60 protein-coding genes, 1 tRNA gene and 1 pseudogene (2 of these 62 cut by a window edge) are annotated in these 54,495 nt (G+C 70.0%); 32 read left to right on the top strand and 30 right to left on the bottom strand.

Annotated elements, in window-relative coordinates; all coding sequences use genetic code 11:
• On the top strand, positions 1 to 101 hold the end of the coding sequence (locus tag C4V41_RS42520; RefSeq protein WP_103961723.1) for a hypothetical protein. Its footprint begins 589 nt before the window's first position; 101 of the gene's 690 nt are visible here — the last part of the coding sequence; its start codon lies off the left edge, out of view; the stop codon is at positions 99 to 101.
• Here the strand turns inward: C4V41_RS42520 and C4V41_RS42515 are convergent.
• Positions 70 to 897 carry an undecaprenyl-diphosphate phosphatase gene (locus C4V41_RS42515; RefSeq protein WP_200824601.1) on the bottom strand — a complete coding sequence of 276 codons (828 nt, stop codon included), beginning with the start codon at positions 895 to 897 and terminating at the stop codon, positions 70 to 72. The genes C4V41_RS42520 and C4V41_RS42515 overlap by 32 nt on opposite strands.
• Before the next feature lie 102 nt (positions 898 to 999).
• Positions 1,000 to 1,887, bottom strand: coding sequence for a MurR/RpiR family transcriptional regulator (locus C4V41_RS42510; protein ID WP_200824593.1), 888 nt, complete (start codon positions 1,885 to 1,887; stop codon positions 1,000 to 1,002).
• 116 nt (positions 1,888 to 2,003) lie between these two features.
• On the opposite strand from C4V41_RS42510, the gene C4V41_RS42505 reads away from it, so the two are divergent.
• From C4V41_RS42505 to C4V41_RS42480, 6 genes are read left to right on the top strand one after another with little or no spacing between them, the layout of a single operon-like run.
• Positions 2,004 to 3,137 (top strand): C45 family autoproteolytic acyltransferase/hydolase, encoded by a 1,134-nt coding sequence (locus tag C4V41_RS42505; RefSeq protein ID WP_235030729.1) that lies wholly within the window; start codon positions 2,004 to 2,006, stop codon positions 3,135 to 3,137.
• Positions 3,134 to 4,741 (top strand): ABC transporter substrate-binding protein, encoded by a 1,608-nt coding sequence (locus C4V41_RS42500; RefSeq protein WP_200824592.1) that lies wholly within the window; start codon positions 3,134 to 3,136, stop codon positions 4,739 to 4,741. Before C4V41_RS42505 ends, C4V41_RS42500 begins: the two co-directional genes overlap by 4 nt.
• Positions 4,742 to 4,745: 4 nt before the next feature.
• A complete protein-coding gene (locus tag C4V41_RS42495) occupies positions 4,746 to 5,660 on the top strand; it encodes an ABC transporter permease (protein WP_200824591.1) in 915 nt (304 codons plus the stop codon).
• Positions 5,657 to 6,499, top strand: a complete 843-nt coding sequence (locus C4V41_RS42490) for an ABC transporter permease (protein WP_103961687.1) — start codon at positions 5,657 to 5,659, stop codon at positions 6,497 to 6,499. Before C4V41_RS42495 ends, C4V41_RS42490 begins: the two co-directional genes overlap by 4 nt.
• Complete coding sequence (locus tag C4V41_RS42485) at positions 6,499 to 7,440, top strand: ABC transporter ATP-binding protein (RefSeq protein WP_103961686.1); 942 nt, start codon at positions 6,499 to 6,501, stop codon at positions 7,438 to 7,440. The genes C4V41_RS42490 and C4V41_RS42485 overlap by 1 nt, the downstream gene beginning before the upstream one ends.
• A 28-nt stretch (positions 7,441 to 7,468) precedes the next feature.
• Positions 7,469 to 8,233, top strand: a complete 765-nt coding sequence (locus C4V41_RS42480) for an ABC transporter ATP-binding protein (protein WP_103961685.1) — start codon at positions 7,469 to 7,471, stop codon at positions 8,231 to 8,233.
• Here C4V41_RS42480 and C4V41_RS42475 read toward each other — a convergent pair.
• Positions 8,230 to 9,039 (bottom strand): NmrA family NAD(P)-binding protein, encoded by an 810-nt coding sequence (locus C4V41_RS42475; RefSeq protein WP_103961684.1) that lies wholly within the window; start codon positions 9,037 to 9,039, stop codon positions 8,230 to 8,232. The genes C4V41_RS42480 and C4V41_RS42475 overlap by 4 nt on opposite strands.
• A 75-nt stretch (positions 9,040 to 9,114) precedes the next feature.
• On the opposite strand from C4V41_RS42475, the gene C4V41_RS42470 reads away from it, so the two are divergent.
• The 4 genes from C4V41_RS42470 (at position 9,115) to C4V41_RS42455 (ending at position 11,265) form a co-directional block, all read left to right on the top strand.
• Positions 9,115 to 10,035, top strand: a complete 921-nt coding sequence (locus C4V41_RS42470) for an AraC family transcriptional regulator (protein WP_103961683.1) — start codon at positions 9,115 to 9,117, stop codon at positions 10,033 to 10,035.
• Complete coding sequence (locus C4V41_RS42465; protein WP_160150578.1) at positions 10,032 to 10,538, top strand: HAD domain-containing protein; 507 nt, start codon at positions 10,032 to 10,034, stop codon at positions 10,536 to 10,538. Before C4V41_RS42470 ends, C4V41_RS42465 begins: the two co-directional genes overlap by 4 nt.
• Positions 10,539 to 10,604: 66 nt before the next feature.
• Positions 10,605 to 10,805, top strand: coding sequence for a PspC domain-containing protein (locus tag C4V41_RS42460; RefSeq protein WP_103961682.1), 201 nt, complete (start codon positions 10,605 to 10,607; stop codon positions 10,803 to 10,805).
• Positions 10,806 to 10,956: 151 nt separating this feature from the next.
• Complete coding sequence (locus C4V41_RS42455) at positions 10,957 to 11,265, top strand: hypothetical protein (RefSeq protein WP_146103997.1); 309 nt, start codon at positions 10,957 to 10,959, stop codon at positions 11,263 to 11,265.
• Here C4V41_RS42455 and C4V41_RS42450 read toward each other — a convergent pair.
• Both C4V41_RS42450 and C4V41_RS42445 read right to left on the bottom strand, forming a co-directional pair.
• Positions 11,249 to 11,980: a hypothetical protein gene (locus tag C4V41_RS42450; protein WP_103961680.1), complete on the bottom strand. Its 732-nt coding sequence runs from the start codon at positions 11,978 to 11,980 to the stop codon at positions 11,249 to 11,251. The genes C4V41_RS42455 and C4V41_RS42450 overlap by 17 nt on opposite strands.
• Positions 11,967 to 12,479 (bottom strand): SigE family RNA polymerase sigma factor, encoded by a 513-nt coding sequence (locus C4V41_RS42445; RefSeq protein WP_103961679.1) that lies wholly within the window; start codon positions 12,477 to 12,479, stop codon positions 11,967 to 11,969. The genes C4V41_RS42450 and C4V41_RS42445 overlap by 14 nt, the downstream gene beginning before the upstream one ends.
• Positions 12,480 to 12,624: 145 nt before the next feature.
• On the opposite strand from C4V41_RS42445, the gene C4V41_RS42440 reads away from it, so the two are divergent.
• The 4 genes from C4V41_RS42440 to C4V41_RS42425 all read left to right on the top strand — a co-directional run bounded on the left by C4V41_RS42440 (position 12,625) and on the right by C4V41_RS42425 (position 17,062).
• On the top strand, positions 12,625 to 13,497 hold the full coding sequence (locus tag C4V41_RS42440; RefSeq protein ID WP_160150577.1) for a hypothetical protein: 873 nt from the start codon (positions 12,625 to 12,627) through the stop codon (positions 13,495 to 13,497).
• Between the two features lie 73 nt (positions 13,498 to 13,570).
• Complete coding sequence (locus tag C4V41_RS42435; protein ID WP_103961677.1) at positions 13,571 to 14,758, top strand: cytochrome P450; 1,188 nt, start codon at positions 13,571 to 13,573, stop codon at positions 14,756 to 14,758.
• A 26-nt stretch (positions 14,759 to 14,784) separates the two neighbouring features.
• Positions 14,785 to 15,420, top strand: a complete 636-nt coding sequence (gene lipB / locus C4V41_RS42430; RefSeq protein ID WP_103961676.1) for a lipoyl(octanoyl) transferase LipB — start codon at positions 14,785 to 14,787, stop codon at positions 15,418 to 15,420.
• Positions 15,421 to 15,523: 103 nt separating this feature from the next.
• On the top strand, positions 15,524 to 17,062 hold the full coding sequence (locus C4V41_RS42425; RefSeq protein ID WP_103961675.1) for an alpha/beta fold hydrolase: 1,539 nt from the start codon (positions 15,524 to 15,526) through the stop codon (positions 17,060 to 17,062).
• Between the two features lie 40 nt (positions 17,063 to 17,102).
• Here the strand turns inward: C4V41_RS42425 and C4V41_RS42420 are convergent, their stop codons facing one another.
• Together C4V41_RS42420 and C4V41_RS42415 are read right to left on the bottom strand one after the other, a co-directional pair.
• Entirely contained in the window at positions 17,103 to 17,927 is an 825-nt protein-coding gene (locus C4V41_RS42420) for an NAD(P)H-binding protein (RefSeq protein WP_103961674.1), read from the bottom strand.
• Between the two features lie 63 nt (positions 17,928 to 17,990).
• On the bottom strand, positions 17,991 to 19,505 hold the full coding sequence (locus tag C4V41_RS42415) for an amino acid permease (protein ID WP_103961673.1): 1,515 nt from the start codon (positions 19,503 to 19,505) through the stop codon (positions 17,991 to 17,993).
• 153 nt (positions 19,506 to 19,658) lie between these two features.
• Between C4V41_RS42415 and C4V41_RS42410 the strand changes: the two genes are divergently transcribed.
• Together C4V41_RS42410 and C4V41_RS42405 are read left to right on the top strand one after the other, a co-directional pair.
• Positions 19,659 to 20,228 (top strand): TetR/AcrR family transcriptional regulator, encoded by a 570-nt coding sequence (locus tag C4V41_RS42410; RefSeq protein ID WP_103961672.1) that lies wholly within the window; start codon positions 19,659 to 19,661, stop codon positions 20,226 to 20,228.
• Positions 20,229 to 20,282: 54 nt separating this feature from the next.
• Positions 20,283 to 21,941, top strand: coding sequence for an alpha/beta fold hydrolase (locus C4V41_RS42405; protein ID WP_235030728.1), 1,659 nt, complete (start codon positions 20,283 to 20,285; stop codon positions 21,939 to 21,941).
• On the opposite strand, the gene C4V41_RS42400 is transcribed toward C4V41_RS42405, so the two are convergent.
• Positions 21,938 to 22,483, bottom strand: a complete 546-nt coding sequence (locus C4V41_RS42400; RefSeq protein ID WP_103961670.1) for a type 1 glutamine amidotransferase domain-containing protein — start codon at positions 22,481 to 22,483, stop codon at positions 21,938 to 21,940. The two genes, C4V41_RS42405 and C4V41_RS42400, sit on opposite strands and share 4 nt — an antisense overlap.
• A 112-nt stretch (positions 22,484 to 22,595) precedes the next feature.
• On the opposite strand from C4V41_RS42400, the gene C4V41_RS42395 reads away from it, so the two are divergent.
• Entirely contained in the window at positions 22,596 to 22,856 is a 261-nt protein-coding gene (locus C4V41_RS42395; protein WP_103961720.1) for a heavy-metal-associated domain-containing protein, read from the top strand.
• Here C4V41_RS42395 and C4V41_RS42390 read toward each other — a convergent pair.
• The 4 genes from C4V41_RS42390 to C4V41_RS42380 are packed head-to-tail and all read right to left on the bottom strand — an operon-like array spanning position 22,853 to position 24,269.
• A complete protein-coding gene (locus C4V41_RS42390) occupies positions 22,853 to 23,470 on the bottom strand; it encodes a class I SAM-dependent methyltransferase (protein ID WP_103961669.1) in 618 nt (205 codons plus the stop codon). The genes C4V41_RS42395 and C4V41_RS42390 overlap by 4 nt on opposite strands.
• A 58-nt stretch (positions 23,471 to 23,528) precedes the next feature.
• A complete protein-coding gene (locus C4V41_RS64665; protein ID WP_235030727.1) occupies positions 23,529 to 23,678 on the bottom strand; it encodes a hypothetical protein in 150 nt (49 codons plus the stop codon).
• 6 nt (positions 23,679 to 23,684) lie between these two features.
• Positions 23,685 to 23,888, bottom strand: a complete 204-nt coding sequence (locus C4V41_RS64660) for a MarR family transcriptional regulator (protein WP_235030726.1) — start codon at positions 23,886 to 23,888, stop codon at positions 23,685 to 23,687.
• A gap of 18 nt (positions 23,889 to 23,906) precedes the next feature.
• Entirely contained in the window at positions 23,907 to 24,269 is a 363-nt protein-coding gene (locus C4V41_RS42380; protein WP_200824589.1) for a ribosomal maturation YjgA family protein, read from the bottom strand.
• 148 nt (positions 24,270 to 24,417) lie between these two features.
• Between C4V41_RS42380 and C4V41_RS42375 the strand changes: the two genes are divergently transcribed.
• The 5 genes from C4V41_RS42375 to C4V41_RS42355 all read left to right on the top strand — a co-directional run bounded on the left by C4V41_RS42375 (position 24,418) and on the right by C4V41_RS42355 (position 30,307).
• Complete coding sequence (locus C4V41_RS42375; protein WP_103961667.1) at positions 24,418 to 26,232, top strand: ABC transporter substrate-binding protein; 1,815 nt, start codon at positions 24,418 to 24,420, stop codon at positions 26,230 to 26,232.
• Positions 26,229 to 27,284: an ABC transporter permease gene (locus C4V41_RS42370; protein ID WP_200824588.1), complete on the top strand. Its 1,056-nt coding sequence runs from the start codon at positions 26,229 to 26,231 to the stop codon at positions 27,282 to 27,284. Before C4V41_RS42375 ends, C4V41_RS42370 begins: the two co-directional genes overlap by 4 nt.
• Positions 27,281 to 28,162 (top strand): ABC transporter permease, encoded by an 882-nt coding sequence (locus C4V41_RS42365; RefSeq protein ID WP_103961665.1) that lies wholly within the window; start codon positions 27,281 to 27,283, stop codon positions 28,160 to 28,162. The genes C4V41_RS42370 and C4V41_RS42365 overlap by 4 nt, the downstream gene beginning before the upstream one ends.
• Before the next feature lie 67 nt (positions 28,163 to 28,229).
• The gene (locus C4V41_RS42360) at positions 28,230 to 29,204 is read left to right on the top strand and encodes an ABC transporter ATP-binding protein (RefSeq protein ID WP_103961664.1); all 975 of its coding nucleotides are present in this window, start codon (positions 28,230 to 28,232) and stop codon (positions 29,202 to 29,204) included.
• Complete coding sequence (locus C4V41_RS42355) at positions 29,201 to 30,307, top strand: ABC transporter ATP-binding protein (protein WP_235030725.1); 1,107 nt, start codon at positions 29,201 to 29,203, stop codon at positions 30,305 to 30,307. Before C4V41_RS42360 ends, C4V41_RS42355 begins: the two co-directional genes overlap by 4 nt.
• Here the strand turns inward: C4V41_RS42355 and C4V41_RS42350 are convergent.
• Positions 30,304 to 30,951: a response regulator gene (locus tag C4V41_RS42350; protein ID WP_103961663.1), complete on the bottom strand. Its 648-nt coding sequence runs from the start codon at positions 30,949 to 30,951 to the stop codon at positions 30,304 to 30,306. The two genes, C4V41_RS42355 and C4V41_RS42350, sit on opposite strands and share 4 nt — an antisense overlap.
• Entirely contained in the window at positions 30,948 to 32,144 is a 1,197-nt protein-coding gene (locus tag C4V41_RS42345; RefSeq protein ID WP_103961662.1) for a sensor histidine kinase, read from the bottom strand. Before C4V41_RS42345 ends, C4V41_RS42350 begins: the two co-directional genes overlap by 4 nt.
• A 109-nt stretch (positions 32,145 to 32,253) precedes the next feature.
• Between C4V41_RS42345 and C4V41_RS42340 the strand changes: the two genes are divergently transcribed.
• The gene (locus C4V41_RS42340) at positions 32,254 to 33,333 is read left to right on the top strand and encodes an alpha/beta hydrolase family protein (RefSeq protein WP_160150576.1); all 1,080 of its coding nucleotides are present in this window, start codon (positions 32,254 to 32,256) and stop codon (positions 33,331 to 33,333) included.
• On the opposite strand, the gene C4V41_RS42335 is transcribed toward C4V41_RS42340, so the two are convergent.
• The 3 genes from C4V41_RS42335 to C4V41_RS42325 all read right to left on the bottom strand — a co-directional run bounded on the left by C4V41_RS42335 (position 33,294) and on the right by C4V41_RS42325 (position 35,612).
• Positions 33,294 to 34,118 (bottom strand): NAD(P)H-binding protein, encoded by an 825-nt coding sequence (locus C4V41_RS42335; protein ID WP_103961660.1) that lies wholly within the window; start codon positions 34,116 to 34,118, stop codon positions 33,294 to 33,296. The genes C4V41_RS42340 and C4V41_RS42335 overlap by 40 nt on opposite strands.
• Positions 34,119 to 34,191: 73 nt before the next feature.
• Positions 34,192 to 34,830: a maleylpyruvate isomerase N-terminal domain-containing protein gene (locus C4V41_RS42330; protein ID WP_103961659.1), complete on the bottom strand. Its 639-nt coding sequence runs from the start codon at positions 34,828 to 34,830 to the stop codon at positions 34,192 to 34,194.
• A gap of 53 nt (positions 34,831 to 34,883) precedes the next feature.
• Positions 34,884 to 35,612 (bottom strand): nucleotidyltransferase domain-containing protein, encoded by a 729-nt coding sequence (locus C4V41_RS42325; RefSeq protein WP_103961658.1) that lies wholly within the window; start codon positions 35,610 to 35,612, stop codon positions 34,884 to 34,886.
• A 98-nt stretch (positions 35,613 to 35,710) separates the two neighbouring features.
• On the opposite strand from C4V41_RS42325, the gene C4V41_RS42320 reads away from it, so the two are divergent.
• Complete coding sequence (locus tag C4V41_RS42320) at positions 35,711 to 36,415, top strand: phosphotransferase family protein (protein ID WP_103961657.1); 705 nt, start codon at positions 35,711 to 35,713, stop codon at positions 36,413 to 36,415.
• 93 nt (positions 36,416 to 36,508) lie between these two features.
• A complete protein-coding gene (locus C4V41_RS42315) occupies positions 36,509 to 37,087 on the top strand; it encodes a hypothetical protein (protein WP_103961656.1) in 579 nt (192 codons plus the stop codon).
• Positions 37,088 to 37,092: 5 nt separating this feature from the next.
• Here C4V41_RS42315 and C4V41_RS42310 read toward each other — a convergent pair whose 3' ends face one another.
• From C4V41_RS42310 to C4V41_RS63380, 3 genes are read right to left on the bottom strand one after another with little or no spacing between them, the layout of a single operon-like run.
• Positions 37,093 to 38,031 carry a ribose-phosphate diphosphokinase gene (locus C4V41_RS42310; protein WP_103961655.1) on the bottom strand — a complete coding sequence of 313 codons (939 nt, stop codon included), beginning with the start codon at positions 38,029 to 38,031 and terminating at the stop codon, positions 37,093 to 37,095.
• A 58-nt stretch (positions 38,032 to 38,089) separates the two neighbouring features.
• Positions 38,090 to 38,749: an HAD family hydrolase gene (locus tag C4V41_RS42305; protein ID WP_235030724.1), complete on the bottom strand. Its 660-nt coding sequence runs from the start codon at positions 38,747 to 38,749 to the stop codon at positions 38,090 to 38,092.
• On the bottom strand, positions 38,746 to 38,970 hold the full coding sequence (locus C4V41_RS63380) for a response regulator transcription factor (protein ID WP_235030723.1): 225 nt from the start codon (positions 38,968 to 38,970) through the stop codon (positions 38,746 to 38,748). Before C4V41_RS63380 ends, C4V41_RS42305 begins: the two co-directional genes overlap by 4 nt.
• A 391-nt stretch (positions 38,971 to 39,361) precedes the next feature.
• On the opposite strand from C4V41_RS63380, the gene C4V41_RS42295 reads away from it, so the two are divergent.
• A complete protein-coding gene (locus tag C4V41_RS42295) occupies positions 39,362 to 41,143 on the top strand; it encodes an alkyl/aryl-sulfatase (RefSeq protein WP_103961652.1) in 1,782 nt (593 codons plus the stop codon).
• Here the strand turns inward: C4V41_RS42295 and C4V41_RS42290 are convergent.
• A complete protein-coding gene (locus C4V41_RS42290) occupies positions 41,140 to 41,604 on the bottom strand; it encodes a hypothetical protein (RefSeq protein ID WP_146103996.1) in 465 nt (154 codons plus the stop codon). The two genes, C4V41_RS42295 and C4V41_RS42290, sit on opposite strands and share 4 nt — an antisense overlap.
• Positions 41,605 to 41,624: 20 nt before the next feature.
• On the bottom strand, positions 41,625 to 43,022 hold the full coding sequence (locus C4V41_RS42285; RefSeq protein WP_103961650.1) for a purine-cytosine permease family protein: 1,398 nt from the start codon (positions 43,020 to 43,022) through the stop codon (positions 41,625 to 41,627).
• A gap of 76 nt (positions 43,023 to 43,098) precedes the next feature.
• Here C4V41_RS42285 and C4V41_RS42280 point away from each other — a divergent pair, with 76 nt between their 5' ends.
• Genes C4V41_RS42280 through C4V41_RS42270 form a run of 3 tightly spaced genes read left to right on the top strand, consistent with a single transcriptional unit; the run spans position 43,099 to position 46,240 of the window.
• Positions 43,099 to 44,487 carry an MFS transporter gene (locus tag C4V41_RS42280; protein WP_103961649.1) on the top strand — a complete coding sequence of 463 codons (1,389 nt, stop codon included), beginning with the start codon at positions 43,099 to 43,101 and terminating at the stop codon, positions 44,485 to 44,487.
• Between the two features lie 49 nt (positions 44,488 to 44,536).
• Positions 44,537 to 45,913 carry a sensor histidine kinase gene (locus C4V41_RS42275; protein WP_103961648.1) on the top strand — a complete coding sequence of 459 codons (1,377 nt, stop codon included), beginning with the start codon at positions 44,537 to 44,539 and terminating at the stop codon, positions 45,911 to 45,913.
• Between the two features lie 24 nt (positions 45,914 to 45,937).
• Positions 45,938 to 46,240 carry a nucleoside triphosphate pyrophosphohydrolase family protein gene (locus C4V41_RS42270; RefSeq protein ID WP_103961647.1) on the top strand — a complete coding sequence of 101 codons (303 nt, stop codon included), beginning with the start codon at positions 45,938 to 45,940 and terminating at the stop codon, positions 46,238 to 46,240.
• A gap of 39 nt (positions 46,241 to 46,279) precedes the next feature.
• On the opposite strand, the gene C4V41_RS42265 is transcribed toward C4V41_RS42270, so the two are convergent.
• A complete protein-coding gene (locus C4V41_RS42265) occupies positions 46,280 to 48,070 on the bottom strand; it encodes a bifunctional metallophosphatase/5'-nucleotidase (protein ID WP_103961646.1) in 1,791 nt (596 codons plus the stop codon).
• Positions 48,071 to 48,178: 108 nt separating this feature from the next.
• On the opposite strand from C4V41_RS42265, the gene mshD reads away from it, so the two are divergent.
• Positions 48,179 to 49,084 (top strand): mycothiol synthase, encoded by a 906-nt coding sequence (gene mshD, locus C4V41_RS42260; protein WP_235030722.1) that lies wholly within the window; start codon positions 48,179 to 48,181, stop codon positions 49,082 to 49,084.
• 37 nt (positions 49,085 to 49,121) lie between these two features.
• Here mshD and C4V41_RS42255 read toward each other — a convergent pair whose 3' ends face one another.
• From C4V41_RS42255 to dcd, 3 genes are all read right to left on the bottom strand, one after another.
• Positions 49,122 to 50,126: an inorganic phosphate transporter gene (locus C4V41_RS42255; protein WP_103961644.1), complete on the bottom strand. Its 1,005-nt coding sequence runs from the start codon at positions 50,124 to 50,126 to the stop codon at positions 49,122 to 49,124.
• Positions 50,127 to 50,132: 6 nt separating this feature from the next.
• The gene (locus tag C4V41_RS42250) at positions 50,133 to 50,750 is read right to left on the bottom strand and encodes a DUF47 domain-containing protein (protein WP_090931583.1); all 618 of its coding nucleotides are present in this window, start codon (positions 50,748 to 50,750) and stop codon (positions 50,133 to 50,135) included.
• Positions 50,751 to 51,022: 272 nt separating this feature from the next.
• Positions 51,023 to 51,598, bottom strand: coding sequence for a dCTP deaminase (dcd, locus tag C4V41_RS42245; RefSeq protein WP_103961643.1), 576 nt, complete (start codon positions 51,596 to 51,598; stop codon positions 51,023 to 51,025).
• Between the two features lie 99 nt (positions 51,599 to 51,697).
• On the opposite strand from dcd, the gene C4V41_RS42240 reads away from it, so the two are divergent.
• Positions 51,698 to 51,768 (top strand) — tRNA-Gly (locus tag C4V41_RS42240).
• Between the two features lie 83 nt (positions 51,769 to 51,851).
• Here the strand turns inward: C4V41_RS42240 and C4V41_RS42235 are convergent.
• From C4V41_RS42235 to C4V41_RS65950, 4 genes and pseudogenes are all read right to left on the bottom strand, one after another.
• Entirely contained in the window at positions 51,852 to 53,000 is a 1,149-nt protein-coding gene (locus C4V41_RS42235; RefSeq protein ID WP_103961642.1) for a tyrosine-type recombinase/integrase, read from the bottom strand.
• Positions 52,997 to 53,221 (bottom strand): excisionase family DNA-binding protein, encoded by a 225-nt coding sequence (locus tag C4V41_RS42230; RefSeq protein ID WP_103961641.1) that lies wholly within the window; start codon positions 53,219 to 53,221, stop codon positions 52,997 to 52,999. Before C4V41_RS42230 ends, C4V41_RS42235 begins: the two co-directional genes overlap by 4 nt.
• Positions 53,218 to 53,640, bottom strand: a complete 423-nt coding sequence (locus C4V41_RS65955; RefSeq protein WP_327537504.1) for a replication initiator — start codon at positions 53,638 to 53,640, stop codon at positions 53,218 to 53,220. Before C4V41_RS65955 ends, C4V41_RS42230 begins: the two co-directional genes overlap by 4 nt.
• A gap of 105 nt (positions 53,641 to 53,745) precedes the next feature.
• A pseudogene (locus C4V41_RS65950) lies at positions 53,746 to 54,495 on the bottom strand (replication initiator) (its annotated part continues 124 nt past the right edge of the window); the annotation flags it as partial.

The following is a 54,495-nucleotide window of genomic DNA, read 5'->3' as shown; positions in this document are numbered from 1 at the left end:
TGGGCTGGATCGGGCTGAAGATCCTGCGCATGGGCGACGAGGCGTGGGCGGACTACTATCCGGCGCGGGTCAGGCCTGAGGCGGAATCCAGCCGAGTGTGACCGCGAGGATGACGAAGAAGCCGAGGACGATCCGGTAGATGACGAAGCCGGTGAAGCGGTGGGTGCTGATGTAGCGCAGGAACCAGGCCACGGCGGCGTAGCCGACGATGAACGAGATGATCGTGGCCAGGATCGTCGGCCCCCAAGCGGGGGCCTGGCCCTCGCCGATCTCGGTCAGCTCCAGCGCGCCCGACGCCAGCACCGCCGGGATGGCCAGCAGGAACGAGTATTTGGCCGCGTCTTCGCGGCGGTAGTCGAGCAGCAGGCCGGCGGTCACGGTGCCGCCCGAGCGGGACACGCCGGGGACCAGCGCCAGCGACTGGGCGAAGCCGTAGATGATGGCGTGGGTGAAGCTGAGGTGCTTCTCCAGCGTCAGCTTGTTACGGGCGGTGTGGTCGGCGAACCACAGGATGACCGCGAAGACGATCAGCGTGGTGCCCACCAGGCGCAGGTCACGGAAGGGGGACTCGATCTGCTCCTTCAGCACCAGGCCGAGCACGCCGATGGGCAGGGTGCCGACGATGATGTACCAGCCCATGCGGGCGGCCCAGTGCCTGCGCAGCTCCTTGTTGAACAGGGAGCGCGTCCAGGTCGAGATGATCTCCCAGAGCTCCTTGCGGAAGTAGATCAGCACGGCCGTCTCGGTGCCGAGCTGGATGACCGCCGTGAACGCCGCCCCGGGGTCATCCCAGCCGGCGAAAGCGGAGACCACACGGATGTGGGCGCTGGAGGAGATCGGCAGGAACTCCGTCAGCCCCTGGACCAACCCCAGGATTACCGCTTCTAGCCAGCCGATCACGACGACACCTTTCCGAGCGCGGGATGCTCAGAGGATCGTAGTGGCTCCGTGGCCGCCGGATTCCGCCGAAGCTCGAAGGCCGGGCAATACGCCTGATGTTCACCTGCCGGTCGGGCGCGGGCCGAGGAGCTGTTCACGTAAGGCGCTGAGCTGATGGGAGTGCTCGACCGAGCGGGACTCGTCGAGCGAGTCGAGCGCCAGCAGCAGCGCGTCGGCCACGATGATGCCGGTCAGCGGCTCGGCCGTGATGCCCGTGGGCGTGTGCGGGGCCGCCAGGACCGCGTCGACGCGGTCGGCGAAGGGGCCGACGAGCTCGTCGGAGATCAGCACGATGCCCGCGCCCACCGCGTGGGCCCGGTCGATCAGCACGGTGATCTCCTTGAGCCTGCGGGCCGGCTGGAAGATCACCAGGGCCTCGCCGTGCGCGAGCCCGAGCAGGTCGTCGGCGAGCGTGAACCCCGTCGCCGACACGGCGCGCGCCCGGTGGCCGCGCCGGTTGAGCTTGAGCGCCAGGTGGTGGGCGGCCGGCTCGGAGGCGCCCGCGCCGTAGACGAACACGCCCGGCGCGTTGACCAGCAGCTCCACCGCCTTCTTGAACGCCTCCGCGTCCAGCAGCCTGCTGCAGTGCTCGATGCGCTCACGGGCCTCGTCGAAGACCCGCTCCCAGATGCCCGACAGGTCCTGGCCGACGTGGCTGATGCGCTGCTTGAGCCGGATGTCGGGAGCGACCGCCGAGGTGAACTCGGCCGCCAGCGCCCGCTTCAGCCCCGGCAGGCCGCCGAAGCCGAGCCGCTGCATCGTGCGGACCACGGTGGCGTTGCTGGTGCCCGTCGCGCTGCCCAGCTCCTGGGCGCTGGCGAACAGGATCTGCTCGGGCGAGGCGGAGATCAGGTAGTGGCACACCGACCGCTCAGCAGGGGACAACTCCTCCCAAAGCTGCCTGACCTGCGCCCTGAGCTGCTCGATCGGGCTCGGTGTATTTTCCATTACGGCTCTTGACTCCCGTGTAGCGCTCATTACTCTTGGCCTTGGAAACGACCGCTACAGACTCGCCGCCTCCTGAAATGAACGTTACAGGCTTTCGGCCGGTCCAAGGAGCACCATTGAGCCTCACCTCCCTGCCCCTCGTCGAGATCTCCGGTGCTCCCCGTGAGCGCGGGCGGCAATACGGCGAGCAGGCCCGCGAGCGCATCGAGCGGGCGCTGACCTACTACGCCGAGGCGTTCGCGCACTCCAGCGGCCTGTCGTGGGAGCAGGTCGTCGAGCGCGCCACGCGCTGGGTCGAGCCGAGCCGGGCGTTCGCGCCCGAGCTGGTCGAGGAGATGGAGGGCATCGCCGAGGGCGCCGGGGTCGGCTTCCTCGACGTGCTCGCGCTCAACGCCCGCGGCGAGATCATCTACGACACCACGTTCAGCTCCATGGAGCCCGACGGGTGCACCTCGTTCGCGCTGATGAGCGAGGCGTCCGGCGACGGCCACGTCTACGCCGGCCAGAACTGGGACTGGCGCGACGGGGTGCGCGGCACGCTGATGGTGCTGCGGGTGGTCCAGCCGGGCAAGCCGACGGTGATCATGCATGTCGAGGCGGGGCAGGTCGGGCGGCAGGGGGCCAACTCGGCGGGCATCGCGCTCAACGCCAACGGGCTCGGCGGGCGCTTCGACGACGCCGTGGGTGTGCCGCAGACGCTGATCAGGCGGCGGGTGCTCGACAGCGACAACCTCAACTCCGCCCTGGAGGCGCTGACCAAGTCGCGGGCCCACATCGCCAGCAACGCGCTGGTCACGCACCGCGAGGGGTTCGCGATCGACCTGGAGACCACGCCGGGCGCGGTCGGCTGGATGTATCCGACCGACGGGCAGCTCGTGCACGGCAACCACTACCAGGCGTTCGTGCCGGCGCAACTGGCCGCCACCTACCGGCCGACCTCGACCGACTCGCTGTTCCGGGTGCCGCGGGCCGAGGGCGGGCTGCGTACGGTGCGCCAGTCGTCCGGCACCGACGAGGCCCGCAAGCGCATCAGGGCCGCCATGTCCGACCACCTGGGCTACCCCGAGTCCCTCTGCACCCATCCCGACGAGACCCAGCCCGCCGTGAAGCGGTGGGCGACCCTGCTGTCGAGCTGCGTCGACCTCACCACGGGCGACTACTTGATCGCGGCCGGCACGCCCTGCGACCACGAGTACGAGCGCGTGCCCTGGAACCTCTACGACGGACCGCATGGAGAAGTGACCCCGTGAGAAAACTCATCCCCCTGATCGGGCTGGCCGGTCTGGTCGCCGCCTGCGGAGGTCCCGCCGCGACCACCAAGGCGCCCGACCCCGCCAAGCTCACGCTGGTCGAGCGCACCGCCAAGGCGGCCGGGCCGCTCGACGGCGCCGTCTGGATGCTCGACAAGGAGCCCGGCACGCTCGACCTCGACGCCGACGGCGCCACCGCCAACCGCACCGTCATGGCCAACGTCTGCGAGCGCCTCATGCAGACCCAGCCCGACATGACGGTCAAACCATGGCTGGCCGAGAAGGCGGAGCAGCCCGATCCGAAGACCATGGTGCTCACGCTGCGCCAGGACGCCACCTTCCACGACGGCTCGCCGGTCACGGCCGACGACGTGGTGTGGAGCCTGAAGCGGCACGCGGGCGAGGGCATGGACGAGTCCGACGAGTTCGAGGACGTCGAGTCGGTCGCCAAGACCGGCGAGCACGAGGTCACGATCGCGTTCAAGAAGCCCAACGCGCTGTTCGTGCAGGCCATCGCGGGCGGCGCGGGCATCGTGCTCAACCAGGAGGTCGTGGAGAAGCTCGGCAAGGAGTTCGGCACGCCGGGGCACGAAGACGCCTGCAGCGGCCCTTACCGGCTGAAGGAGTGGGCCTCCGGCTCGAAGTTGACGATCGAGCGTTACGACGCTTACTGGAACAAGGACGTCAAGCCGCTCACCAAGAGCGTCACGTTCCAGTGGGCCTCCGACACGGCGCTGGTCAACAGCCTGGTCACCGGGGCGGCGCAGGGCGCCTACCTGACCGACACCGGGCCCGCGGTGGCGCTGCAGGCCAACCAGGCGGTCAGCGTGGCCTATGGCGCGACCACCCGGGTGTTCGTGCTGCTGCCCACCGATCGCGGCGTGCTGAAGGACCCGAAGATCCGGCGGGCGCTGTCGCTGGCCGTCGACCGGGCGGGCATCGCCAAGTCCGGGTTCGCCGGGCTGGCCAGGCCGTGGAAGGTGCCGGTGGGGGTCGGGGCGTGGTCCTACGAGAAGGAGGCGTTCCAGGCAGCCTACGACCAGCTCCAGGGCGCGCCCGAGTCGCCGCGGTTGGAGGAGGCCAAGAAGCTGGTCCAGGAGGCCGGGTCGCCCAAGGAGTCGATCGTCGTGGCGACCGACGGCGAGCAGTATCGCTCGGTCATCGCCAACGCCGTCGTCGACGCGGCGAAGAAGATCGGGCTGACGGCGGAGATCAAGACCGTGCCGGCGTCGGAGTTCGGCAGCTTTTATACGGATAAATCACTCCGCGCCCAGGTCGACCTCGTGCCCGACGACTGGTACATCACCAAGTCCGACCCCATCGGCTTCTACGACAACGGCCTGACCGGCTCGGCCAACAATTGGGTCGGGTTCAGCTCGCCCGGCTACGACAAGCTGGTCGCCAAGGCGCTGGAGACCACCGACGACGCGGCCCGCGCCAAGGACGTCATCGAGCTGCAGCGGCGGTTCACCGCCGACATGGTGTGGATCTCGCTGGTCGAGGTGCCCAACGCGGTCGTGCTCGGCGGCAAGGTGACCGGGCCGCCCGCCTCCCAGGTCCACATGAGCTATCCGTGGGCGGCCGACCTCGGGGCCAAGGGCTGAGTCGGTGGTCCGCAAGCTGGCGGGGCTGGTCGCCACGCTGCTCGCCACCTCGTTCGTGATCTTCGGGGCGTCCTACGCGGCGCCTGGCGATCCGGTCACGTTCCTGGCGGGCGGCAAGGAGAACCTGACGCCCGAATACCTGGCGGCGATCCGCGCCCAATACCACCTGGACGATCCGTTCCTGGTGCAGTACGCGCGGTGGCTCGGCGACGCGGTGACCGGCGACCTCGGGCGCTCCACGCAGTACAACGACCAGGTCGGCGACCTGCTGCTGGCCCGGCTGCCGAGCACGCTCGGGCTGGTGGCGTACGCGGCGGTGCTGTTCGTGGTGTTCGGGATCGCGCTCGGGGTGCTGGCGGCGGTGCGCGGCGGCCGTACCGACTCGGCCGTCGTGGCGGGCACCACGTTCGCCACCTCGGTGCCGGCGTTCGTCGTCGCCACGGTGCTGATCTCGCTGTTCGGCGTGCAGCTCGGCTGGTTCCCGGTCATGGGCGGCGGGTCGCTGTGGCACCTGACGCTGCCCGCCGTGACGCTGGCGCTCGGCGCGCTGGCCATCATCAGCCGCGTGACCAGGCAGTCCATGATCGAGCAGCGCGAGCTCGACCACGTGACCGTGGCCCGCGCCTCGGGGCTGACCGAGCGGCTGATCGTCGTCAGGCACGTGTTCAGGGGCGCGCTCGGGCCCATCGTGACCATGTGCGGGCTGGTCACGGCCGGCATGCTCGCGGGCACGGTGACCGTGGAGACCGCGTTCGGGCTCAACGGCATCGGCTCGCTGCTGGTGAACGCGATCAACACCCACGACTTCCCCGTGACGCAGGCGGTGCTGCTGCTCATGGTCACCGCGTACATCGCCGTGACCACCCTCGTCGACCTGCTGCAACCGCTGATCGATCCCCGAGTGAGGAGGCGGGCATGACCACGGCGATCGCCACGCTGTCCCCCAAGGCCGCGCGGCCCCTCGGCTACTGGTCGGCCACCGCCTTCCTCGGGCTGGTCGTGGTCGCGGCGGCGCTGGCGCCGCTGGTGGCGCCCTACGAGCCCGACGCGGTCGACTTCGCCGCCACGCTGGCGCCGCTGTCGCCCGACCACCTGCTCGGCGCCGACCAGTCCGGCCGCGACCTGTTCTCCAGAGTCCTGTACGGCGCCCGCACCTCCCTGATCGGCCCCCTGGCGCTGCTGGCCATCGCCTCGGTCCTCGGCGTCGCCCTCGGCACGCTGGCCGCCTGGCACCGGGGCTGGGTGGACGCCGTGGTGTCCCGGCTGACCGACGTCATGTACGCCTTCCCTGGCCTGCTGTTCGTGGTGCTGATCGTGGCCGTGTTCGGCAACGGGATGACGACGGCGGTGGTGGCGCTCGGGCTGGCGTACACGCCGACGATCGCCAAATACACCCGCAGCGTCGCGCTGGCCGAATGCCGCAAACCGTACATCGACGCCTACCGGGTGCAGGGCATGGGCGGGTTCACCATCTGCGTCCGGCACCTGGTGCCCAACCTGGCGCGCTCGATCGTCGGCTACCTGGTCGTGCTGTTCGGCGAGGGGCTGATGAGCCTGGCCACGCTGAGCTTCCTCGGGTTCGGGGCGCAGCCGCCGTCCTCCGACTGGGGGCTCATGGTCAAGGAGGGGCAGCCGGCGATCGTGCAGGGGGCGTTCCTGCCGGTGCTGGTGCCGGGCGTGGCCATCGCGCTCGTGGTCGTGTCGTTCAACGTGATCGGCGTGCGCCTGGCCGACCGCATGGGTGTGAGGGGATCGTGATGCTGCTCTCGGTGGACGGGCTGACGATCGAGGCGGGCGGCCGGCGGCCGATCCTGCGTGAGGTGTCGCTCACCGTCGGCAAGGGCGAGATCGTCGGCCTGGTGGGCGAGTCCGGCTCGGGCAAGTCCACGATCGCCCGCTCGGTGCTGCGCCTGCTGCCCTCCGGCGCGCGGGTGTCGGGCCGGGTGGCGGTCTCCGGCGACGACGTGCTCACCATGTCCCCGGCCGCGCTGCGCGACCTGCGGGCCTCCCAGGTCGCGATGATCTACCAGGACCCGCGCTCGTCGCTCAACCCGGTCCGCAGGATCGGCGACTTCCTGACCGAGCGCATGGTCCTCACGCTGGGCCGCCCCAAGGCCGAGGCCCGCGCGCGGGCCCTCGACCTGCTGGCCGCCGTCGGGATGCGGGATCCGGAGCTGCGCATGCGGCAGTATCCGCACGAGCTGTCCGGCGGCATGCTGCAGCGCGTGGTCATCGCCGCCGCGCTGGCCGCCGACCCGGCGCTGCTGCTGGCCGACGAGGCGACGAGCGCGCTCGACGTCACCACGCAGGCCGAGACGCTCGCGCTGCTGCGCCGGGTGCAGGCGGAGCGGGAGCTCGGCATGCTGTTCATCACGCACGACCTGCACCTGGCGGCCGCGTTCTGCGACCGGGTGCACGTGCTCTACGCGGGGACGGTGGTGGAGTCGCGACCGGCCAAGGAGCTGTTCGAGGATCCGCGCCACCCTTACACGGCCGGGCTGCTGGCCTGCACGCCCGAGCTGGGCGACCCGCGGCCGCTGCGCCCCATTCCCGGCCGGCCGCCGTCCCTGGACGACGCCTTCGCCGGCTGCCCGTTCGCGCCCCGTTGCCCATCCGTCGCGGCGGGCTGCGACACGTGGGTGCCGGAGCCCGTGCCCGTCCCCGGCGGTTCCGCCGCCTGCCGTCTGGTGGAGGCGTGATGCTCGCCGTACGAGAGGTGGAGGCGTGATGCTCGCCGTACGCGACCTGTGCAAGACCTACGCCGGTACGCCCGCCGCCGACGCCGTGTCGTTCGACCTGCCCGCCGGGGGCTCGCTGGGCCTGGTGGGCGAGTCGGGCTCCGGCAAGACCACGATCGCCCGCATGCTCGTCGGCCTCGTCACCCCCGACTCGGGCACGATCGCCGTCGACGGGCGGGAGCGGCCCCTACGTGAGCGCGGCAGGGCCGCCAGACTGCGGCGGGCCCGGGAGATCCAGATGGTGTTCCAGGACCCCTACCTGTCCCTGGACCCCCGGCTGACCGCCGCCGGCTGCCTGCGCACGGCGCTCAGGCTGCACGGCAAGGCCCCGGCCCGGGCCGCCGAGCTGCTCGACCAGGTCGGGCTCGGCAAACGTGAGGCGGAGGCCCGGCCCCACCAGCTCAGCGGCGGCCAGCGCCAGCGGCTGGCCATCGCCAGGGCGCTGGCCGTGGAGCCGTCGGTGCTGGTGCTGGACGAGGCGGTGGCCGCGCTCGACGTGTCGATCCAGGCGCAGATCCTCGAACTGCTCGCCCGCGTGCGCGCCGAGTCGGGGGTCGCGCTGCTGTTCGTCAGCCACGACCTGGCGGTGGTCCGGCACCTGTGCGACGACACGCTGGTGCTGCACCGGGGGGTGGTGGTGGAGCGGGGGCCGGTGGCGCGGGTGCTGGCCGAGCCGGAGCACCCCTACACCCGGCTGCTGCTCGACTCGGTGCCCCGGCCCGGCTGGGATCCGGCCAGGGTGGTGCGACTTTAGGGCTTCCACACGTGGGCGTTGGCCCTGGCGAAGTCGGCGAAGTCGCGGGCCGGGCGGCCGAGGGCCTCCCGCACGCCGTCGGCCACGCTCGCGTTGCGGCCGTCCAGGATCTCGGTGAACAGCGCGGCCAGGCCGTGGGCCTCCTCCTCGGGCACGCCCTGGGCGACGGCCGTGGCCACATACTCCTGCGGCTCCACCCGGACGAATGAGATCGGCCGCCCGGTCGCCCGGCTGAACTCGCCGGCCACGTCCTCGAACGTCAGCAGCCTCGGTCCCGTCAGCTCGTACAGCCTGCCCGCGTGCCCCTCCTCGGTGAAGGCCGCCACGGCGACGTCCACGATGTCCTCCACGTCCACGAACGGCTCCGGGATGTCGGCGGCGGGCAGCGCGATGACGCCGTCGAGTATCTGGCCGACCAGGAAGCCCTCACTGAAGTTCTGCATGAACCAGCTGCAGCGCAGGACCGTCCAGTCGGCGCCCGAGTCCCGCACGGTGTGCTCGCTCGCCTGCGCCTCCGCCTCGCCGCGGCCGGACAGGAGCACCAGCTTCCGTACGCCGCCGTCCACGGCCAGCCGCGTGAACGCCTTGACGTCGTTGTACGCGCCCGGGAAGGCGAGGTCGGGATAGTAGGAGATGTACACCGCCGTGACGCCGTCGAGGGCGGGCTCCCAGGTGGCGCGGTCCTGCCAGTCGAACGCCGGAGTGGCGGAGCGGGAGCCGGTCCGTACGGGGAGGCCGAGTGCGGTGAGCCGGTCAGCGATGCGGCGGCCGGTCTTGCCGGTCCCGCCGAGTACCAGGATTGTCATGAATACAGTAAGTCACCATACCGATAAGACTCTCCATGGTTGAGAAGCGCAATCCCATATGCGATCGTCTAGCCCATGGATCAGCTCGCGGCGCTACTCGACGGCCCGAGGGCCCGCGGCGCCTTCCTCCTCCGCTCGATCCTGGATCCGCCCTGGTCACTGCGTATTCAGGACGAGGCTCCGCTGTCGGTGACGGCGCTGGTGCGGGGAGAGGCGTGGATCGTGCTCGACGGCGGGCAGCCGGTGCGGATGCGGCCAGGGGAGGTCGCGATCAACCGGGGGCCTGAGCCGTACATGGTGGCCGACGACCCCGGCACCGAGCCGCAGATCGTCATCCACCCCGGCCAGCACTGCACCACGCTCGACGGCGAGTCGCTCTACCAGGCCATGGACCTGGGCATCCGCACGTGGGGCAACAACCCCGACGGCGAAACCGTGCTGCTCACCGGCACCTACAACCTGGAGGGCGAGGTCAGCCGGCGGCTGCTCGAAGCCCTGCCGCCGCTGATCGTGCGGCCGGGCGACCCGGTCATCTCGCTGCTCGGCGCGGAGATCGTCAAGGACGAGCCGGGGCAGGAGGCGGTCCTCGACCGGCTGCTGGACCTGCTGCTCATCGCGGTGTTGCGCGGACATTTCGCCACCCACGAGGCCCCCGGCTGGTACCGCGCCATGAGCGACCCCGTGGTCGGCAAGGCGATGCGGATGCTGCACAACAACCCGGCGCACCCGTGGACGGTCGCCGTCCTGGCCGCCGAGGTGGGCGTGTCGCGGGCGTCGCTGGCCAGGCGGTTCACCGACCTGGTGGGGGAGCCGCCGATGTCGTTCCTGACCGACTGGCGCCTGGCCCTGGCCGCCGACCTGCTGCGCGAGCCGGACGCGACGATCGGCTCGGTGGCCAGGAAGGTCGGGTACGGCAGCCCGTTCGCGCTCAGCGCGGCCTTCAAACGCGTGCGCGGCGTCAGCCCGCAGGAACACCGGGCCGGAGCCGCTAAGTGAAACCTCTGCTCCTGCTCGACGTGGACGGCGTGCTGAACCCCATGTCCCGCCCCACGCCCGACTTCCACCGTTACCGCTGCACGGTCGGCGCCGAGGTCTACACCGTCCACCTCAACCCCCGGCACGGCCGCCGCCTGATCGACCTGGCCCTCGCCACCGGCTCCGAACTGGTCTGGGCGACCACCTGGGAAGAGCACGCCAACGAGTGGATCGCGCCCAGAATCGGCCTGCCCTCACTCCCCGTCATCCCGATGCGGCCCGGTGAGCCGAGCGAGCACGGGGAGATGTTCAAGACCCGGCACGTGGCCGACTATGTGGGGGGCCGCCCGTTCGTCTGGTTCGACGACCAGGTGTGGGCGGAGGACGAGGAATATCTCAGGGTGCATCAGGGTCTGGCTGACTTCCTCCTCATCCACGTGGACCCCGGGCGTGGACTGACCAGCCGACATCTGGGAATGGCTCATGAGTGGCTGACCCTTACAGGGTTTTCTCAGGGTTCCTGACGGGAGTCCTGCGGCCGGGTCGTCCGTTCTAGGAGATAGGTCGCAACACCACACGGAGGAAACAGCATGTACCGCTCACGAGAGCACAGGATCCTGGCCGGCGTCTGCGGCGGTCTCGCCGACAAGATGGGCCTTCCGCCCACCCTCGTACGGATCCTCTGGCTGCTGCTTTCGCTCATCCCGGGGCCGCTCTGGGTGGTCTACGTCGTGATGTGGATCCTCGTCCCGGAAGAGCCGAAGGGCTACCGTACGACGAACGCCGCATAGGCATATGCGATCATCGTCCCCATGACATCGACCAGAAAGGGCCATGCCGCGTAGGCGCCCTTCCGAGGTCCGTGCACCGGGATCGATGTGCGGCGCCCACAGAGCCCTGATCCATGAGGTTCCCGGGCTCGGCCGCCGCCCCATGGCCGCCGTGATCGCTCTCGAACACACCCGCATGTGGCCGGGTGTGGTGGGGGCGAGCCTGGTGGCCTGGCAGGAGGCGGTCCTCATCGGGACCGCCGACCGAGTCGTCGGCAGATGCTTGTGCGAGGAGTGCACGGGGGACGCACCTCGCCGGCGACTCCACCGGGCTCTCACCGCCCTGCCGTCGTGGGCCGGACCGTACCTGTACGGGCTGGTCCTGCCCATCGACCACTACTACCTGAGCCGGACCGCGCCGAATCCGTACGCGCCACCCGATCGGCCATGGTGGCAGCGGCGGCTCATCCGGCCGGGGTGAGGCCCTCGGCGATCTTCTTCAGCTCGGCCGTGACGGCCGCCGCGCCGGAGAACTCCTTGGCGTACACCGGGCTGAACATGATCTCGGCCCACCGCGTGTCGCTCATCTTGAGGAAGAGCGTCGGGGTGCCCTTCATGCCGTCCTCGCCGACGTTCTGGACCGCCAGGAAGCCGGTGCGGTCGCCGATGGCCACCTCCTCGCCCTCGCCCTCGTCGCGGAGCCCCAGGAGGCGGTCGCTCACCTCCTGGACGGCCTGATCCTCGTACATGTAGATCTGGACGCGGTAGTGGCCCTCCTCGTCACCCGGGGCGTTGTACGAGGTCGTGTACCGGTCACCGAGGTCCAGCGACCAGCGGGACCACCGCAGCCCCTTCGGCAGATAACCCACCCTGACCTGCCCGAACGCCCGCCCGTCCCCCAGGTCGCCGAGGTCGCGCGAGTCGGAGCGCGCGGGCGGGACGTCGTCGATGGCGGGCGGCTCCGGCGTCATGGTGACCGTGGGAGGCTCCTGCCCGGTCGTGGCCACGGTGCCGGCGGCCACGAACGCGATGGGCGTGGCGACGACGGCCACCGACGCGGCCAGCGCCGCGAACCTGGCCCTCTTCCGCCTGGTACGCGATGAGCGCACGACCCGTTCCACCAGGTCGGGCGCGGCGTGCAGCGAGGCGGTCTCGTCCGCCATGAGCCGCCGGATCTCGTCCTCAAGCGCGGGCATTCCTGACCACTCCTTCCACTGCTTCGCGGCCGAGCGCCGTACGGAGCTTCGCCATGGCCTTCGACGTCTGGCTCTTGACCGTGCCGACCGTGCATCCGAGCACCTCGGCGGTCTGGGTCTCGCTGTAGTCCTCCCAGTACCGCAGGACGATCACCGCGCGCTGCCGGGGCGGCAGCGCGCGCAGCGCCTCCATGAGCACGTGGCGCAGGTCGACGTCCGTCGCGCGCACCGGTGTCTCCGGCGGGCTGTACATGGGGATGATCTTGAGGATGGCCCGGCGGCGGGCCCGGCTGATGGCGGCGTTGATGATGACGCGGCGTACGTAGGGCTCGGGGCTGTTGTGGCGCACCCGATCCCACTGCCGGTACGTCCGCTCCAGCGCCGTCTGCAGCAGGTCCTCGGCCTCCGTCTGGTCGCCACAGGCGAGGTAGGCCACCCGCAGCAGACTCGTGGCACGCGCCGCCACGAAGGCGCCGAAGTCGTGCTCCGGGCCGCTCACGGCTGTCTGTCCGATTTCACGCCTCCTAATACGCCTCGGCCGTGCCAACCGTTGCCCGCCCGCCGAGATCACCTTCGCGGGCAACGGTTCGGGCGGCCCAGGCGTATTGATGGTCGTCACCTCGTACCCGTGGAGGAAGAACCAGATGAAGTTCGCGATTCTCGGCGTCGGCCTGGCCCTGGGCGCCCCCGCCCTCGTGAGCACACCGGCACCCGCGGCGGCGGCCGGGCCCGAGGGCGCCTACTGGCATTACCGGATCCTGACATCGAAGGCCCACCCGGGGCGGTTCGGCAGCCGGGCGCACCCCTACACGCTGGTCGAGCGGCAGGTCATGGAGTGGTGGAGCACGGCCGGCGGCAAGGCGTCGTCCGGCTTCCGCAACCTCGGGGCGGTGCCGAAGAGCGCGGCGGACAAGAAGGCGTGGCAGCGTGACGGCTCTCCGGCCAAGTGGACCAAATCGCTCGACGGCAAGGCCGCGAAGCTGTCCACCCAGCCGTCGAAGGGCTACGTCACTCCCATGAGGAACGAGAACGCGTACCAGATCGCGGGGCAGCGGCTGACGTACGACGAGGTCCAGCGCCTGCCCGCCGACCCGAACGGCCTGAAGGGCTGGCTCGTGAAGACGGCCCAGGTCCGCAAGCTTCCGGCGTCCAATGTCGATGGCTGGGTGAGCGGGTCGCTGCCGCGGATCCTCCACGCGATGCCCGCTCCGAAGCAGGTCCGCGCCGCGGCCTACCAGGCGCTGCTGACGATGCCGGGGGTCCGCTCCGAGGGAAACGCGACGGACCCCCTGGGCAGAGCGGGCGTGAGCGTCGTGATCGCGGACACGAGCGAGCAGAAGGAGGGCACGCTCACGGCCAAGACCAAGATGATCATCGACACCGGCGAGATGGTGCTGCTGTCGCAGGTTGAGACGCTGTCGGTCAAGGGCGAGGGCGCCGAGAGGGAGGGCGCCGTCCAGACGGTGGCCGAGACCGGCTGGACCGACGCCCCGCCGGCCGTACCGGCGCTGCCGTAGCCGCCCATTGATCGGCCGCCTCCGGTGATGGATGTTGGTGGGACACGCGACAGCGAACCCTGAGGAGTTCGACATGAGCGACGCGGCGCCGGTCACCATGCCCACCCTGCGGCAGGCCCCCTTCGACCCGCCGGAGGAGCTGGCGAAGTGGCGTGAGGAGGCCCCGATCCGCAGGTTGCGGTACGCCGACGACCACCTCGGCTGGCTGGTCACCGGCTACGCGGCGGCCCGGGCCGTGCTGGGCGACAACCGCTTCAGCAGCAGGCCGGAGCTGCACCATCCGACGACGCCGCAGATCGGCCGGCACATGGCCCTGCGCCGGCCGCCCGCGTTCTTCGTCCGCATGGACCCGCCCGAGCACACCCGCTACCGCAAGCTCCTGACCGGCCAGTTCACCGTGCGCCGGATGAACCTGCTGGAGCCGCGGATCGCCGAGATCACGACCGCCACGCTCGACGCGATGCTGCGCACGGGTCCACCGGCCGAGCTGGTGCGCGACTTCGCGCTGCCGATCCCGGCGCTGGTGATCTGCGAACTGCTCGGTGTCCCGTACGACGACCGCGACCACTTCCAGCAGCGGGCCTCGATCATCGTGTCGCTGGAGGCGAGCACGGAGCAGAAGCAGCAGGCGATGAACGACGTGAACGTCTACGTCCGCGACCTGGTGGCCGACAAGCGGGCGCACCCGGGTGACGACCTGATCAGCGGCCTGTCGGCCGGCGGGGAGCTCACCGAGGAAGAGCTGGCCGGCGTGTCCATGCTGCTGCTCCTGGCCGGGCACGAGACGACGGCCAACATGCTCGCCCAGGGCACGTTCACCCTGCTCACCAGCCCCGCCCAGCTCGCCGCGCTGCGCGGTGACCCCGCCCTGGTGCCGGGGGCGGTGGAGGAGCTGCTGCGCTATCTCACGGTGCTCGACTTCACGGCCCGGACGGCGCTGGAGGACGTGGAGCTAGACGGTCACGCGATCAAGGCGGGGGACACGGTGACGATCTCCCTGCCCGCGGCCAACCGGGACCCGCGACGGTTCACCGACCCGGCCGTCATGGACATCACGCGGGAGGCGGTCGGCCATCTGACGTTCGGCCACGGCATCCACCAGTGCCTGGGCCAGCAGCTCGCCCGCAACGAGATGCGCATCGCCCTGCCCGCCCTCCTCACCGCCCTCCCGGGCCTCCGCCTGGCGGTACCGGCCGACGAGGTGCCGATGCGGTCGGACATGCTGGTGTACGGCGTGCACCGGCTACCGGTGACCTGGTAGGCGGGCGCCGCGCATATCCTCGATGCATGAGGGCAAGGCCGCTGACGCTCATCCAGGATGAGCTCGTCGACTACGACAAGGCGATGGAGCGCATGACCGACCTCGTCGGGCAGCGCCAACGGGACGAGCGGCCGGACACGCTCTGGCTGCTCAGCCATCCGTCCGTCTACACGATCGGCCGCCGCACGCCGGTCACCCACCTGCCCGACCCCACCCGCGGCATCCCCGTCGTCGAGACCGGGCGGGGTGGGCAGCTCACCTACCACGGCCCCGGCCAGTTGGTCGGCTATCTCATCGTCAAGCTGGGCGAGAGCGAGGGCATCGTCGACTACGTGCGTGAGGTCGAGCTGCGGCTGGTGGAAGGGCTGGGCAAGCTGGGGCTGGGCGCCGAGCGCCGGGACACGCCGCCCGGGTCCGAGTTGCTGACCGGGGTCTGGACCGTCGAGACCGGGCGCAAGATCATTTCGATCGGGATGCGGCAGAGCCGGGGTGTCACCAGCCACGGGTTCGCGCTCAACGTCGACGGCGACCTGACGCCGTGGGACTGGGCGGTCGCCTGCGGGATGCCCGACGTGGACATGACCTCGCTCAAGCGCGAGCTGGAGTCCGTCTCCATGGCCGACGTACGCGCGGCCGTGGCGGAGGTATTCGAGGCGTCCTAAGAGGACATTCGGAAAAATATGCTTCATGTGAGGTTCTGACCAGGCATGATCTCTTGTTGGCCGTGAGCCCCTACCGGGTCTACCGACCAACGATTGGAGCATTGTGCGAAGAAAGACCTCCCTGCTCGCCGCCGCCTTCGTAGCGATGGCGACGTTGTTACCCGTGTCTCCGGCCGCCGCGGATCCGCGGCCGGCCGTTGATCAGCAGGCCCCCAAGACGGGCACCATCACGTGGGCGCCCTGTGAAGAGGAGCCCGAGGCCGAGTGCGGCAAGCTGGCCGTGCCGATCGACTGGTCCAAGCCGGACGGCGCCACCATCGACCTGGCGATCGCCCGCCGTAAGGCCACCGACCCCGCGGCCAGGATCGGGTCCGTGGTGATCAACCCGGGCGGTCCGGGCGGGTCGGGCGTCGAGGCCGCGTACGGCGCTCCCGGGTTCTTCACCGAGGAGCTGCGGAAGCGGTTCGACATCGTCGGCTTCGACCCGCGCGGCGTGGGCCGCAGCAACCCGGTGATCTGCTCGGCGTCGGTGTACAACCAGATGCCGCACACCGTCATGAAGAGCCAGGCCGACTTCGTGGCGTGGAACACCTTCACGAAGAAGCTGCACCGCGACTGCCGGGCCCGCACCGGCCCGCTGTACGACCACGTGGACTCCGTCGACGTCGCCCGTGACCTGGACGCCCTCCGCGCCGCACTCGGCGAGGAGAAGCTGACCTACTACGGCATCTCGTACGGCACGCTGATCGGCCAGATGTACGCCGAGCTGTTCCCGGACAAGATCCGGGCCCTCGCGCTCGACAGCAACATGGACCACAGCCTCGGCATCAAGGGCTTCCTCGACACTGAGGCCGTCGCGGTCCAGGACTCGTTCGACCAGTTCGTCGGCTGGTGCGAGCAGGACACCACCTGCGTCCTGCACGGCAAGGACATCCGGGCGATCTGGAAGGACCTGCTGGCCAAGGCGCGCCGCGGCGAGCTGTACTACCCGGGCGTGCCCGACCGTCCGATGACGGAGCTGCAGGTCATCTACAACGCCGCGCTGGGCACCGAGGGACCCGACTGGCGGCTGCTGAGCGAGGTCATCAACACGCTCAACGGCGGCGAGCCGACGGGCGAGCTGCCGCCGCTGCCGGGCCGGGGGCCCGTCGAGGGTGACGTCGCCTGGATGCCGACCGCGATCCTGTGCCAGGACTACAACCTGCGGGTGCGCAGCTACGCAGAGTACGCGGCGCTGCGGTGGAGCTCGGCCCGGCGCGCGCCGGACGTGCGCTACCACCCGTACCCGATCGACGACATGCCGATCTGCCTGAACTACCCGACCACCAACCAGCCGCACAAGCTGCGGTACACCGGCGACACGCCGATCCTGCTGGGTAGTTCGATCCACGATCCGGCCACCCCGCTGGAGTGGTCGCAGAACGTGGCCGCGCAGATGGGGCCGAAGGCTGTGCTGCTCACGTACGAGGGCTGGGGGCACCGCATCTACGGCAAGGACAAGTGCCAGACGGACTACATCGACAACTACCTGATCTCGCAGGTCGTGCCTCCGCACGGCACGCGCTGCGCCGTGGGCACGCTCAAGGACACGCTCAAGCGGCAGGGTCAGACGACGTGGCAGTCGGGCAAGCTGCACTGGTGAGAAGAGCGGGCGCCATCGAACCCGGTGGCGCCCCTTTCTCTCAGCGGAACGCGGCGGCGTGGGCGGTGGCCCACTGCTCGAAGGTGCGTGGCGGTCTGCCGGTCACCTCCTCGACGGTGGGCAGGACGCGCGACTCGTCGAGGGTGCCGTCGCTGTAGAAGGAGAAGAACGCCGCCACGTACTCGGCGGGCATGGCCGCGCTCATCTGGGCGCGGGCCTCGTCATCCGACTGGCCCTCGAAGGTCAGGTCACGGCCGAGCACGCGGCCCAGGATCGCCACCCGGTCGGCGGGCAGCAGCGGCTCGGGGCCGCTGAGCTGGTAAACGCGCCCATCGTGGTCGGAAGGGGAGACCAGAGCCGCGCGGGCCACGGCGGCGATGTCGGCGGGGTCGACGGTCGCGGTGCGCACGCCGCCCCACGCGTCGCGTACGACGTCGCCCTGGGCGAGCTGCGGCAGCCAGCGCAGCGCGTTCGACATGAAGGCGCAGGGCCGCACGAACGTCCAGGCCAGCCCCGACTCGCGGACGGCCGTCTCCGAGGCGATCATGTACTGGGAGATCGCGTTCGAGGTGTCCGTGGCCGTGGTGGCGGGGCTGGTGAGCAGCACCACGGACGTCACGCCCGCGCTCCTGCACCGCGCCAGCATGCCCGGCATGTCGCGGTAGCCGGGCAGCAGGAACACCGACGACACGCCGTCCAGGGCCTCCTCCAGCGAGGCGGGGTCATTGAGGTCGCCCGTCACCTGGCTCACGCCCTCCAGCGCGACCGGTTTCCTGACCAGGGCCCGCACCGGCCGGCCCGCCTGGCGTAAGGCCTCGACGACCTCGCCGCCGACGTTGCCGGTCGCTCCAGTGACCAAGATCATCGTAGTGTCCTCTCGAAAGGCTCCTGAGTGGGTACGGCCACGTGAGCCGTACCCACGCAGAACCTAGTCGACGGTGCGCCGGGGACCCGTGAACCAGTGCTTGGCCGACAGCGTCCACCACAGCGCGATCCCGATCAGCACCACCCCGACCGCGATCGGCGCGTAGTTGACCGACGTCCACGTGAACTCGGGATTGCCCGGAATGCCCTTGGGGGACAGCGGCATGATGAAGTAGATCGACACGATCACGATCTCGACGCAGGCGATCCAGCACAGGACCTTGTACTTCCTGCCGAGCGTCCACGGACCGGGCGTGAAGGCGTCGCCCATGCGCAGCCGGAGCCAGATCGGGATGAGGAAGGCCAGGTAGAGCCCGATGACCGCGATCGACACGACGGCCAGGAAGGCGACCGGCGTGGCCGAGCCGGGAGGGGCGTAGAGGGCCGGCAGGGTGATCAGCGCGGCCGCGACGCAGCCCGCGATGATCGCGTTGACCGGAGTGCGGTTGCGGTCCACCTTCGACCACAGCCGCCAGCCGGGCACCGCGCCGTCGCGCGAGAACGCGTACGTCATGCGCGACATCGACGTCACGCAGCTCATCCCGCAGAAGAACTGCCCGATCGTGGAGATCGCGAAGATCGCCGTGGCGAGCTGGGGCGACAGCGCGGTCTCGAAGATGGCCCCGACGAAACCGCCCTGTTTGTTGAGCTCCTCCACGTTCGTGGCCGCGAACAGGAACGACAGCAGCAGGATCCAGCCGCCGACGGCCGAGTAGAAGATCGACTGCCACAGCCCGCGCGCCGCGCTCTTGGCCGCGCCCTGGGTCTCCTCGGAGACGTGCGCGCAGGCGTCGAAGCCGGTGATCGTGTACTGGGTGAGCAGGAAGCCGAGCGGCAGGATGTAGAGCCAGAACGGCAGGCCGCTGTCGCCGAAGTCGAACTCGGTGTTCTCGTTCGTGCCGCCGAAGACGAAGCCGAGCGACTGGTGGTTCTCAGGCGCGAAGACCAGGATGGCGACCACGACCGCCGCGCCCGCCACGTGCCACCAGACCGAGACATTCTGCAGCACCGAGATCAGCCGGTGGCTGAAGATGTTGATCAGCGCGTGCAGCGCGAGGACGATCACGAACAGCAGGAACGCGTTCGGGAGCGAGGCCTCCCACGCGCCGCCGGTCAGCCGGTTGATGGTGATGTTGAGGAAGGTCGCGCAGCCGTAGTCGACCGACGCGGTGACGGCGATGAGGCCGATCAGGTTGAGCCAGCCGGTGAACCAGCCGTGGATCGGCTTGCCCAGCTTGGCGGCCCACCAATAGATGCCGCCCGCCGTCGGGTACGCCGACACCAGCTCCGACATGCAGAAACCGATGATCAGAATGAACGCGGAGATCAGCGGCCAGCCCCACGAGATGGCGATGGGGCCGCCGTTGTTCCACGCCTGCCCGAAGGTGGTGAAGCAGCCGGCGAGGATGGAGATGATCGAGAAGGAGATGGCGAAGTTGGAGAAACCGCTCCAAGTACGGGCCAGCTCCTGCTTGTAGCCGAGCTCGGCGAGTCGTCTGGAATCCTCTTCAGTGGTCATTGAGGTCTCCCTGGGGGGCGTGCGGAGGACGCTCCTTTTGGTCTACATCTAGACCATTCTTCTCCTGGGTACAAGGCGTTACACGCGGGTTTCGATCTCGTCAGGGTGACGGGTGTTTGCAATTAATATGCAGATCGGTCTATTTTGGAAGCCATGGAGGAACGGAAGGGGCGCAAGGGAGCCGAGACGCGGGCCCGGCTGCTGGACGCCACGCAGGAGCTGCTGGAGAGCGGCGGCTACTTCGGAGCGGGGCTCAACCAGGTGATCGCGGCGGGCAACGCGCCGCGCGGCTCGCTCTACTTCCATTTTCCCGGCGGCAAGGACCAGCTCGTCGGCGAGTCCGTACGGCGGGCCGGCGCCGCCGTCGGCACGGCGCTCGGCGAGATCGCCGACGCGGCCCCCACGCCCGAGGCCATGGTCGAGAGCGTGCTCGACTTCCTCGGTGAGCGGCTGGAGTCCTCCGGGTGGCGCAAGGGCTGCCCGGTGGCCACGGTCGCGCTGGAGATGGCGGCCGACAACGACCCGCTGCAGCAGGCGTGCTCGGAGGTCTACACGTCGTGGGAGGCCGCGCTGCGCGCCAAGCTGGACGGGCGGCCCGACGCCGACGACCTGGCGGTCACCATTCTGGCCCTGGTGGAAGGGGCGTTGATGCTGGCCAGGGCGCATCGGAGCAGGGAGCCCCTGCACCGGGTCGGGCGGCAGGTCCGGGTCCTGCTGGCCTGAGTTTTTTCATGGCCTCAAAATATGCAGATCGGTCTACTTATAAGGAGGAATGCCGTGGATGCGATCGTGTTCGGCGGAGGCGGGTTCATCGGGCGCTCGCTCGTGGCCGAGTTGCTCGGGCGCGGGCAGAGCGTGGCGGCGGGCGTACGGGGGCGGCCGGAGCGGCTCACCACCTGGCTGGCGGATCAGGGCGTGGACACCGGGCGGCTCACGGTCGTCACCGCGGACATCTCGCAGCCCCTCACCGGGTTGCCCGAGGCGCGCGACGTCTACAACACGGCCGGAAACTACGCCTTCGGGCTGGACCCGGCGCAGGCGCGGGCGGCCAACGTGGCGGGCCCGCTGCACGTCGTGGACTGGGCCGCGACGGTCCCCGGCCTGCGCCGCCTGATCCACATCGGCGGCTACCGCATCGCCGAGGGCCAGGGCGGCAAGAGCGGGGGCGGTGCGTACGAGGCGTCGAAGAAGGAGGGCGACAAGGCCGTCCGGGCGCGCGCTCGCGAGCTCGGCGTCCCGCTCACCATGGCGCATCCGTCCACCGTGATCGGCCCCGGCCAGTACATCGGCCTGGCCTCCGTCGTCCACGACCTGTGGCGCGGCAGGCTTCCGGCGGTGCCCGGCAGCCCGGAGGTGTTCCTGCCGGTGGTCACCGTCGGCTACGTCGCCCGCTTCCTTGCCGAACTGCCCGCCAGCCCGCCCGGCCAGGACCACTGGCTGCTCGACGACGACACCCCGCTCCTGCCCGACCTGCTCCGGCTGCTGGCCGGCCACATGGGCGTCGCCGCGCCCCGCCGCCACGTGCCGATCGGCCTGCTCGAACGCCTGCCCCGAGCCCTGACCGGCGCCGACCCCGAGACCCTGCCGTTCCTGTCCACCGACCGCTACCCGACGGCCTCGGCCCACGCCCTGGCCGCCGGCGCGGGGCTGAGCATGCCCCCGGTCCGCGAGGAGCTCCGCCACTGGGCCGACCACCTGGTGGCCAGCCGGTTCGGCACGACGGAGCCGTGGCCGGGCACCCAGGGATTTCAGGACATCGCCGGATCGCGAACCTGGGTCATCGGCGACCGGACCCGCCCCGCCCACGTGCTGCTCCCCGGCCTGCCGATGAACGCCGACATGTGGGCACCCCTCGCCTCCCACCTCAAGGGCCCGATCCTCACCGCCGACCTGCCGGGCCTGGGCCGCTCGGCTCCAGGCGAGTCGCTGGATCGTTGGCTGGAGGAGTTGCTGGCGCCCGCCGAGACGCGGCCGGTCCTGGTCGGCCACTCGCTGGCCTGCGGCCCCGCGCTGCGGTTCGCCGCCAGGCACCCGGACCGGGTCGCCGGTCTCGTGCTGGTCGCCCCGGCGTTCCTGCAGCCGGTCGGGCCCGCCTATCTGCGCTCGGCCCCGGCGGCCGCCCTGCTGCGCAGAGCGCCGGTGGCCAAGCTGCTCGGCCTCCCCGCCGATGACCCCGCGGTGACCGCCTCGCTGGCCGACCTGGAACGTCCGGGGGTGGCCCGCCGGGTGGTGAAGGCGCTGCGCACCGCCGCGGCTCCGGCGAACCGCGCGGAGCTGCGCCACCTGCTCACCACCGTGACGGTCCCCGTGACGATCATCGCCGGGACGGCGGACGCCCCGGTGGAAACAGCGCTCGCGACCGCCCAGGTCACGGGCGCCGGCCACTATCCGCAGCTCACCCACCCGGACCAGGTGGCCGATCTGCTGGGGGTCTAAGAGCCGAACGCGTCCATCGCCGCCTGGCAGAACGCCTTGAGGTCGTCCGGCTTACGGCTGGTCACCAGCATGTTCAGCCCGGCCGTGCAGACCACGACCTCCTTGTCCACCCAGGTCGCCCCGGCGTTGCGCAGGTCGGTCGCGACGCTGGGCCAGGAGGTGAGCGTACGGCCGCGCACCACGTCCGCCTCGACCAGCGTCCAGGGCGCGTGACAGATGGCGGCCACCGGCTTGCCCGCATCGAAGAAGGCACGGGCGAACGCCACCGCCTTCGGCACCGTACGCAGCAGATCCGGGTTCGCGACGCCCCCGGGCAGCACGAGGCCGTCGAAGGATCCCGCGTCGACGTCGTCCACCGTGGCGTCCACGACGAACGTGTCCGCCTTGTCCAGGTGGTTGAACGCCTGGATCCGGCCGGGTTCGGTGGAGACGAGCCGGGGCGTGCCGCCGGCCTGCTTGACCGCCTTCCACGGCTCCGTGAGCTCGACCTGCTCCACTCCTTCCGGAGCGACCAGGAACGCGATGGTCTTGCCGTCCAGCATGGGGACTCCTCCTCCGTGTTTCCCACCCCCTTACCGACGGCGGCCGATGTATGCGCGTTTTACCCCCAGGGGGTATAGTGCCCGTCAAGGAGTCGACGATTGAGGAGTGATCATGACCGTCACCACGTACCAGGTTGAAGGCATGACCTGCGGTCACTGTGTCAGCGCCGTGACCACCGAGGTGGGCAAGGTGGCCGGGGTGAGCGGGGTCGAGGTCGATCTGGCGGCCAAGGCGGTGACCGTGACGAGCCAGGCGCCGCTCGACGTGGCGTTGATCGACGCCGCCGTCGTCGAGGCCGGCTACGAGCTGGCCGGCAAGGTCGACCTGCTCCCGCAGGCCGGCTCGTGCTGCGGTGGGGGGTCCTGCGGCTAGTGCTCGGCCAGCACGCAGACGACGGGCGGTTTCAGGGGAAGGGTCTCGACGCGGGTCCGGGCGAATCCGGCCTCGCGCAACTGATCGATGATCTCCTGGGCGGCCCGCGCCGAGGTCTCCGCGGTGGCGCCCGGGCAGCGGGGCTGCGAGGCGATCGCGATGCGCCCGCCCGGCTTGAGCAGGGCACGTAGCTCGGCGAGGCGGCGCGCCGGCTCCGGCCACATGCCGAGGGTGTTGACGGCCATCACGGCGTCGAACGGCTCGTCGAAGGCGGGTAGCCGGTCGCTCGGCGCCTGGACGAGCCGCACCCGCCGGGCGCGGACGGCGGCGGCGTTGCGCCGGGTCGCCTGCCGCACCATCACGTCGGAGTGGTCGACGCCGTAGACCACTCCGGCGGTGGCGCGGCGGCTCAGCTCGGCGATGGCGATGCCCGGGCCGAAGCCGACCTCCAGCACGCGGTCGGCGGGCCGCACGTCGAGCAGCGAGACCACCCAGCGGTTGCGCCGCCTGTTGGACGAGCGGTGCGCCATGACCCATCCCGCCAGTCGTCCGCCCATGCCGCTGGGGCGGTGGAACTGGCGCGCCATGGCCTTCTTCACGAGATCGAGGTTCATGAGAGCGAGGTTCATGGGAGCGAGCCAACGCCTTCAAGCGCGCTTGAAGTCAAGCGGCTCAGTCGCCGAGGTGGCGCAGCAGGGTCCTGCCGATCTCCTCCAACTGGCGAAGCTCCGGGCTGAGCACGTCGATCAGGTGGGTCCGCACGCTCTCGACGTGCTGCGGAGCGGCCGCCCGCAGCGCCTCGAAGCCCTCGTCGGTCAGCACCGCCAGTCACCCGCGCCGGTCGGCCGCGTAGTGCTCCCTGCGCACCCAGCCCGCCTGCTCCAGCTTGTTCACCGCGTGCGAGACGCGGCTCGGCTTCGACCGCGTCCACTTGGCCAGCTCGGCCATCCGCAGCGTCCTGTCCGGCGCCTCCGACAGCGGGCCGCCGTGCCGAACGTGCGTCAGGCGCGCTGCTCGTCCTCGCTGAGCCACTCCATGCGCGGAAAACTATCAAAGGTTGCGTGCTGAAGTATCTCTCCTGAGCCACAGCGCGTGGGCGGCCCAGCAGACGGCGCCGCCCACGGCGTACCAGAGCAGGTCGGGGGCGTTGAACGTGCTGCCGAGCACCGGCCGCAGCACCGCCGGGATCGCGCCGAGCTGGGCGAACTCGATCACCCAGCTCAGCCCGACGGACACCGCCGCGGCCGCCCACGGCCGCACCTTCGGCAGGGCGATCACCACGAGAGTGTAGATCAACGCCGTGTAGAGGGCATCGCCCGCGTATTTCGGCGCCGGACCGTCCCACAGAGCCCGTACGCTGAGCCCGCACACCACGATCACGACAGCGGTGACGGCGGCGAGTGGACGGGGCACCAGGTCACCGTAGTGCCGAGTGCGCTGAAAATTTACACCGCCCAAGGAAACGAAGATGAAACAATTTTCCGCCACTCGTTGACACGCGGTCTCCGTATGGTGTGCCTTTCTCTACACAGGAAACCCCCGCCTGAAGGTGAGGCACTTAATGAGCAAATGGTTCGCACGCCTGGCTGCGCTGGGCGTCGCGCTATTAGTGGCCGGTCAGGGCGCACCTGCGGCCCATGCCCAAGACCCGGCGGCGGGGAAGAAGATCGTACGCATCGGTGCGACCCAGGCCATGGACTCGATGAACCCGTTCCTCGCGGTCCGCCTGGTCTCGACCTCGATCCACCGCTGGATGTACGGCTACCTCACGGTCCCCGACTCCAAGACGCTCCAGCCCAGCGCCGACCTGGCCGAGTCGTGGAAGACGTCCGAGGACGGACTGACCTGGACGTTCACGATCCGCACCGCCAAGTGGTCGGACGGCAAGCCGATCACGGCCGACGACGCGGCCTGGACGTTCAACAAGATGATGACGGACGAGGCCGCCAAGACGGCCAACGGCCCGGCGGTGGAGAACTTCGAGAGCGTCACGGCCAGCGGCCAGGAGCTCACGATCAAGCTGAAGTCGCCGCAGGCGTCCATGCTGGAGAACCCGGTCCCGATCATGCCCAAGCATGTCTGGGAGTCGGTCACCGACATGGCCAACTACGACGCGGAGAAGTACCCGGCCGTCAGCAGCGGTCCGTACATCGCGATCGAGCACAAGAAGGACCAGTACGTCAAGCTGCAGGCCAACCCCAACTACTGGCGGGGCGCGCCGAAGATCAACGAGCTGCAGGTCATCTTCTACGACAACCCGCAGGCCGCCGTCGCCGGTCTGAAGAAGGGTGACATCGACCTGCTCGGCCGGATGACCCCGCAGGAGTTCGAGGCCATCCAGAACGACCCGAAGATCGAGGCCTGGAACACCCAGGGCCGCCGCGCGTCGTACCTGCAGATCAACCACGGCGCCACCACCACGGACGACAAGCCCACCGGTGACGGTCACCCGGCGCTGAAGGACCCGAAGGTGCGGATGGCGGTGCACACCGCCATCGACAAGCAGAAGCTGGTCGACGAGGTCCAGAACGGCCTGGCCAAGGCCGCCGACGGCTCGATCGTGCCGCCGCTGTACAAGGAGTTCTTCTGGGAGGCCACCGGTGACAAGAAGGTCACCTACGACGTGGCCAAGGCCAACAAGATCCTCGACGACGCCGGCTACAAGAAGGGCGCCGACGGCGTCCGTACGATGCCCGACGGCAAGCGCAAGCTCGAGTTCCGCTTCACCATCCACACCGAAACCCCGATCGAGGACAAGCTCGCCGAATACCTGACGGCCTTCCTCAAGGAGATCGGCATCACGCTGACCACGGTGAAGCTCGACTCCAGCAAGTTCACCGACGAGACCGGCGTCACCGGCAACTTCGACATCGCGATCAGTGGCTGGTCGGTCAACCCCGACCCCGAAGAGATCATGGCCACGCACCTGTGCAGCCGCAGGCCGGCCGCGAACGGCGAGGGCGGCGGCACCGAGTCCTTCTACTGCGACGACACCTTCGAGCAGCTCTACAAGGACCAGCAGAAGGAGCTCGACCGTCCCAAGCGCGTCGAACTGCTCAAGCAGATGCAGGAGCGGCTCTACACCGACGCCCCGGTCATCGCGATCTACTACACGAACGACCTTGAGGGCTACCGCAAGGACCGCATCACCAGCATCACCCCCATCCCCGAGGACAAGGGCCTGCTGTACGGCGGCAGCGGCTACTGGCCGTTCTACACCGTGGACGCCAAGGTCACGGCGGCGAGCGGCGGCGGCGCCGGCGGCGGTTCGAACACCGGGCTCATCGCCGGCATCGTCGGCGCCGTGGTGGTCGTCGGAGTGGGTGCCTTCTTCCTGACCAGGCGGCGTAAGAGCGTCGCCGACGAGCGCGAATGACCGCTCCGCTAGAAGCGGCAGAGCCCGCCGCCGCCCAGGCGGCGGGCCCTGGTGACGAACGCTCCGCCGGCCGAGGCGTGCTGCGCTACGCGCTGTCGAAGGCCGGCGGGGCGCTGTTCAGCATCGCCATGGTGCTCGTCGGCACGTTCTTCGTGTTCCGGCTGCTGCCCGGCGATCCGGTGCGCAACCTGGCCCAGGGCCGGGCCATGACGCCGGGCCAGCTCGACCTCGAACGTCGCCGGCTCGGCCTCGACAAGCCGCTGTTCGACCAGTTCGTCGACTTCGTCGGCGACACGCTCCGGCTGGATCTCGGCACCTCGTACGAGTACAAGCGGCCCGTCCTCGACCTGATCGGCGAGCGGATCGGGCCGACGCTGCTGCTGACCGGCACCGGCCTGGTGATCGCGGTCAGCCTCGGCATCTGGCAGGGAACACGGGCCGGGTGGCGGCAGGGCAGCAGGTTCGACCGCTTCTCCACGGGCACGTCGCTGTTGCTCTGGTCGGTGCCGACGTTCTGGCTCGGCCTGCTGCTCATGATGGTGTTCGGCGTCGGCATCGGGCCGATCCCGGGCATCCTGCCGTTCCGGGGCATCGAGAGCGTCGACGCGCCCGACGGGTTCGCATACATCCTGGACGTGGCCTCGCACATGGTGCTGCCGTGCCTGACGCTGGTGGCCGTGGTCTACGCGCAGTATCTCCTGGTCATGCGGTCGTCGCTGGTGGAGGAGGTCAGCCAGGACTACGTCACCGTGGCCAGGGCCAAGGGCCTGCGCGACGACGAGGTGCGCCGCCGCCACGCGGTGCCGAACGCCCTGCTGCCCACCGTGACCCTGGTGTTCATGCGCATCGGCTTCGTGGTCGGTGGCGCGGTCACGGTCGAGACGATCTACACCTGGCCCGGTCTGGGCAAACTGTTCTACGAGGCGATCAACGTGCCCGACTTCACGCTCATGCAAGGGACGTTCCTGCTGATCACGGTGGCCGTGATCGTCATGAACACGCTGGCCGACGTGGTCTACCACATACTCGACCCGAGGGTGAGGTCGGCGTGACGAGTGTCGCCGCGGCCCGCAGGCGACTGGCGCTGAGCCGGTTCTGGACCGACTTCCGCCACCATCGGGCCGGCCTGATCGGCCTGGTGGTCCTGGTCGCGGCCGTGCTGCTCGCGCTGGTCGCGCCGCTGTTCATCAGCGAGAACGTGACCAGCGTCGTCGCCGGTGTCGGAAAGAAGTGGGCGCCGCCGAGCCTGAGCGAGCCGTTCGGCACCGACGAGTCAGGGCGTTCGATCCTGCTGATGGTGTGGTGGGGTTCGCGCACGTCGCTGCTCGTCGGCTTCCTCGCCGCGCTGCTCAGCATCGTGATCGGCCTGGTCGTCGGCGTGGCCGCCGGGCACTTCCGCGGCTGGCTGGGCGGCGCGCTGATGCGCGTGACCGACTGGTTCCTGGTGCTCCCCTCGCTGGTCACGGCCCTCGTGCTGGCGGCCATCCTGGGCGGCTCCACGTTCACGATCATCATGGCCATCGGCATCACGACCTGGCCGTCCACCGCCCGCCTGATCAGGGCTCAGACCCTCTCCGTGGAGGCCAGGCCCTACATCGAGCGCTCGAAGGCGCTCGGCGGCGGCCACTGGCACATCACCACCCGGCACGTGCTGCCGAACGTGGCGCCGCTGCTGCTGGCCAGCACCACGCTGGAGGTGGCCAGCGCGATCGTCACCGAGTCCACGCTCGCCTTCCTCGGCGCCAGCTCCAGCAAGACCTCCTGGGGCACCATGCTGCGCGCCTCCTACGACTTCGGCGCGCCCACCCAGGGAGCGTGGTGGTACATCCTCATCCCCGGTCTGGCCATCCTCGCCGTCGTGATGGCGTTCACGCTGGTCGGCCGGGCTCTGGAGGCCGTGCTCAACCCGCGCCTCAGGAGGAACGCGTGAACGAGCGAAGCGAGACAACCATCAGACACAGCAGCCTTGGGCTCATGTGGACGACGGAGTCGGCCGCATGAGTCTTCTCGAACTCGATGATGTGTCGGTGACCTACCGCATCGCCGCGGGCGAGGTGCCCGCCGTGCGCGGGGTGTCGCTGACGCTCGACTCCGGAGCGGCACTCGGAGTCGCCGGCGAGTCGGGATCCGGCAAGTCGACCCTGGCCATGGCGCTGCTCCGGCTCCTGCCCCGGGACGCGCGCGTCGGCGGCCGGATCCTGCTCGACGGTGAGGACCTGCTCACCATGAAGTGGGGCCGCCTGCGCGCCGTCCGGTGGGCCGAGGCCTCGATCGTCTTCCAGGGCGCCCAGCACGGGCTCAACCCCGTGCGCCGGATCGGTGACCAGGTCGCCGAGCCGCTGCTCGTCCACGGCCAGGCCAAGCCCGACGCGGCCCGCAAGCGCGTGCACGAGCTGCTCGAACAGGTCGGCCTGCCCACCTGGCGGGCCCGCAGCTACCCGCACGAGCTGTCCGGCGGCCAGCGGCAGCGCGTGATGATCGCGATGGCGCTGGCCTGCTCACCGCGGCTGATCATCGCCGACGAGCCGACCACCGCGCTCGACGTCATGGTTCAGGCGCAGGTCCTGACCCTGATCAAGGAACTGGTCGCCGAGCAGAACATCTCGCTGATCATGATCTCGCACGACCTTTCTGTGCTCGCCGACGTGTGCGACCAGCTCGCCGTCATGTACGCCGGCCGCGTCGTCGAACACGGCCCGTCCGGCGACGTGTTCCACGAGGCCCGCCATCCCTACAGCCGGGCGCTGGCCGCCGCGTTCCCGACGGTGGGCGACCCGGCCTCGCGGATGGCGCCCAAGGGCCTGGGCGGCGACCCGCCCGACCCGATGAACCTGCCCGGCGGCTGCTCGTTCCACCCGCGCTGCCCGGTCGCGCTGGACGAATGCGCGACCCTGGACGTGGACCTGTGGCCGGCCGGCGAGCGCCGCAGCGCCGCCTGCGTGCACGTCAGGGCGAAGGAGGAGGCCTCATGACCGAGACCCACGCGGGGGGTACGCCCCCCGCGAGCCCCCCGAAAGGCGTGGAAGAGATCCACGCGGGGGGCACGCCCCCCGCGAACCCCCCGAAAGGCGTGGAAGAGGCGATTCCTCCGGCAGGGCGTGGGAAGCGAGCTTCCCACGCCCTGCTGGAGGCCCGCGACCTGCACGTGGAGTTCTCCTCGCGGGGCCGCCGCGCCCGCGCCGTCGACGGCGTCAACCTGGCCATCGGCGAGGGCGAGATCGTCGCCCTGGTCGGTGAGTCGGGCTGCGGCAAGACCACTCTGGCCCGCACCCTGCTCGGCCTCGAACGCCCCACCTCCGGCGAGGTGCGCTACGGCGGCGCCGCTCTGGACTACGGCTCCAAGGCGCTCAAGGCGTATCGGCGGCAGGTGCAGCTCGTCCTCCAGGACCCGATGGGCTCGCTCAACCCCCGCCACACGGTCTACGAGGCCGTCGCCGAGGGCCCGCGCATCCACGGCCTGGCGGACGAGAACGAGGTCGTCGCCACGGCCCTGTCCAGGGCGGGGCTGCGGCCGCCCGACCGGTTCTTCCTGCGTTACCCGCACGAGCTGTCCGGCGGCCAGCGGCAGCGCGTGGTGATCGCCGGGGCGCTGGCGCTGGACCCGAAGGTGCTGATCGCCGACGAGCCGGTGGCCTCGCTGGACGCCTCCGTCCGCGGGGAGATCCTGGCCCTGCTGCTCAAGCTGCGCGCGGAGCTGGGGCTGTCGGCGCTGGTCGTCACGCACGACCTGGGGCTGGCCTGGAACATCGCCGACCGGGTGGCCGTGATGTATTTGGGCAGGATCGTCGAGTCCGGTCCTGTGGACCAGGTGCTGACCGCGCCGCGGCATCCGTACACGCAGGCCCTGATGTCGGTGCTGCCCGAGTCGCCCGAGCGGATCGTGCTGACCGGCGAGCCGCCGGACCCGACCAGGATCCCCGGCGGCTGCCGCTTCCACGCCCGCTGCCACGTGCTCGCCTCGGGGAAGGCGGCCGAGGCCGGCGTGGACGGCCGGTGCCGCTCCGAGAGGCTGGAGATCCTGCCGGCCGTGCCCGAGGCGCAGGCGGCCTGCCACTACGCGGAGACGGTCTCCTAGGACAGGTCGGCGTCGTGCACCAGGATCGCGGCCTGGACCCGGTTGGCCAGGCCCAGCTTGGCCAGCACGCGGCTGACGTGCGCCTTCACCGTGGCCTCCGTCAGGCGTAGCTCGCGGCCGATCTCGGCGTTGGACAGGCCCCTGGCCAGCGCCCTGACGACGTCCTCCTCCCGGAGGGTGAGCGCGGCCAACTGCTTGCGGGCGGCCTCGGCCCGGGAGGGGGCGCGGTCGGCGTAGGAGGCGAGCAGGCGCTTGGTGACCGAAGGGGAGAGCATGGCGTGGCCGCCCGCGACCGTGCGGACGGCGGCGGCCAGCTCCCTTGGCGGGGTGTCCTTGAGCAGGAACCCGACCGCGCCCAGCCGCAGGGCCTCGTGCACGTACTCGTCCAGGTCGAACGTGGTCAGCATGATCAACTTTGGCGCCTCCGGCTCCTTGAGCAGGTGGGCGGCGGCGGTCAGGCCGTCCATGACGGGCATGCGGACGTCCATCAGCACGACCTCGGGCCGCAGCCGCCGCACCGCCGACAGGGCCTCGGCGCCGTCGCGGGCCTCACCGGCGATCGCGATGTCGCCCGCGGCCTCCAGGATCAGCCGCAGCCCCGACCGGACGAGCTCCTCGTCGTCCACGACGAGCACCCTGATCATGCCGGGATCCTGGCGCTCACCAGGAAGCCGCCGCCGTCCTGGGCGCTGGTGCGCAGCGTGCCGCCGAGCAGTTCGACCCGCTCGCGCAGCCCCACCAGCCCCCAGCCCGCGCCGGGCAGCTCCTCGCGCGGCGCGCTTGGCGGCGTGTTGGCCACCTCGACCTCCAGCGTGCCGGCCCCGTAACGGATGAGCACGTCCGTGCTCGCGCCCCCCGCGTGCTTGTGCACGTTGGTGAGCGCCTCCTGAACCACCCGGTACGCCGTCCGCTCCACGGTCGGCTCCACCGGCCGCGGCTCGCCCTCGTCGTGCCTGGTCACCGCGATGCCCAGGGCACGCGACTGGTCGAGCAGCCGGTCGATGTCGCCCAGCGTGGGCGGCGGCCGGTAGGCCTCCTCGGCCTGCGGCGAGCGCGGTGCCTCCTCGGCCTGCGGCGAGCGCTGTGGCGAGCGCTGCGGTGAGCCCAGTGGTGAGCGCTGTGGTGAGCGCTGTGGTGTGCGCAGCACGCCGAGCACGTCGCGCAGGTTGGTCAGCGCCTCCCGGCCGATCCCGCCGATCAGGGCCGCCGCCCGCGCCGTCTCGTCGTCGGCCGTCCGCACCTCCAGCGCCCCGGCGTGCAGCACGATCAGCGAGACCCGGTGGGCCACCACGTCGTGCATCTCCCTGGCGATCCTGGCCCGCTCCTGCGCCCTGGCCTGCTCGGCCCGCATGACCTGCTCGCGTTCGAGCCGCTCGGCCCGCTCCTTGGCCGCCTCCAGCACCTCGTGCCTGGCCTTCGTCCACAGCCCCAGGGCCAGCGGCAGCGCGATCACGGCGATCCCCATGAACAGCGCGTTGCCCAGGGTCGCGGTCAGCAGCTCGTGCCGGCCCGCGCGCCACCCGCCCACCAGCGCGGAGACCCCGCACGCCACCAGGCTGCCGCCGAGATAGGCGGCGACGCCGCGCCTTCCGAGGGTGCGGCCGGCGTAGTAGGAGGCGAGCAGCAACGGCGGCCACATCACCAGCCAGGCGTAGGCGGCGGCGCCCACGGCGGCCAGCGGCCAGACGGAGCGGCGCGCGTGCCAGGCGGCCAGGCCCGCGGCGGCGGCGATCAGGACCTGCGCCGGCCACGGCAGGCCGGACGGCACCCCGGCCTGCCCGGACAGGACCATCATCGACAGCGCCGACACACCCGCGCCGAGCAGAACGAACCGCATGGTCACAGCGTATGGGGAGGCCCGTAAAGGGCTTTACGACGAAAGTAGTAAGAGCCGATCGACGATCGGGGCGGACACCCGGAGCCCGTCCGCCGCCAGCGTGGTGCCCATGAAGAGAACCCTGGCCGTCGTGACCACCTCGCTGATCGTCCTGGGCGCAGCCCCTCAGGCCCAGGCCGCCGCGCTCGCCCTGCCGGAGCCGACCGGGCCGAAGCCCGTCGGCACGACCACCCTGCACCTGGTGGACAAGAGCCGCCCCGACCCGTGGAACCCCGAGGCGGACACACGGGAGCTCCTGGTCACGCTCTACTACCCGGCGCGGAAGGCGGTGGCCGAGCGCAGGCCCTACGTCACTCCGCAGGAGTCGGCCGCGATCCTGGCGGCCTTCAAGGACGTCCCGCCGGACGCGCTCACCAAGGTCAGAACCTACGCCGGGGTGGACGCCCCGGTGCGCGGGGGCCGGCTGCCGCTCGTCGTCATGTCACCCGGGTTCAGCTTTCCCCGCGCCACGCTGACCTCGCTGGCCGAGGACGCCGCGAGCAGGGGTTACCTGGTGGCCGCCGTCGAGCACACGTACGAGTCGGTCGGCACCACGTTCCCGGACGGGCGTACTACCTCCTGCCTGGCCTGCGTGAAGGGCCAGGACCAGGCCAAGGTCGTCGCGAGCCGGGTGAAGGACGTGCGGTTCGTGCTCGACGAGCTGACCGGCGGCCGATGGGGCAAGTCGATCGACCGCTCGCGGATCGCCATGGTCGGCCACTCGGTCGGCGGCTACTCCGCCGCCCACGCCGCGCTGGCCGACCGCCGGATCGGGGCCGGCGTCAACCTGGACGGCTCGTTCAAGCTCGAAGAGCCGCTCAAGAAGCCCTTCATGCTGTTCGGCGCGCCGGCGCGCGTCCAGGGCACCGACACCTCGTGGAAGACGGCCTGGCCCAACCTGACCGGCTGGAAGCGCTGGATCGCGGTGGCGGGGACCGACCACGCGGCGTTCGTCGACTACGCGGTGCTCAGGCCGCGGCTCGGCCTTCCCGCCCAGGAGCTCGACGGCACGCAGGCGCTGAAGATCACCCGCGCCCACCTCGCGGGATTCCTCGACCGGCACCTGCTCGGCAAGCGCACGCCGGTCGAGGACTTCCCCGAGGTCACCGATCACACGCGGAAGGCGTCGGCGTTCTCCGCGGCCCACTGAGCGAAGCCGCGCGCGTCCCGGCCGGTCACCTCGCGGACGGTCGGGACGACCGTGTAGCCCTCCTCGGGGGTGTTGCCGAGCGCGCTGACGAGGAACTCGATGGTCTGCTCACCCATCCCGTCAGTGGCCCACTTGGCCCGCGCCTCGTCCACGGTCAGCTCCACGAACGCGACGTCCTGACCGATCGCGGCGCCGAGGATCGCCACCTTCTCCTTGAGCGTGATCGCCTCGGGCCCGGTCAGCGTGTACGCCCTGCCGCCGTGACCCCCCTCGACCAGCACCGTCGCGGCCACGGCGGCGATGTCGCGCTCATGCACCAGCGCGCTCAGCCGGTCGCCGAACGGCTCCTTGATGACGCCCTCCGTCTTCACGGTGTGCGCCCACCAGCGCAGCGTGTTGGACATGAACTCGACCGGGTTGAGCAGCGTCCACTCCAGGTCGCTCGCGGCCAGGGCCTGCTCCATCGGCCCGTCCGCACGCCCGCCGAGCACCGTCACCCGCTGGACACCGGCCTTGGCCGCCAGCTCCACGAGCCGGGCGCCGTCCGGCAGCGGCGCGTAGTCGTCGCCGGCGAAGTTGATGAGGTGTGCGCCGGTGACGCCCTCGAAGGCGGCGGCCACGGACTCGGGGTCGGCGAGGTCACCGGCCACGACCTCGACGCCCTCGGGCAGCGCGGCCTTGGCCGGGTCACGGGTCAGGGCGCGGACCTGCCGCCCGGCCTGGACGAGCTCTTCGACGACGAGACGGCCGACGGTTCCGGTGGCACCGGTGACGAGGAAGACCATGACAAGCTCCTTTTTCATGCGGAACGGAACGTTCTGCTCTTAGAGTATCAGAACGGAACGCTTCATTCCACACTTAGAAGGCGCTGATCGTCGCCGGCGCTCGCTCGGCCCGGCTCAGCGTCCGGATCACCGCCGTGGCCCCGTGGCGGTGCACGGCCAGCCGGGCCAGCAGCTCGACCGCCGGGTCGATCACGGACGTCGGCAGCTCGGGAGTGTCCACGCCCACGCTGGCCGCCAGGTCGTCGGAGTGCACGACCAGCTCCACCAGCCGGGTGAGCAGGAAGTCGTCCAGCCGCAGCGACCAGCCGGTCCACGGCAGGTAGACGACCCGGTCGGCCGGCTCCGCGGGCAGCGCGGCGCTCTGCAGCTCCAGCAGCGCCTGCGCCCGCTCCGTCAGCACCGCGGACCCGGCCGCCGCGGCCGCCTCACCGCCGCGCCGGACGCTCAGGTTGCTCTCGTGGTCGAGCCCGGCCTGCACCCACGGCGAGCGCGAGAAGTGCTCGATGAGCGGGATCGGCTCCTGGACCTCCCCGTTCGGCGCCAGCACGTCGCCGACCCTGACGAGCTGGTGAGCCACGTGGCCGGCCAGGCCGGCGACGCTGAACTCCATGAGCGCGCTCGGCTTGTCCCACGCCGCGGCCACGGCCGGATGCCGCAGCAGCGACACCGCCGACGCCGCCGCGACCAGATAGGACTGCCTGCTTTCCCCCATGTGCCGCCCTTTCCCAGTTGGTGATTCGATTCTTCTCAGGTAGTAACCGCCGATCAGGTCAGGGCCTTCCTGATCGCGGACCTGACAAAGGCGCGGGCCATCCGAGCCCTCCTGAACCGGCTCAGGACCGGGGGCGGCGTGCCATAGCGGCGGGCGGCGATGTCGGCCACCAACTGCTCGGGCGCGCCCAGGCCGGGCAGCAGATCGAGGGCCTCCCGCTTGGTGATCATGCGGCCTTCCCCCAGGGTCACCGTGGCCCTGGCGACCGTCAGCGGGCCCAGATCCGCCCAGATGTCCTGCAGCCAGCGCCGCCGGCCCTTGGTCTTGACCAGCCAGTAGTCGCGCAGGTCGGCGCGTACGAAGGCGGTCAGCTGGGCATCCGACACCGGCGGCAGCAGCTCCGCGGGCGGCGGCCCGGAAAGGACCAGCGGCGCCACGTGCAGCTCGCGCCGGGTGACGGCGGTGACCGGGCGGCGGAAGATGCGCTCGTGCGCCCACGTCACGTGTTCGGCCGCCAGGTCGTCCAGCTCCTGCCTGGCCAGGTAGGAGCAGTGCAATTGACCCGCCAGCGGCAGGCCGAGCCCCCGGTGCACGGCCTTGATCCGCCGCCACCCCTCCATGGTCACGGGGGAGTCGAGGATCGCGATCAGGTCGAGATCGCTGCGTCCCGGCTGGTAGTCGCCCGCCGCGAGCGACCCGTGCGCCCAGAGGGCGACCAGGGGAACGGCCGGTTCCACTCCTTCGAGAAAATGCCTTAGCAGGCGTTCGGTCGCTGCGTGCATGATGGCAACTATGATCGATTCACGGCCCGCTGGAAAGGTTGCGCTGATCACAGAGGCTTCGCGACACACCGCCGACTGGCTCCGCTACTTCACCCACCGTGGCCACCACGCCGGAGATTCTTTCGGTCGAAGAGCGCGACGGCACCGTCGTCACCTATGAGCGGGAGCTGACCGGGTCACCGTTCCCGCCGCCCGGACGCGAGCTGACCTCCCGGGAGACCGGCGCGCTCCTCACCGTCCTCCGCGGTCTCGCCACCGTTCCGGGCACCGAGGCCATGCGGCGCCTCACGGTCCAGGGCGACGACCGGCCGCTCTGGCAGGGCCACACCCGCTTCCCCGACGCTCTCGCCGCCGTCGTCGAGCGCGCCACCCGCCGGCACGGTGACCTGCTCGCCGCCCACGTCCCGGACCTGTCCGCGAGAGTCGCGGAAACCGTCCGGGCGCTCAGGGCGCTGCCCGGCACCGCCGTCACCGTCGTCCACGGGGATCTCGTAGCGCCCAACATCCACGTCGACGACGCCGGCCACCCCGTCGCCGTCCTCGACTTCGGCTTCTTCACCACCGCCGGCGATCCCGCGTTCGAGGCCGCCGTCACGGCCGCCATCTACGACATGTACGGCCCGTACGCCGGTGAACACGTCGCCACCCTCACCCACCTCTTCGCCACCGAGCTGCACCACCCACCGGAAACGCTGGCCCTCTACCAGACGGCCTACGCCCTGACCACCTACGACCTGTTCTCTTCGGACGGCGGTGACGGTCACTTCGCCTGGTGCGCGGCGCTGCTCAAGACTCACTCGTAAGAGGGAGACCCAGGATCGCTCTCCCCGGCGATTACTTCCGGGCTGCGCAAAACCAGGATTGAGGCATCCCAACCCCCTTGAGGAGCCTCAGAAGTGAACCCCCGCCTCGCCTTCATCGCCGCCCCGCTGCTCGTCCTGGCCTACGGAGTGATCCGCATCCTCGACGGTCTCGACGGCGCCCGGGGCCCCGGCCTCGCCTGGACCACCGGGCACCTCGCCTTCATGGCGGCCCTGGTCCTGTTCGCCTCGACATTCGTGCAGATGCGCCGGATGGCCGGCCGGAACACCCTGTCCACGGTGTGGACAGGGCTCGGCATCGCCGGCGTCCTCGCGCTGCTCGCGCAGTTTGGCATCGACATCGCGGTCGGTTTCATGGCCGCCGACAACGCCGGGATGGGCGTCCTCTTCGATCAGGTCAAGGCCGTTCCCGGCGTCTCACTGGCGATCTACGAGGGCGGTCCGCTGCTCTTCTTCGTCGGCCAGGTCGCGCTCGTCACCCAGCTCGCCGCCCAGCGTCGCGTCAGGGCCTGGACGCCGGTCCTGGTGCTGCTCGACTGCGTGGTGCCGTTCATCGAGAAGGACCTCATGCCGGTCGGCGCCATCCTGCTGCTCATCTCCTTCGCCCCGCTCGCCGGCCGGGTATCCCGGCGTCCCGTCCCGGCCCACGCGTGACCCGATCAGGGCGCGCTGAACAGGGCGCTCACCGACTCCCCGTCGTGGATGCGGCGCATGGCCTCGGCCATGGCGGGGGCGATCGACAGCACGGTCAGCTTGTCGCTGGGTTTGGGCGGCGGGACGGTGTTGGTGCAGACGATCTCCTCGACCTCGGGCAGCGCGCTCAGCCGCTCGATCGCCCCGCCCGCGAACAGGCCGTGCGTGCACGCCACCCGTACGGACCTGACGCCCTGCTCGCGCAGCCGGTCGAGCAGCTCGATGACCGTGCTGCCCTTGGCGATCTCGTCGTCCAGGACGATCACGTCCTTGCCGGCCACGTCGCCGATCACCGAGCTGATCACCACCCGGTCGTCGCTGAAGCGCTGCTTGGCGCCCATCGCGACCCCGGTGCCGAGCAGGCGGGCGAAGTGGGCGGCCTCCTTGGCGTTGCCGAGGTCGGGGGAGACGACGACGGTGTTGGACAGGTCGTACCGGCGGAAGTGCGCGGCCAGCTCGCGCAGTGCGTGCAGATGGTCGACCGGGACGCTGAAGAAGCCGTGCACCTGCGGAGAGTGCAGCGTCATGGCCAGCACCCGGTTGGCGCCCGCCGTCACCATCAGGTCGGCCACCAGTCGCGCGCCGATGGAGATGCGCGGCGCGTCTTTCTTGTCCGACCGGGCGAAAGCGTAATGGGGCATCACGACGGTGGTCCTGGCCGCGGACGCGCCGCGGGCGGCGTCGAGCATGAGCAGCAACTCGACCAGATGCTCCTGTACGGGCGGCACGAGCGGCTGGATGAGGAACACGTCGCGCTCCCGGCAGTTGGCCTGCAACTGCACTTCGAGCACGTCGTTGGCGAAGCGGTGAACCTGGACGGGATGGAGTGGCGTGCCCAGCTGGGCGCAGATCTCCGCGGCCAGTTCAGGATGTGCACTGCCGCTGAAAACCGTGATGTCTCGCACGATTCCGTAATCGTAGCGATCGGGGGCCGCCCAGCACGAGAGCGACCCCCCCGACGTCTCACGTGAGCAGCGACGCGGGAGTGAGAGCGTCCAGGTCGGGCAGTACGCGCCAGGCCAGGGCGAGCGCGTCGGGCGCGGGCGGGTAGCGGGGGTGCGGCACCGCGATCACCCGCATGCCGGCCGCGTGCGCCGACCGCAGGCCGTTGCTCGAATCCTCCACCGCCACGCACTCCCCGGGAGCCACCCGGATGCGCCCGGCCGCCTCCAGGTAGCCGTCGGGCGCCGGCTTGCCCCGCGGCACCTCCTCGGTCGAGACCGTGGCCGTGAAGCACTCCGTCAGCCCGGCCGCGGCCAGTGCCACGTCGATCAGCCGCCGTGGTGACGAACTGGCCAGGCCCAGCGTGAGCCGCCCGGCCAGCCGCCGCACCGCCGCCACGGACCCGGGCATCAGCGGCACCCCGTCCTGGTAGCGCGCGGCCATCTGGTCCACGACCCCGCGCGCGATGTCGTCGGGCGCCATCTCCACACCGAGCTCGTGCAGGTACGCGGCCCATTCACCAGTGCTCATGCCCATGAGCCTGGACTGGGTGTCCGGCTGCCAGGTGCCCCCGTGCTCGGCCACGAAGGCGCGCCGGACCTCCTCCCACACCGGCTCGGAGTCCACCAGCACACCGTCGAGATCGAACACGCAGGCTTCCATGAGGAGCAAGACAATCACATGGCGAGGTCGGGCTCCTCGACCGGCTTGGTCTCCAGGAGGCGGGCCACCATCGCGGCCCTGGTCGAGACCTCCAGCTTGGAGAAGATGCGCCGCAGATGCGTGGCCACGGTCCAGGTGCTGATCTCCAGCACCTTGGCGATCTCTTTATTCGTGAACCCCTTGCCGACCATCCGGGCGATCTCCGCCTCGCGCGGCGTCAGCACAGCGGGAGCACCCACATCGCACGTGATGACGCATCGCGTGTCGCCCACCGTCAGATCCAGTAGGACCCCACCCCCGTCAGGTGGCTCGCCCCTTCGGAGCAGAATATCGATCAAATGACGTGCCGCTGCTTCCGCCTCTGGCACATGGCTCACCGAACCACCCGCGCTCCGGCGGATCGATCCCCGCGATCGGGCACCTGCAGCGGGTCCTGGGCGCGCCCGTCGTGCTGATGGGGTTCACGCTTCCCGACGACCGGATCCACGCACCGAACGAGCGGATCCGGCTGCCGGTGTTGTGGCGGGCCACGGAAACCTGCTTCTGGCTACTGTCCTTATTGCCCGAGATTCATGCTAATAGGGGTGTTTATTGAGCTATTTGTGCTGAATCCAGGGCATGCGGCTGAATATGGCAGACCTTCCATTTCACGACACGGCCGATTTCGCGGACGCCGACCGCGGTTTCATCGCCAGGCTCAGCCCGGCCGTGATCACGGCGGCGGACGGCAGGGTCGTCTGGGACAACGACTCCTACGACTTCCTCCAGCGCGACTGCCCCGCCACGGCCCATCCCAGCCTCTGGCGGCAGGGCGAGCTCTGCGCCAGACAGGGCCTGTACGAGGTCACCGACGGCGTCTACCAGGTGCGCGGCCTGGACCTGTCGAACATGACGCTGGTCGAGGGCGAGCACGGCGTCGTCGTGATCGACCCGCTCGCCTCCATCGAGTGCGCCACCGCCGCGCTCCGGCTCTACCGCGCCCACCGGGGCGACCGCCCGGTCACCGGCGTCCTCTACACGGGCGCCCGGCCGGACCACTTCGGCGGCGTGCGCGGTGTGACCGGCGGCGGCGTGCCGATCCTGGCCCCGGCCGGGTTCATGGAGCACGCGGTCACCGAGAACGTCTACGCGGGCCCGGCCATGACCCGCCGCGCCGTCTACATGTACGGCCCCGCCCTGTCCCGCTCGCCCGAGGGCCAGATCGGCGCCGGCATGGGCATGACCGTCTCGACGGGCACCCTGTCGCTGATCCCGCCCACCGCCGAGATCGCGCGTACCGGCCAGGAGGAGACGCTCGACGGGATCCGGATGATCTTCCAGCTCACCCCGGACACCGGCATGAACGTGCTGCTGCCCGGCCACCGCGCCCTGTGCCTGGCCGACCACGCCACCCACACCCAGCACGACGCCCTGCCCCTGCGCGGCGCCGCCGTCCGCGACGCCCGCGCCTGGTCGCGCAGCCTGACCGAGACCCTCGCCCGGTACACCGCCGACGTCGCCTTCGCCGCGCACCACTGGCCCACCTGGGGCCGCGACCGCGTCGAGGACCTTCTCGGACGGCAGCGCGACCTCTACGCCTACCTGCACGACCAGACCCTGCGCCTGCTCAACAGGGGCCTGACGGGCCCCGAGATCGCCGAGGCCCTGCACCTGCCGCCCGAGCTGGAGCAGTCCTGGCACACCCACGGCTACGCCGGCGCGGCCGGTCACCACGTCAAGGCCGTCTACCAGCGCTATCTGGGCTGGTTCGACGGCAACCCCGCCCACCTGTGGGAGCACCCGCCGCGCGAGAGCGCCGTCCGGTACGTCGAATGCCTGGGCGGCGGCTCGGCCGTGGTCGCGTTCGCCAGGCGCTACATCGACGAGAACGACCTGCGCTTCGCCGCCCAGCTCCTCAACCACGCCGTCTTCGCCGACGAGGGCAACAAGGAGGCCCGCGACCTGCTGGCCGAGGTCTACACCCGGCTCGGTCACGGCGCCGAGAACGCCACCTGGCGCAACTGCTATCTCATGGGCGCGCTGGAGCTGGCCGACGGCATCGTGCCCGCCACCGTCGAGACCGCCTCGCCGGACTTCTTCGCCGCGCTGACCGTGGAGCAGATCTTCGACTCGCTCGCCATCCGGGTGAACGGGCCGCGGGCCTGGCACGAGCGCCTGACCATCGACTGGCACCTGACCGACCTGGGCGAGCGCCACCGGACGACGCTGTCCAACGGCGCGCTCATCCAGCAGGCGAACCCGGCCGATGAGACGGCCGACCTGACGCTGCGGCTGACCAAGGCCCAGCTCGCCGGCCTGCTGGCGGGCAAGGGCGTCGAGGCCGTGCACCGGGAGGGCGACACGGCGGTGCTGCGGCGGCTGGTCGCGGTGCTGGACCGGCCGGTGCCGGACTTCTCGATCGTGACCGCCTAAGGATCGGTCGCGGCACGCAGCTCCTTGCACGCGAGCGCCAGCAGCGTCATGACGGCCGCCGCGAGACCGGGCCCGACCAGCAGCGGCACGGTCAGCTCGCCCGCGTGCCAGGCCGCCGCGAAGATCGCCGCCGACGTCAGCACCGCCACGCCGAACATCGCCCCCCACAGCGGCAACGCGTGCAGGTAGGCGAACAGCAGCGGGAAGGCCAGCCACACGAACGCGGGCGCCGTCATGGCCAGCACCACCCACCCGGCGGTCACCAGCCCCAGCCACACGCGGACGTGGAGGGGCCGATGCTCGACCGCCGGGCCGGCGGTGTAGAGCAGGATGAGCAGCAGGCCCCCGGCGGCCTCGGGGACGCGGTCCGCGCGCAGCGCGGTGATCACGGCGATCAGCAGCACCACGCAGGCGGTGACGTGCACGGCCAACCGCAGCAGCCGCAACGGAATGTCCATCATCAATTACCAAGGGTAACAACTCAGGCGCGGCGGCGGCCCCCGAGCACGAAATACAGCAGGCCGGCCAGCACGAGCGCGATGACCACGCCGATGTTGGCCTGCCCGAACGTGCTCTTCTCCAGCGCGTCGCCCATCAGGAAGCCGACGACCTTGGCGATGTTCGGATCGAGCGAGGTGATCAGCCCGAGCCCGACGACCGACGCCACGACCAGCGACACCACGCCCTGCCAGCGCAGCGCGGGCGCTCCCGGCCGCAGCAGCCGCTCGTCGTAGTCCCGGCCGCCGGCCCGCAGCCGCCACATGTCCACCAGGAAGATCGCGACCCAGGCGGCCATCACCACGCCGACGATCGCCAGGAACGCCTGGAACGTGTAGAGGAAACTGGTCGAGACGAACAGCAGGTAATAGCCGCCGAGCACCATGAGCAGCCCGTCGATCAGCACCGCGTAGTGCCGCCTGATCGGCACCCCCAGCGCCAGCATCGACAGCCCCGACGAGTAGATGTCCATGATCGCGCCGGCCAGGAAGCCGCCGATGGAGGTCAGCAGATATGGCAGCAGGAACCAGGTCGGCAGCGCCCCGGCCAGCGCCGCCACCGGGTCGGCGCCCGCCGCCTCGGCCAGCTTGGGATCGCCGCCGGCCAGCAGCACGCCGAAGACCAGCAGCACCATCGGTGGCAGCGCGCCCCCGAGCGCCGTCCACAGGGCGACCGATCGGGGCGGGGAGCTCACCGGCAGGTAGCGGGAGTAGTCGGCGCCGCAGTTGACCCAGCCCAGGCCGAGCAGGGTCATGGCGAAGATGATCCCGCCGAGCCAGCCGCCCGGGCCGGCCGTGGTCTGCAGCGAGCCGCCGAGCTTCGGGGCCATCAGGACCATGTAGACGACCGTCAGGACGACGAACGTGTACGTCAGGTAGCGCTGGACGACCATGATCATCGCGTGGCCGTACACGCCGACCGCGATCACCACCACGGCGGCGACGGCGAAGCACACGGCGGTGGCCGTGGTGGCGGGCAGGCCGGGAGCCAGCCGGGCGAGGATGGCCGCGCCGCTCTGCGCGGAGAGCGTGACGAGGACGATCTCCCAGCCGACGTTGGACACGTACGACAGCACGGCGGGCAGCTTGTTGCCCTGGTAACCGAACGGCGCCCGGCCCAGCGTCATCGTCGGCACGCCGGACCGGGCGCCGCCGATCGCGACGAGGCCGACGAGGAGGAACGAGAGCGCGTACCCGATGGCTCCCGTGATGATCGCGGGCACCACTCCCAGGCCGAGCCCGACGATGTAGACGCCGAACGCGACACCGAACAGCGAGAGGTTGGAGCCCGCCCAGGGCCAGAACAGATCCCTCGGGCGGCCGTGGCGCTCGGCTTCGGGGACCGCGTTGATGCCGTTCTGCTCGACGGCCATCGTGTCCATGATCGGACGTTACCCGTCTTCCGCAAAGAAATCATCGGCGGGCGATATTTCAAGATTGGCGGGGGAATCATGCCGCATGATGGGAGCGTCCGGATCGGACACGCGCAAACGCGCACTGGGCGTGTGCCTGGTGGCGGCGTTCATGACCGGGCTGGACGTGAGCATCGTCAACGTGGCGCTGCCCTCCATCCGCGACGGCCTGGGCGCGACCGAGGACGGCCTGCAGTGGACGCTGTCCGGCTACGCGCTCACGTTCGGCCTCCTCCTGGTCCCGGCCGGTCGCCTGGGGGACGCCAGGAGCCGCCGGACGATCTTCATGTGGGGCGTGGTCCTGTTCACCCTTTCCAGCGCCGCCTGCGGCTTCGCCGGGAACATGCACGTCCTGATCGTGGCCCGGCTGATCCAGGGCCTGGCGGCCGGCATGCTCAACCCGCAGGTCTCGGGCCTGATCCAGCAGATGTTCCAGGGGTACGAACGGGGCCGCGCCTTCGGCGCCCTCGGCGCCACCATCGGCGTGTCCACGGCCGCGGGCCCGCTCATCGGCGGCGCGCTGGTGACCCTGACCGGCCCCGAGCACGGCTGGCGCTGGGTGTTCCTGGTCAACGTGCCCATCGGCATCGCGCTGCTCCCGCTGGCCGCGCGGCTGCTGCCACGATCGGCCGAACGGCGCCGCGAGAGCATGGACCTGGTGGGCGTCCTGCTGCTGGGTGTCGGCGTGGCCGGGCTGCTGCTGCCCTTCATCCAGCGGCACCAGTGGGAGAGCCAGGCCAAGTGGCTGCTCGTCCCGGCCGCGCTGCTGGTGCTGGCCGGGTTCGTGGCCTGGGAGCGCCACTACCCGCGTGAGGCGCTGGTGGACCTGACGTTGTTCCGCAAGCGCTCCTACAGCCTGGGCACGGCCATCGCGCTGTTCTACTTCGCCGGCTTCACCGGGATCTTCTTCATCTTCACCCTCTACCTGCAGAGCGGGCACCACTACAGTGCGCTGATGGCGGGCCTGGCGATCACCCCGTTCGCGCTCGGCTCGGCCTCGGCCTCCGTGGTCGGCGGGCGACTGGTGTCGCGGGCCGGGCGGCGGCTGGTGGCCGTCGGGCTGACCATGGTGATCGCCGGGCTGCTCGCCACGATGGGCGCCACCGTGCTGGTGCCCGGGCAGGGGGTCGGTCTCGCGACCGCGCTGCCGCTGCTGGTGGCGGGCATGGGCAGCGGCCTGGTCATCTCGCCGAACCAGGCGATCACGCTGTCCGAGGTGCCGCCGGAGGGCGGCGGGAGCGCGGCCGGGGTGCTGCAGACGGGGCAGCGGCTTGGCTCGGCCATCGGGATCGCGGCGACGGGCACGACGTTCTTCGGGTCGCTGGGCCAGGGCTGGTCCACGGCCTTCCGGCACGGGCTGGTCGTGGTGCTGGTGTCCGTCCTCATCGCCCTGGGCGCCGCGCTCTACGACCTCGTTCGTACCGCCCGGGAATGATCGCGAGCCTTTCTACCGGGTAAATGTCACGTACGGGGGGTGGAATGGGATGGCGTTGGCGTCACGGCTGTTTCCGCACTCGATCCGGGCCCGTCTGACCACCGTGTCGGTCCTGGTGGCCGCGGTCGTTTTCACCGGTACGGCCGCGCTCACGCTCGCCACCATCCCGGACAACCTGCACGGCCTCGTCCACGCCAGGGTGGAACTGGCCGTGCGCCGGGTCGCGGGCGAGGCTCGTACGGGCCGGCTGCCCGACGTCCTGGAGACCCCGTCGCGCGTCCGGCTCCTGCGGGTCGTCTCCGCGGACGGCAAGGTGCTCGCGAGCAGCCACGACTTCCCCGAGGACGCGCGCATCACCGGCTTCCGGCCATCTCGCTTCGAGACCGTCTACTCCACCGAGCTCGAACTGACCCGCAACGACGACGAACCCCGCGCCCACTATCTGGTCATGGCCATGATGGTGCGGACCCCCGGCGGCTCCGCCACCGTCTACGGGGCCGCCTCCCTCGCCGACGTGGACCGGGCGCTCAAGTGGATCTACATCCTGGTCTTCATCGGCACCCCGCTCGTGCTGCTGATCGTCGGAGCCAGCACGTGGATGGCGGTCGGGTTCGCCCTGCGCCCGGTGGAGCGCATCCGCGCCGAGCTGGCCGAGATCACCGGCCAGGACCTCAGCCGCCGCGTCCCCGTGCCCGATACCGGCGACGAGATCACCGGCCTGGCCACCACCACCAACGACACCCTCGACCGCCTGGAACGTTCCGCCGAGACCCAGCGCCGCTTCGTCGCCGACGCCTCGCACGAGCTGCGCAGCCCCATCTCCGCCCTGCGCGCCCAGCTAGAGGTCGCCACCACCTACCCGGACGAGACCGACTGGGCCCTCACGGGCGCGCGCTCCCTGGCCGCCACCGAACGCCTCACCGACATCATCGACGAGCTGCTCATGCTGGCCAAGCTCGACGCGGGCGCCCTCATGGAGCACCGCCGCGTGGTGGACCTGTGCCGCCTGGCCGAAGAGCAGGTACGCCGCCGCGAGCACGCCCGCGTGCCCATCCGCGTCGGCCGGTGCGAGCCGGCCCCCGTCATGGGCTCGCCCATGCAGCTCGACCGCCTCCTGACGAACCTGCTCGACAACGCCACCCGGCACGCCGCCACCGGCGTCGACCTGGAGGTGGCCATCGTGGGGGACCGGGTGGTGGTGACGGTGACCGACGACGGCGACGGGATCCCGCCGGAGGACCGGGAACGGGTCTTCGAACGATTCACCCGTCTGGAGAGCGCCCGGATCAAGGAGAAGGGCGGCAGCGGCCTCGGGCTCCCGCTCTCCCGGGAGATCGCCGCGGCCCACTGCGGCAGCCTCACCATCGCCGATCACGCGCCGGGAGCGCGGTTCGTGGCCGTTCTGCCGTTGTACGGAGAAGGCTGACCGCCTCTGCCTAGACTCGGCGGCATGGACCTGAGCCAGCTCTCCGACGAGGTCGAATCCATCTCCGACCGATATGCCCGCCGTCTCGGGATCGAGCGGGACGACACCTGGTTCCTGCTCAAGCTCCAGGAGGAGATCGGCGAGCTGACCCAGGCGTTCCTCATGCGTACCGGCCGGGCCAGGACCAAGGGCCACAGCGAGGAGGAGCTCGACGTCAACTTCCGGGCGGAGCTGGCCGACGTGCTGTGCCAGGTGGTGCTCATGGCCCGCCATCACGGGGTGGATCTGCAGGCCGAGATCGAGCGCAAGTGGCTGGTGTGGAAATGAGCGAAGCGGGCCTCTTGCCGTGAGGCCCGCTTCTGACTGCTATGAGATGGCGTTGATGCGGTTGGTCGCGGGCGGGGCGATGGGGTTGTTCCTGCCGAGGTGATCGACGAAGGCGTCGATGTCCAGCGGCCCGCTCCACAGGTCGGTGCCGTCCCGGAAGGCGAGGAAGGCGTCGCCGCCGCCCACCAGGAAGTTGTTGGCCGCGACCCTGATCGACTGCGTGTCCGTCACCGCGACCCCGTCGATCTTCATGTCCGACACCTTCGAGCCCCAGGCGGCGCCGCGGCTGTAGGTGTAGGTGAAGTTCGCCGAGGGCTGCAGGATCTTGGTGAACGCCTGGTTGTTGGGGCCGCCGGTGAACTGCTGCTCCAGCACCGTCTTGAGCTGGGCGCCGGTCAGCGTGACGACCTGCATCAGGTTGTTGAACGGCTGCACGGTGAACGCCTCGCCGTAGGTGACGACGCCGTTGCCCTCGTTCGCCGGGGAGCTCGCGTAGGTCAGCGGGCCTCGTACGCCGCCCGGGTTCATCAGCGCGATCTGGGCGTTGCCGCCGGTCTTGGTCGCGGCGAGCTGGGCGTCGGCGATGAAGTCACCGAGGGGCGACTCGCCGGAGGGCGCGGCGGTGTTCGTGATGTCGGCGCTGATCGTACCGACCGCCCTGTTGGCGACAGGGGCGACGCGGTCCTTCCACGTCTGCACGAACGTTGAAATTTCGGCATCCGGGGTGACCGTCCGGGTCACGACGTGGTTGTCCGCCACGACCGAGGCGCGGTCGATGTCGCGGGTCGCGCCGTTCACCTTCATGTCGACCTGCGTGATCACGCGCCCGAACGAGCCGCCCTGGGAGTACACGCGGTCGTTGCCGGCCGGGTCCTTGACCTTGCACAGGTACGCCTGGTGCGAGTGGCCGCTGAGGATGAGGTCCACCTCGGCGTCCACCTGCGTGGCGATGCGGTTGCCCGCCCCGGGGATGGCGCTGCAGGCGTCAGGGGACTGGCCCGTGGTCACCTGGTCGCCCTCGTGCATCAGCACGACCTGGGCCTTCACGCCGACGATCTTGAGCAGCTTGGAGGCCAGGTTCGCGGCCTTCACCTCGTCCACGAACTTGAGGTCCTTGATCCCCTCGCTCGTGACGATGCTCGGCGTGGTCTGCGTGACGAGGCCGATGAAGCCGATCGGCACGCCGTTCATCACCTTGACGCTGACCGGCGGCAGCGCGGGCACGCCCCAGTCGGCCAGCGCCTCCCTGACCCGGGCCGTGTCGGCGCCGCTGAGGGCGTCGAGCGCGTCGGTCTTCGCGTCGGGGCTCTTGAACAGCACGTTCGCGCCCACGTAGTCGAACTTGGCGCCCTTCCACTCGCCGGCGGGCGAGCAGCCGTCCACCGGGTGGCAGCCGCCCTTCATGATCCGGCGCAGCTCGGCGTAGCCCTCGTCGAACTCGTGGTTGCCCACCGCGGCCACCTTGAGCCCCAGCTTGTCCATGAACTCGATCGACGGCTCGTCGTGGTAGGCGGCCGAGATCAGCGGGGTGGCGCCGATGAGGTCGCCCTGGGCCACGGCGATGGTGTTCTTGTCGGCCAGGGCCTTCATGTGCGTGGCGACATAGGCGGCGCCACCGGCGTCGACCGTGTTGCCGTGCTCGTCGACCATGCGGCCGGAGGACCCGGTCGGAGGTTCGAGGTTGCCGTGGAAGTCATTGAGCGCGAGCAGCCGTACGGGAAGCATCCTGGGGGCTGCCTTGCTCGCGTCCGCCGGGAGGGTGGCGAGCATGACCGCACCCGAGGCGACGGCTCCGGCCAGCGCCAGCCGGAGGAGGGAACGAGACGTCATGGCCCAAGACGTTACGGCGGCAATCTATGCAACCAATGTCGCAAAGGTAACGATTTGCGGGGCCGTCACATGGCGTTATTTGCCAGTTGGCCGCCTAGAGTTCGTTCCGTGAGTGCTCACGTGAAAGTTCGCGAACGGCTCGATGACGGGGAGATCGCCGACGTGCTCGGCGTCGTGGAGGCGGCGACGGAGGCCGACGGCGTCCGTCCGCTCAATGAGCACGTGATGCTGCACCTCCGTTACGGCGGCGATCCCCAGGCCAGGTCCCTGTTGCTGTACGCGGAGGACACCGTGGTGGGGTACGCCCACGTCGATCCCACCGACGAGGTCGAGGGCCCGAGCGTCGAACTGGTCATCCACCCGGCCCACCGCCGCCACGGGCACGGCGCGCGCCTGCTGAGCGCGGTCATGGACCAGACGGGCGGCCGGCCACGGCTGTGGGCCCACGGCGACCACGCGGGGGCGGGCGCGCTCGCGGACTCGTTCGGCTTCGAACGGGTGCGCTCGCTCTGGCAGATGCGCCGCTCCCTGTTCGCGCCGCTGACGGCCCACGCGCTGCCGGAGGGGGTGAGCCTGCGCACGTTCGTGCCCGGCCGGGACGAGGAGGCCTGGCTCAAGGTCAACGCCGCCGCCTTCGCCCACCACCCGGAGCAGGGCGCGTGGACGATGGACGACCTGCTGCGCCGCGAGCAGGAGCCGTGGTTCGACGCCGACGGCTTCTTCCTGGCGATCCGGGACGACCGGCTCGTCGGCTTCCACTGGACGAAGATCCACGGCTCCACCGACCACGGGCACGAACCGCTCGGGGAGGTGTACGTCGTCGGCGTCGACCCCTCCCAGCAGGGCACCGGCCTGGGCAAATCCCTCACCCTGGCCGGGCTGGGTCACCTGCGCTCGCGTGGTCTCGCCCAGGCGATGCTGTACGTGGACGAGACCAACACGGCGGCGATCAGGCTGTACGAGTCCCTCGGCTTCAACCGGTGGGACGTGGACGTGATGTACGCGCCCGCATAGTGCTTCGCCGGGTTGTTCGACGATGTGCTTCGCCGGGCTATTCGACGATGGCGTGCAGGATGAAATAGGAGACGGCGGCCACCAGCGCGGCGGCCGGGATGGTCAGGATCCACGCGGTGATGATGTTCCCCGCGACCCCCCACCGCACGGCGCTGAGCCGCTTGGTGGCGCCCACGCCCATGATCGCCGTGGTGATCGTGTGCGTGGTGGAGATGGGCGCCCCGAATCCGATGGCCGCCCCGTACAGCACGGTGGCGGCCGCCGTCTCCGCGGCGAAGCCCTGCGGGGGGTCGAGCGCGATGATGCGCCGTCCGAGCGTACGCATGATGCGCCACCCGCCCGCGTACGTCCCCAGCGAGATCGCCCCCGCCGCGGCGAGGATGACCCACTGCGGGATCGGATCCTCCGGGGCCGCGAAGCCACCGACGGTGAGGGCCAGGAAGATCACGCCCATCGTCTTCTGCGCGTCCTGCAGGCCGTGCCCGAGCGCCATGGCGGCGGCCGAGACGGTCTGCGCGTAGCGGAAGCCGCGGTTGGTCTTGCCCGGCTGGCTGTTGCGGAAGATCCAATATATTGCGATCATGATCGCTGCCGCGAGGCTGAATCCGATCAGCGGCGACAGGATCATCGGGATGACGACCTTGGCGACCACGCCGTCCCAGTGCACCAGGCTGGCCGAGGCCAGCGCGGAGCCCACCAGGCCACCGATGAGGGCGTGGCTGGAGGAGGAGGGCAGGCCGAAATACCAGGTGATCAGGTTCCAGGTGATCGCGCCGATGAGTCCTGCGGCCACGACGACCAGGCCGTGCGAACCCTTCGGAGCGTCGATGATGCCGCTGCCGACCGTCTGGGCGACCTGGGTGCCCAGATGGGCGCCGATGAAGTTCATGGCCGCGGCCATGAACAACGCGGCTCTCGGGGTTAGAGCCCGGGTCGAGACAGAGGTGGCGATGGCGTTCGCCGCGTCGTGGAACCCGTTGGTGTAGTCGAAGATCAGGGCGATGACGACCACACCGATGACGAGGCCGAGCGTGAGGTCCACCAGGGCCTAGCTTTCCTTGACCGCGATCGACTCGACGGTGTTGGCCACGTGCTCGAAGGCGTCGGCCGCCTCTTCGAGGGCGTCGACGACCTCCTTCATCTTCATGACGGTGAGTGCGTCGTACTCACCGCTGAACAGCTTGGCCAGCAGCCTCCGGTAGACCTGGTCGCCCTGGTTCTCCAGCCGGTTGACCTCGATCCAGTACTCGTTGAGGTTCTTCATCGACCGCAGGCGCGGCATGGCCTCGGCGGTCAGCTCGGCTGCCCGCTCCAGCACCTCGACCTGCCGGACGACGTCCTTGGGGAGGTGGTCGATCTGGTACAGGACGATGAGGTCGGAGGCGGCCTCCATGGCGTCCATCACGTCGTCGAGGTTGGACGCGAGGCGATAGATGTCCTCACGGTCGAAGGGCGTGATGAAGCTCTCGTTGAGCCGGTTCATGATCGCATGGGTGCGTTCGTCGCCGGCGTGCTCGCAGGCGCGCATCTTCTCGGCCAGGGCTTCCCTGTCCGAGCCTTCGCTGATGATCTCTACCAGCAGACGGGATGCCGTGACCAGGTTGTTCGCGGAGTCGGCGAACAGGTCGTAGTAGCTGTCCTCACGTGGCGTGAGACGCAGGCGCACGTCGTTCTCCAGATGTGCGGGGATGGTCCGTGGAAGAGGGTATGGCCTACCAGGCGAAATGCGAACTTCATGTTCCCTTCGCCTACTCGCTACCCGGCGTATGTTGTGCGACACCGCAGAAGCGCGTACTTTTAGTCGCCTTTTTGCTGCTCGCCCTACGTTTTCGCAGTTCGCGCCATCGCCGCCGCTGCCCGCCGGCTCTGGTGAACGGTCGTCCGTAGCGTCCCGTTCACCCGTTTGTACGCCGGTTGTTCACCTGATGTTCATCTAATTCAGATTTTCGTCCGGTGGAAGTTCCGGAACGACCTCGACGGGGTGGGGCCGCGCTGGCCCTGGTAGCGGGAGCCGTACTTGCTGGAGCCGTACGGGTGCTCGGAGGGGCTGCTGAGCCTGAACACGCACAACTGCCCGATCTTCATCCCCGGCCAGAGCTTGATCGGCAACGTCGCCACGTTGGACAACTCCAACGTCACGTGCCCACTGAACCCCGGATCGATGAACCCGGCCGTCGAATGCGTCAGCAGCCCGAGCCGCCCCAGCGAACTCTTCCCCTCCAGCCGCGAGGCCAGATCGTCGGGCAGGCTGACGACCTCGTAGGTGGAGGCCAGCACGAACTCACCCGGATGCAGGATGAACGGCTCGTCCCCGCTGGGCTCCACCAACCGCGTGAGATCCGGCTGCTCCTCACTGGGATCGATGTGCGGGTAGCGGTGGTTCTCGAACACCCGAAAGAACCGGTCAAGCCGTACGTCGATGCTGGAGGGCTGGATCATCTCTGGATGAAAGGGATCGATGCCAAGTCGGCCGGCGTCGATCTCAGCAAGGATGTCACGGTCGGATAGCAACACGGTGAGCCAACTTACCGGTCGGGGCGGAAGTGTGTGGGGCTGGGATTGCTGAAGTGCGCCAAGTTTCCGCTACAGTGGGGAGGCGACTTCGGGTCGTACGCGGGTGTAGTTCAATGGCAGAACATCAGCTTCCCAAGCTGACAGCGCGGGTTCGATTCCCGTCACCCGCTCTCAGACTGAAAAGCCAGGTCAGGGATGGATTTCCGACCTGGCTTTGATTGTTTTCAGGGACGTTCTCGATCTTCCGTGCCCGTTACGTGCCCGATCCGTCTGGATCTTGCTCGTCTGGGTCCGGCTCTTCCGGCTTCAGGGCTTCCTCGGCGAGCTTGCCGAGAGCGTCGGCGATGGCCCTGTCGCGCTCCATCGCGGTGTGCTGGTAGATCAGCGCGGCTCGGGTGGACGAGTGGCCCATGCGGGTCATCAGGTCCCGGAGAGTCGCGCCGGACTGCGCCGCGAGGGTGTTCCCGGTGTGGCGGAGATCATGGAAGTGGAAGCCGCTGAGCTTGGCTTTCTTGAGTGCTGCCGCCCAGACGCGGGTGAAGTTCGCGCGTCGGAGCCTGGCGCCCTTGGGGCCGATGAAGACGTGTCCGTGCTCGCCCTTCTCGGCGTACGTCTCCATGTGCTTACGAAGGTCCGGCAGCAGGGTCGCGGGGATGCTGACGAGGCGCTTGCCCGCTTCGGACTTGGGCGGACCGATCGTCACCGAGCCGTCCTTGAGTTCGGTCGTGGTGCCGACGACGCGAATCGTCCCTGCGTCCACGTCGAGGTTCTTGCGCTGGAGTGCGGCCAGCTCGCCCCACCGCAGGCTGGCGAAGGTGGCGAGCAGGATCAGCATGCGGAATCGTGGCTCGATGGCGTCGGCCAGGACGAAGACCTGCTTCATGGTCAGGACGGGTCGCTCGGGCGAGTCCTCCTTGCCCGCCTTCTTGATCGTGCACGGGTTGACTTTGATCAGTCCGTCCTCCACGGCCGTGTTGAAGATGGCCTTCAGGAGCCGGTACGCCTTGGCGACGGTGACCGGTCCGACGCCGTTGTCCAGAAGTGGCTTGCGCCACTTGCGGATGTTCGCGACCTTGATCTCGCTTACGGAGCAGTTGCCGAAAGTCGGGACGAGGTGGATACGGAGAAGGTCCTCATAGAGCTGGACCGTCTTGGGACGCAGACCCGGACGCTCGTCGATCCAGGTTCCGCCGTACTCCTTGAAGCTGACCTTTCCGAGGTCCGGGTTCAGCCAATCGCCGGCCAGTAGTTCGGCCTCTTTCTTGGTCAGCCAGATCTCTGCTTCCTTCTTGGCCGCGAAGGTGTGTGGCGCGGTGCGGTCCGTGCCGTCGGGGCCGGGATACCTGGCTTGGAATCGTCCCGAGGGGAGTTTCCGAACGCGCCCGAATCGACGCCTACTCATGCCGCCCTCCATGTGCGGGTGGAGATGGGGTGGACGAGTCCCGCCGCGATGAAGTCGTTGAGCGCGGATTCGGGGATGCGAACCTTGCGCCCTATGCGGACGAAGGTGATCCGGCGTTCTTCGATGAGACGCCGGGGGAACCGCTCACTGGTGCTGAGCCGTTCCGCTACTTCGGTGACAGTGAGAAGACGGTCAACGGGGCGCTTGGATGCCCCGCTCATGCCGCCCTCCCTTCCGTTGCCGAAAGATCTTGACCGTCTGCTCTGGCTTGGAGTTCGGCCATGTGGGTGCGCCAGCGTTGCCGATCACGGACGGATCGCAGGAGGCGTGAGGTCAGGGAGGGCACGTTGGCGTCTCCGGCTGGAACAGGGCGCCAGACGTACCGGTGCGGGTCTACGGGCTCGTTGGCCTTTCCGAGGGCTTCCAAGACCCAGGTGCGGCGGTCCTGCTTGTGCTCGGTGAGGGTCTTGTTGGACCACTTGCGGGAGACCAGGACGCGGCGGCCCGCGTAGCCGAGGTGTTCGGGCTTGTGTGCCTTGGAGCGGCAGCGGCCGGGAGCCATCCCGGCTTTGGCGCCCTTGGGCTGGATGCCGTAACGGAGCCAGTTCGGGCAGGCCGGTGAGCAGGGTTCGTAGCGCAGGGCATCGGCGAAACGGGCCGCGTGGTCGCGTTGGGCTTTGGCCGTCGAGGGCTTCGTCCAAGGTGGGCAGCATCTCGCCGGTGTCGGGGTCGAGGTAGCCGGCCCCTTCCTGCCAGACCGGCAAGTGCTCGCCCTCGAAGGCCACGTGATCGACGGAGGGCCACCAGACCTGGTGATAGGTGGCCGCCGCGATCTGCTTCATCTCCGCACGCGGGAGCGTTCCACGGATGGCCATGTGCAGATGCGGGGCAAGCCGTTTCTGCGGCTCCACGGTGGCGAAGTACTGCACGTCGAAGCCTGCTACGCGGCGTAGGTTCTGCACGAAGCGATCGACCAGCTTGGAGAAGTGCAGTGCGTCGCGAGCCGCCCTCGCGTAGTCGTAGGTGTCCGGATCAACGGGCGCGCCGTCACGGATCTTGCCGTACGAGGGCAAGGTGAGCGTGACGAACAGCGAGGGCCGGTAGGTCTTGCCGTCCGGGGCCTGGAAGGTCCTGCCCAGTGTGGTGTGTGCCATCTTGCGCTTGGGCAGGTCCGGTGCGTCCTGTCGCCGTTTGGTCGAGCGGGGGCGCTTGGTGGTCGTACGGCCGAGCACGTTGCCGCGCATGCCTGCCGCGTTGATCTCCTCGTCCAGACCCTCGATGACCGCGTCCAAGTCGGTAGTGTCGCCGCTGGCCTTTTCGGCTTCGTCGCGCTGGCCTTGGATGTCGGCGCGGAACTCCACGAGCCAGCGCTGTTCCTCGTTGGGTTCGTCGGGGGTGATGGTGGGTTCGGCGTCGAGGTGCCAGCCTTCGCGGCACTGGGCTTTGCGTAGTTGCTTGTTGCGCTTGGCGCACGGCGGGCACTTGCTGTCCATCG

It is taken from the genome of Nonomuraea solani (assembly GCF_900108335.1).
GTDB lineage: Bacteria > Actinomycetota > Actinomycetes > Streptosporangiales > Streptosporangiaceae > Nonomuraea > Nonomuraea solani.
The sequence above is the reverse complement of the archived record's forward strand: the minus strand, read 5'-3'. Positions and strand labels throughout refer to the sequence as shown.

Bases quoted from the DNA above. Each gene is read 5' to 3' on its own strand.
- C4V41_RS42510 (WP_200824593.1), bottom strand. From the start codon at position 1,887: ATGGAAAATACACCGAGCCCGATCGAGCAGCTCAGGGCGCAGGTCAGG.
- C4V41_RS42490 (WP_103961687.1), top strand. From the start codon at position 5,657: ATGACCACGGCGATCGCCACGCTGTCCCCCAAGGCCGCGCGGCCCCTC.
- C4V41_RS42485 (WP_103961686.1), top strand. From the start codon at position 6,499: ATGCTGCTCTCGGTGGACGGGCTGACGATCGAGGCGGGCGGCCGGCGG.
- C4V41_RS42480 (WP_103961685.1), top strand. From the start codon at position 7,469: ATGCTCGCCGTACGCGACCTGTGCAAGACCTACGCCGGTACGCCCGCC.
- C4V41_RS42475 (WP_103961684.1), bottom strand. From the start codon at position 9,039: ATGACAATCCTGGTACTCGGCGGGACCGGCAAGACCGGCCGCCGCATC.
- C4V41_RS42470 (WP_103961683.1), top strand. From the start codon at position 9,115: ATGGATCAGCTCGCGGCGCTACTCGACGGCCCGAGGGCCCGCGGCGCC.
- C4V41_RS42460 (WP_103961682.1), top strand. From the start codon at position 10,605: ATGTACCGCTCACGAGAGCACAGGATCCTGGCCGGCGTCTGCGGCGGT.
- C4V41_RS42450 (WP_103961680.1), bottom strand. From the start codon at position 11,980: ATGCCCGCGCTTGAGGACGAGATCCGGCGGCTCATGGCGGACGAGACC.
- C4V41_RS42440 (WP_160150577.1), top strand. From the start codon at position 12,625: ATGAAGTTCGCGATTCTCGGCGTCGGCCTGGCCCTGGGCGCCCCCGCC.
- C4V41_RS42435 (WP_103961677.1), top strand. From the start codon at position 13,571: ATGAGCGACGCGGCGCCGGTCACCATGCCCACCCTGCGGCAGGCCCCC.
- lipB (WP_103961676.1), top strand. From the start codon at position 14,785: ATGAGGGCAAGGCCGCTGACGCTCATCCAGGATGAGCTCGTCGACTAC.
- C4V41_RS42420 (WP_103961674.1), bottom strand. From the start codon at position 17,927: ATGATCTTGGTCACTGGAGCGACCGGCAACGTCGGCGGCGAGGTCGTC.
- C4V41_RS42415 (WP_103961673.1), bottom strand. From the start codon at position 19,505: ATGACCACTGAAGAGGATTCCAGACGACTCGCCGAGCTCGGCTACAAG.
- C4V41_RS42410 (WP_103961672.1), top strand. From the start codon at position 19,659: ATGGAGGAACGGAAGGGGCGCAAGGGAGCCGAGACGCGGGCCCGGCTG.
- C4V41_RS42400 (WP_103961670.1), bottom strand. From the start codon at position 22,483: ATGCTGGACGGCAAGACCATCGCGTTCCTGGTCGCTCCGGAAGGAGTG.
- C4V41_RS42395 (WP_103961720.1), top strand. From the start codon at position 22,596: ATGACCGTCACCACGTACCAGGTTGAAGGCATGACCTGCGGTCACTGT.
- C4V41_RS42390 (WP_103961669.1), bottom strand. From the start codon at position 23,470: ATGAACCTCGATCTCGTGAAGAAGGCCATGGCGCGCCAGTTCCACCGC.
- C4V41_RS42375 (WP_103961667.1), top strand. From the start codon at position 24,418: ATGAGCAAATGGTTCGCACGCCTGGCTGCGCTGGGCGTCGCGCTATTA.
- C4V41_RS42370 (WP_200824588.1), top strand. From the start codon at position 26,229: ATGACCGCTCCGCTAGAAGCGGCAGAGCCCGCCGCCGCCCAGGCGGCG.
- C4V41_RS42360 (WP_103961664.1), top strand. From the start codon at position 28,230: ATGAGTCTTCTCGAACTCGATGATGTGTCGGTGACCTACCGCATCGCC.
- C4V41_RS42355 (WP_235030725.1), top strand. From the start codon at position 29,201: ATGACCGAGACCCACGCGGGGGGTACGCCCCCCGCGAGCCCCCCGAAA.
- C4V41_RS42350 (WP_103961663.1), bottom strand. From the start codon at position 30,951: ATGATCAGGGTGCTCGTCGTGGACGACGAGGAGCTCGTCCGGTCGGGG.
- C4V41_RS42345 (WP_103961662.1), bottom strand. From the start codon at position 32,144: ATGCGGTTCGTTCTGCTCGGCGCGGGTGTGTCGGCGCTGTCGATGATG.
- C4V41_RS42340 (WP_160150576.1), top strand. From the start codon at position 32,254: ATGAAGAGAACCCTGGCCGTCGTGACCACCTCGCTGATCGTCCTGGGC.
- C4V41_RS42335 (WP_103961660.1), bottom strand. From the start codon at position 34,118: ATGGTCTTCCTCGTCACCGGTGCCACCGGAACCGTCGGCCGTCTCGTC.
- C4V41_RS42330 (WP_103961659.1), bottom strand. From the start codon at position 34,830: ATGGGGGAAAGCAGGCAGTCCTATCTGGTCGCGGCGGCGTCGGCGGTG.
- C4V41_RS42325 (WP_103961658.1), bottom strand. From the start codon at position 35,612: ATGCACGCAGCGACCGAACGCCTGCTAAGGCATTTTCTCGAAGGAGTG.
- C4V41_RS42295 (WP_103961652.1), top strand. From the start codon at position 39,362: ATGGCAGACCTTCCATTTCACGACACGGCCGATTTCGCGGACGCCGAC.
- C4V41_RS42290 (WP_146103996.1), bottom strand. From the start codon at position 41,604: ATGATGGACATTCCGTTGCGGCTGCTGCGGTTGGCCGTGCACGTCACC.
- C4V41_RS42285 (WP_103961650.1), bottom strand. From the start codon at position 43,022: ATGGACACGATGGCCGTCGAGCAGAACGGCATCAACGCGGTCCCCGAA.
- C4V41_RS42280 (WP_103961649.1), top strand. From the start codon at position 43,099: ATGATGGGAGCGTCCGGATCGGACACGCGCAAACGCGCACTGGGCGTG.
- C4V41_RS42275 (WP_103961648.1), top strand. From the start codon at position 44,537: ATGGCGTTGGCGTCACGGCTGTTTCCGCACTCGATCCGGGCCCGTCTG.
- C4V41_RS42270 (WP_103961647.1), top strand. From the start codon at position 45,938: ATGGACCTGAGCCAGCTCTCCGACGAGGTCGAATCCATCTCCGACCGA.
- C4V41_RS42265 (WP_103961646.1), bottom strand. From the start codon at position 48,070: ATGACGTCTCGTTCCCTCCTCCGGCTGGCGCTGGCCGGAGCCGTCGCC.
- C4V41_RS42235 (WP_103961642.1), bottom strand. From the start codon at position 53,000: ATGAGTAGGCGTCGATTCGGGCGCGTTCGGAAACTCCCCTCGGGACGA.
- C4V41_RS42230 (WP_103961641.1), bottom strand. From the start codon at position 53,221: ATGAGCGGGGCATCCAAGCGCCCCGTTGACCGTCTTCTCACTGTCACC.